The organism is Streptomyces poriferorum (assembly GCF_019399235.1).
GTDB lineage: Bacteria > Actinomycetota > Actinomycetes > Streptomycetales > Streptomycetaceae > Streptomyces > Streptomyces poriferorum.
The window spans coordinates 1-53,217 of the sequence record NZ_JAELVH010000011.1; the positions used below are offsets into that span (position 1 = coordinate 1).

A 53,217-nucleotide genomic window follows, 5' to 3' on the forward strand; every position below is an offset into this window, starting at 1 on the left:
GTCCGCGACCGCGTCGGCCAGCCGTCCCGTGACGGGCATGCTCAGGCCTCCAGAGCGATGGCCTGCGAGGGACAGAGCGCCACGGTGTCCCGCAGCCTCGCCTCCTCGGCCGCGCCGTCCACCCGGTCCTCCAGGACGAGGACCGTGCCCTCGTCCGACTGGTCGAAGCGGTCGGGGGCGGACAGGACGCACTGACCCGCGCCCAGACACCGCTGTGTATCGGCCTTGATGTGCATGAATACCGGTTCCCTTCTGATCACCATGTGACAGGCAGGCGCCAGATGCCCTGGACACCGCCCGGTTCCTTGACCGGCAGCTGCCCGGAGGGTTCGGCGAGGCGCAGCCCCGGCAGCCGGCGGAAGAGTGTGGACAGCGCGATCTCCATCTCGGCCCTGGCCAGGTTCTGGCCGATGCACTGATGGACGCCGTGTCCGAAGGAGATGTGGTGGCGGGCGCCGCGCCCGACGTCGAAGGCGTCTGCGGCAGGGAAGGCCTCGTCGTCCCGGTTGGCCGACGAGATGACGACGATCACCCCGTCACCCGCCCGGATCCGGTGCCCGCCGAGCTCCGTGTCGACCGTCGCGAACCGGGCGACGCCGTCCGCGATCGCCATGTACCGCAGCAGCTCCTCGACCGCGCCCGGCAGCAGCGACTCGTCGGCGCGCAGGGCCGCCAGCTGCTCCGGGTTCTCCAGCAGGGTGAGGACGCCGAGCGCGATCGCGCTCGCCGTGGTCTCGTGTCCGGCGACCAGCAGCAGCAGCGCGATGTCGACCAGATCGCGACGGGTGAGCGCACCGGTGGAGAGCTGCTCGGCGATCAGGGTGTCGAGCAGCCCGTCGCCCGGCTCCTCCTCCTTGCGCCGGATCAGCCCGTCGAGGTACGAGGCGAGCTGCGCGAACGCGTCGGCGCTGTCCTCCAGACTCGTCGTCCCGGTGACCACCCGCCGGGACTGCTGCTCGAAGAACCCGTGGTCGGTGTACGGGACGCCGAGGAGCTCGCAGATCACGACGGACGGCACCGGCAGGGCGAAGTCCGGAACCAGATCGGCGACCGGGCCCTTGGCCTCGATCGCGTCGATCAGTTCGTCCACGAGCCGCTGGATACCGGGCCGCAGCGCCTGAACCTTGCGGACCGTGAAGTTGGTGAGCAGCATGCGCCGCTGCACGGTGTGCTCCGGCGGGTCCATGCCGATGAAGTTGCGGACCTTGCGCGCCGACTCGAAACGGGGAGCGGTGGCCGGGTAGTGCGGATGGACCCGGTCCGAGGAGTAGGTGGCCGCGTCGAGCAGGACCTGACGGGCCTCCGCGTGCCCGCTCACCGCCCAGACCCGGCGCCCGTTGTACAGCTCGACCAGCGAGACCGGTCCCTGCTCGCGGTACGTGTCGTAGCCGGCGGGCGGCTGGAAGGGGCAGCCGCGCGCCTGCGGATACGCGGGCAGCTCCTGGCTCTCCGTCGACGGAGCGGTACTGATCTCGGTCATTCCCCGGCCTCCAGGACAGTGAGTGGAGCGACGGCAGGAGCGGGTGCGGCCGGTGGAGCCGCTTCGGACGCTGCCGGATTCTTCGCGCGCGGAGCACTGAACCGCCGTACGGCGGGGGCCTCGACCCAGGTGAACAGGGCCTGGGCCAGGGCGAGGGCGGTCAGCAGGGCGGCGAGCAGCAGAGCGGCGGCCGCGGCACCGGACAGGTCCTCGCCGGCGACGAACCACTTGTGGCCGTACGTCACCACCAGCCCGTGCACCATGTAGAACGCGAACGAGAGCTCGCCGAGCCGCACCAGCACCCGCCCCCGGAAGGGCGAGGCGGTCTGCCGGACATCGGCCTGCGCGGCGGCGACGACCAGCGGGGTGAGCCACAGGGCGCCGGTTCCCGCGACACCGTACAGATACGGCACCGACGCGTTGAGGACGTAGCCGCCCACGGCGATCGCGGCGGCGGGCAGCAGCGCGATGCGGGGGATCGCGCCGGTCAGCACCAGCCGGGCGGCGATCATGCCGAGCACGAACTCGATGGCCCGGACCGGCGGGAAGAAGTAGACGGACCAGATCTGCTCGAAGGACAGCGAGCCGTCGGCGATGAACGGCAGCGGGGTACCGGCCACGGCCCAGCTGCTGACGGCCGGCACCAGGACGGTGAGTGCGGCGAGCACACCGGCGAGCGTCCACAGCCGGCGCGCCGTCAGCCGCTCCAGGAAGGGCAGCAGGAACGGGAAGGCGAGATAGAAGAACAGCTCGCACGACAGCGACCAGCTGACGGCGTTCATCGTGTTCGGCACCTGGATCTGGGGTATCCACGCCTGCACGAGGAAGAGGTTGGCCAGGACGCCCTTCGTGGTGAACACCTCGGAGGCGGCAGCCATCAGGGCGGCGGCGGCCACGAAGGTGACGAGGTGGTTGGGGAAGATCTTCACCAGCCTGCGCCGCCAGACGCGGGGCGCGCCCTCCGCGGGCCGCGCCGACCAGGTCAGGACGAAGCCGCTGAGGACGAAGAAGAACGTCACCCCGTAGAAGCCGGCGTTGGCGAACGTGTCGCCCAGCGTGTCGCCCAGCCCGCCCTCGAAGAACCGGGTCTGGAAGGTGGTGTGGAACGCGAAGACCAGCAGGGCCGCCAGGAAGCGCATCCCGGTGAGGGACGGCAGCCTGGCGGCCCGCGGCAGATCCGGGGCGGGCGGTGGCGGCGTGGACGGTGCTGGGGAGCCTGGCATGGCTGATGACCTCCGACTTGTCCGAAACTGGCCCGTCGAGGCTCGCAGTCGCGTGTTGGCCGGTTCTAAAGCCGCTCTTGTGCGGTACGCGCACGCCGTGGCACCGCCTCCAGCAAGGCCCGGGTGTACGGATGCGCGGGCTTCGCGAACACCTCCTCCACCGGTCCGGACTCCACGATCCGGCCGTCCTTCATCACCAGCACCCGTGCGCAGATCTCCCGGACGACCGCGAGGTCGTGCGAGATGAAGAGCGTCGCCAGGCCGAGGTCCTCCTGCAACTGCCGCAGAAGGTCCAGTACTTGTGCCTGTACGGACACATCGAGCGCCGAGACCGGCTCGTCGCACACCAGTAGCCGCGGCGAGGGCGCCAGGGCGCGCGCGATGGCGACCCGTTGGCGCTGCCCGCCGGACAGGGCCAACGGCCGGCGCTCCAGGTGCTGCGCCGACAGACCGACCTGTTCCAGCAGCCGTACGGTGCGGGCCTGCCGCTCCGCACGCCCGACGCCGGCCGTGGCCAGGGCCTCGCCCACGATCCGGGCCACGCTCCAGCGCGGATCGAAGGCGCTGAGCGGATCCTGCGGCACGAGTTGCAGGGTGTGGCGCCACTGCCTGCGTTCATGCTCTCGCAGGGTGCTCCACGGGGTTCCGGCCAGCCGCACCGTGCCACCGTCCGGCGCCACCAGACCGAGGACCATGCGGGCCAGGGTCGACTTCCCCGAACCGGACTCGCCGACCAAACCGAGGGTTTCCCCCGGCCGCAGCGCGAACGACACCTCGTCGACCGCGGTCCGGCGGCTGCCGCGCGCACCCCTGAACACCTTGGTGGCACGGGAGACCTCAAGGAGCGGCTCGGCGTCGTCCGAGGCCACCGCGGCTCGGGTCGCTCGGGGGCGGCTGCCCGGGATGGCCGACAACAGCGCCTTGGTGTACGGGTGTTCCGGTGATTCCAGCACCTTGCCGACCGGGCCCGACTCCACGATCCGGCCGTCCTTCATCACGGCGACCTCGTCCGCGAGCGCCTCCACCACCGCCAGGTCGTGGCTGATCAGGAGGAGACCGGTGCCGGCTTCCTTCAGCTCGCCGAGCAGCGCGAGAATCCGTGACTGCACCGAGGCGTCCAGCGCGGTCGTCGGCTCGTCCGCGATCAGGACACCGGGCTCGGCCGCGATCGCCGAGGCGATCAGGGCCCGCTGCCGCAGCCCGCCCGACAGCTGGTGGACATAGGCGCGGGCCCGTTCGGCGGGCTCGGGCACACCGACCCGCTCCAGCAGGGCGAGGACGCGCTCCCCGGCCTCCTTGCGCGGGACGACCCGATGCGTCAGCAGCGGTTCCGCGATCTCCTTGCCGACGGGCCGCAACGGGTCCAGGGCGACGAGCGCGTCCTGAGCGACCAGCCCGACGCGCCGGCCCCGTACCGCACGCCACTGCCGGGGACCGAACTCCCGGGCCTCCCGGCCCGTGATGCGCAGCCTGCCGGCCGTCACCTCGGCGGTCGGGCCGGCGAGGCCCAGCAGACTGCGGGCCAGCGCGCTCTTGCCCGACCCGGACTCACCGACGACGGCCAGGCACCGGCCCCCGGCGAGGGAGAACGACGCGTCCCGCACGGCGTGCACCTGACCGGGCCCGGTGCCGAACCGTACGTTCAGACCCGCCACGTCGAGCAGCGGGGCCACCTCCTGGACGGGCACACCGGCCCGTGTCTGCGTGGAGTCCGGGGCCGTACCCCGGGACGATGCGGTGGTCATGAGGCGGCCCGTCCTTCGGCTCGTGCCTGTGCGTGGCGGCCCACGACGGTGACCGCGAGGACCGTGCCGACCAGCAGCAGGCCCGGGAAGAGCGCGATCCACCAGGCCTGGTCGAGGAAACCCTGGCCCTCCGTGAGCATCGCACCCCACTCCGGCGTCGGCGGCTGGGCGCCGAGTCCCAGATAACTCAGCGCCGCCCCGGTCGAGATGGACGCCCCCAGCGTGACCGTCGCCAGCACCAGCAGCGGCCCCAGCGTGTTGGGCAGCACATGGCGCAGCACGATCAGCGGACGCGGAACGCCCAGCGCCACCGCGGACTCCACATAGCCCGACCGCCTGACGACCAGCGCCTGGGCCCGCACCACCCGGGCGAACCCCGGTGCGGTCCCCACCGCGACGGCGATCGTGGTGCCCAGCACCCCCTTGCCCGCGATGAGGACCACCATCAGGGCGAGCAGCAGCCCCGGCAGCGCCAGCAGGGCGTCGGTGGCGCGCATCAGCACGGCGTCGCCGAACCGGCCGGACAGTGCGGCGGCCAGCCCCCACACCACCGCGAGCCCGACCCCGGCGCCCGTGGCCGCGGCACCGATGGCCAGCGAGTAGCGGGTGCCGTGCACGACCCGGGTGAAGACGTCACGGCCCAGCTGATCCGTACCGAACCAGTGGGACCCGCCCGGTGCTTGGAGTGCGTGCACCGGGTCCGTGTCGGTCGGACTGCCGCCCGCCAGCAGCGAGGGCGCCAGCGCGGCCAGCAGGATGAGCCCCAGCAGCACGGCGGCGGCGAGCATCCCCGGCCGCACCCGGCGCCTGCGTACCCTGCCGGCCGCAGGGACCGGTACCCCGGCCCGTACGGCCTGTTCCACACTCATGCGGCGGCCACCCCCGTTCCCTTGCGCAGCCGGGGATCCACGACCACGTACAGCACTTCCACCAACGCGCCGACCAGCACGAACACCACGGCCGACAGCGCCACCACGCCCTGCACCACCGGCAGATCGCGGTCACTCACCGCCTGGAGGGTGATCCGCCCGATGCCCGAGCGCGCGAACACGTTCTCCACCACCACGGCCCCGCCGAGCAGGGTCCCGGTGAACCAGCCGGTGAGGGTGAGCGCCGGCAGCGCGGCATGGCGCAGCGCGTGGTGCGAGCGCACCGTGTGCTCGGCGAGCCCCCGCGACCGGGCGGTGAGACTGAACGGCTGCTCCAGAGCGCCGAGCAGCCCCTCCCGCATCACCTGCGTGAGCACCGCCGCGATCGGCAGCGCCAGCGTGATCACCGGAAGGACCAGCGAGCGGGCGTCCCCGCTGTCGGAGACCGGCAGCCAGCCCAGCCGGAACGAGAAGACCGTCAGCAGCATGATGCCGAGCCAGAACGACGGCGTGGACACCACGATCAGCTCCACCGCCGTCGACACGCGGCGCGGCCACCGCGAGCGCCCGGAGGTCAGCACGGTCACGGCGGCCGCCAGGACCACGGCCACCAGTGAGGACCACAGGGCGAGTTGGGCGGTGGCGCCGATCTGCTCGGCGAGCAGCGAGGAGACCGACTGCTGCAACTGGTAGGAGTCGCCCAGCTCGCCGGAGACCAGCTTCTTCAGATACGAGCCGTACTGGAGGGCGAGCGGCCGGTCGAGACCGTAGTGGTGGCGTATCTCCTCGCGCTGTTCGGCGCCGACCAGCGCGTTCGAACCGACGATCGCACTGACCGGATCGCCGGGTATCAGCTGAAGCGCCAGGAAGGCGCAGGTGGCGGCTCCCCAGACAACGAGGACGGCCGCCCCGATCCGGGCCGTGACGGCCCGGATCGCGGCGGGTATGTGCGGGACCGCCATCAGCCGGCCTCGACCCAGGCGCCGTAGAACTCGGGCCACGCCGAGAGTGAGAGCCGCAGCCCGTGCACCTTCTTGTTCACACCGACCGACGCCTTCTGGACATAGGCGGGGACCACCGCTGCCTGGTCGATCGTCCACTTCTGCACCTGCGCGTAGTACGCGGCACGCTGGTCCGGGGCCGTGGCGCCCTGTGCCTTCTTCAGCCAGGTGTCGACCTGCGGGTCGGCGACCCTGGCGAAGTTGTGCCCGCCGCCCGCCGACGACTCGGTGGAGAGGAAGAAGCTGCTGAGGATGTCGCCGTCGCCGCGCGCCCACGACGTCTCGACCACGTCGTAGCGGCCCTCGTCCAGCTGGGCGGAGACCGCGGTGGCGTCGGTGGAAGCGGCAAGGTCCAAGTGGATACCGGCCTTCTTCAGATCGCCCTGTACGGCCTGGGAGAACACCGAGGCCGTGCCGTAGACCGGGGCGACCACGGTGAGCCGCTTGCCGTTCTTCGTCCGGTAGCCCTCGGAGTCGCGCCCCGTCCAGCCCGCCTGGTCCAGCAGCCGGCCGGCGAGCGCCCGGTCGTAGGGCCAGCTCTTCTCCAGTCCGGAGTCGTAGCTGTGCGGGGTCGCGGGGGACAGGGTGCTCCAGGCACGGGTGCCGGTGCCCTGGAACACCGACTTCACCAGGGCGTCCAGATCGATGGACCGCTGGAACGCCTTGCGCACCCGGGCGTCCGAGAACAGCGGGCTCTTGGTGTTGAGGTAGAACGTGTCGACCGCGCCGGGGACGTCCTTGCCGACGACGTCCAGCCGGGCGTTCCTGCGTACGGACCCGATCTGGTTGGCCGGAACGGCCGCCGCCGCGTCGACCTGACCGGAAGTCAGCGCCCCTACCCGTGTGGCGTCCTCGGTGATGAAGCGCACGGTGAAGGAGTCCAGGCGGGCGGGCCCGCTGTGACCGGCGCCCTTCGGCGCCCATGCGTAAGCGGCGTTCCTGGTGTAGCCGCGCTTCTGGCCCCGGGTGTAGGCGGCCGCCTCGAAGGGGCCGGATCCGACGGAGTCCGTACCCGCGCAGAGCTTGTCGGCCCCCGCCTTCAGCGACGCGGGCGAGGCTATCCCCAGATACGTGGTGCTCGCGGCCTGGAGGAACGGCGCGTACGGCCGGCTGAAGCGGACCTCGACCTCGTACTTCCCCTTCACGGTCGTGCCCGCGTAGGGACCGAGCAGCCCCGCCGCGTACTGCGACTGGGTCGCCTTCGCGGTGATGTGGTCGAAGTTGGCCTTCACCGCCGCCGCGTCCAGGTGCTTCCCGTCGTGGAAGGTGACGTCCTCGCGCAGGGCGAAGGTGTACGTCCGGCCCCCCTCCGAGGTCTTCCACGACTTCGCCAGCCACGGCTCCAGCTCACCGTCCGGGGTCTGGTAGACGAGCGAGTCGAAGACCGGCCGCTGGACGAAGGCGGTCACGTCCTGCGCGCTGGTGTGCGGGTCCCAGCAGTCCGGCTCCTGCTGCGCCGCGTAGGTGAGGCTGCCGCCGCTCCGGGGTTTCGCCTGCGCGGCGGGGGCGGAGCCGCCGTCGGAGCTGCACGCGGCGGTGGCGGCGAGCAGCAGGACGGACAGCAGAGCGGCTCTTCGGGGGGGTACGGCGCGGGTGCATATGGGGACTCCGGGACATGGAAACGAGGTGAGGGGTGCCGGACGTACTGTCGCGAGTACGTCTAAAGCCGGGCTGAAACGCCCTCGGAGGAGCCGGGAGTGACCTCCCGGGCCGCCTGTGCCAGCAGTTCGAACGAGCGCAGCCGCTCCTCCTGGCCGGGGACGACGGTCAGCGCCATCAGCTCGTCGGCCCCGGTGCGCTCCACCAGCGCGGCCAGCTTGTCGCGCACGGTGTCCGGTGCGCCGATCAACTGGCGCTCAGCCAGCTCCTCCAGGAACTGCAGCTCCGCCTCCGCGTACGCGTGGCCGGCCGCCGTCCGCGCGGAGGGGAACGCGTCGAAGCGCCGTACCGTACGCATCTTTATCTTTCCGAGCAGATACGGCGCGGCGACCTCACGGGCGGCCCGGTCCGTGTCGGCGACGGTGGTCAGCGCGGAGATCAGGGTGCGCGGCCGGTCCAGATGGGGCGAGGGCCGGAAGGTCTCGCGGTAGCGGTCCAGCGCGAAGGCCGTGGCATGCGGGTTGATCTGGTGGGCGAAGGCGTACGGCAGTCCCAGCGATCCGGCGAGCTCGGCGCTCGCCGGGCTGGAGCCGAGCATCCACAGGTCCGGCCTGCCGTCGGCCGCCGGCACGGCGGTGATCGGGGAGGAGGGGTCCGCGGGTGCGAAGTAGCCGTTGAGCTCGGCGACCTGGTGGAAGAAGTCGTCCCCGCCCCGCTCGGGTGCCCGGCGCAGTGCGCGGGCGGTGTGCGGGTCGGTGCCGGGGGCGCGGCCCAGACCCAGGTCGACGCGGCCGGGGTGAAGGGCTTCCAGGGTGCCGAACTGCTCGGCGACGACCAGGGGGGCGTGGTTGGGCAGCAGTACGCCCCCGGAGCCGACCCGCAACGTGGTCGTGGCGGCGGCCAGGCGTCCGGCGAGGATGGCGGGCGCCGAGGTGGCGAGGCTCGGGGTGCTGTGGTGCTCGGCCACCCAGTAGCGCAGGTAGCCGAGTTCCTCGACGCGCGGGGCCAGGGCGACGGTGTCGCGCAGCGCCTGGGTCGCGGAGCCGCCCTCGAAGACGGGCACCACGTCGAGCACGGACAGGGGGATGCCGAGGGGTCGGCTCATGGAGACCTCCGGAAGGAGCGCGCCGCCGGACGGGGGTCCGGCGGCGCGGGCTGGACGGATATGCACATGCGGGAGGAGCGCCGGGCGCCCCGTGCCGGGGCGCGCGGCTCAGGCGTGGTCGGTGACCGGATCGGTCTCGGCGGGCGTCTCGGCCGGGGTATCGTCCGCGGCCGGTTCCGGCTTGGGCTTCCCCGGCAGCAGCAGACCGGCTGCGAAGACCACGACGGCGGCGGCGACCGGCCACCAGAAGGCGTTGCCGAAGGAGTCGGCGGTGGGGGCCGCGTGGGAACCGCCGCCCTGGAGGATCAATGCCACCACCGCGATGCCCAGCGAGGCCCCGATCTGGTTGAGGATGAACACCGCGCCGGTGGCGCCCGCGACCGCCTCGCCCGGCACCGTCTTGTAGACCGAGCCCATGGTGGGCGCGCCCACCAGGCCCATGCCGAAGCCGGCGGCGAACTGCGCGGCGGTCAGCGCGATCTGCGAGGTGCCGGAGTCCGAGCCGGTGAAGACCAGGGCGCCGAGACCGATGAGCAGAGCGCCGGTGGGCACCAGCCGGCGAGCGCCGACCTTGTCCGCGAGGTTGCCGGCGATCGGCATGCCGATCAGGGTGCCGAGGCCCAGCGGGGCGAGCAGCAGCCCGGATTCGAGGACGCTGTGGCTGTGCACCTGCTGGTAGTACAGCGGCAGCAGGAAGAGGAGCGAGAAGAGACCGCCGCCGAGCAGGAACATGGTGGTCACGCTGGCGCTGAAGCCCTTGTTGCTGAACAGCCGCAGATCTAGCAGCGGAGTGACGGTGGTGCGCAGGGCGTGCACGGCGTACGCGACGAACAGCGCGACACCGACGGCCAGCCCCACGATCACCTTGGTGCTGCCGAAGCCGTCGCCGCCGGCCTGGGACAGGGCGTAGACGAGCGCGGCGAATCCGGGGGAGAGCAGCGCGACACCCAGGGCGTCGAGGGGCACCGGGTCACCGCTCGGCGGCGGGTCGGCGGGCAGCACCCGGATCGCCAGCACGATCGCGGCGAGCGCGAAGGGGATGTTGACCAGGAACATCCACTCCCAGGAGAAGTTGTCCAGCAGCAGCCCACCGATGATGGGGCCGAGCACCGGGCCGAGCGTGATCGGTACGGAGACCAGACCCATGACCCGGCCGATCCTTGCGGGCCCCGCGGCGCCCGCGACGACGGTCATCATGATCGGGTCGACCATGCCCCCGCCGAAGCCCTGGACGATGCGGAAGGCGATCAGGCTCTCCGCGTTCCAGGCGAAGGCGCAGAGCGTCGAGCCGATCAGGAAGACCGAGAGGCCCAGCAGCCACATGCGCTTGGCGCCGAACCGGACCACGGCCCAGCCCGCCAGTGGGATCGCCAGGGCGACCGCGAGCAGATAGCCGGTGGTGACCCACTCGATGGTGGCGAGTGTCGCGTGGAACTCGCCGCCCAGCGTGCTGATCCCGACGTTGACGATCGTCGCGTCCAGGTAGGACATCATCCCGCCGAGCACCATGACGCCGACGAGCGTGAGCAGAGCGGCATCGAGCCGGGCAGGCCCGCTCCCGGCCGCCTTTGTTTCAGACACGGCAACTCCTTTTAACCACTCTACCCAGAAAATTTTACTGGGTAGTTAAATTCTGTGGCTGGCACGGTAGCATGGCTGCATGAGCGTTGGCGAGAACGAAGAGACGGCCGGTGGCCCGGTGGACCGAGGGCGGCTGGACAAGCGCCGGGCGATCGTGGAGGCCGCCCTGCGGGTCTTCGCGCAGGTCGGATACGCACAGGCGAGCCTGGACGTGATCGCCGCCGAGGCCGGGGTGTCCAAGCCGACGATCTACAACCACCTGGGGTCGAAGGAGAAGCTGTTCCGGCATGTCATGACGGAGACCGCCGCCCGGTCCAACGCCAAGACCCTCGACGTCCTCACCGCCTTCCCGACCGACCCGGACCAGCTGCGCCCGGGCCTGGAGGACCTCGCCACCAAGCTCGTCGACTGCTACTGCGACGAGCAGTCCGAGTCCGTGCGCCGGCTGCTGTACGCGGAGGCCGTGCGCTTCCCGGACCTCTTCGACGCGGTGCGGGCCAGCGGGCCCAACCAGTTCACCGAGGCGCTCGCGGGCCGGCTCGCCCGCCTCGCGAACGCGGGGCACCTGCGGGTCGAGGACCCGGTCAGGGCGGCCAACCAGTTCATCGCGCTGGTCTACGAGGAGCTGCCCGGGATGAGCGCGCTGGGCACCCGGCCCCTCGACCCGGCCGACGTCGCGAAGGTCGTCACCGCCGGTGTCGACACCTTCCTGCGCGCCTTCGGTACGGAACCGGCCGGCGGCCCCGGCAAGGTCAGCGGCTGAGCCGTCCGTACGAGCCCCGGAAGAACAGCAGCGGGTCCCCGTCCTCCACCGCGTCGAGCCGGTGCACCCGGGCGACCACGATCACATGGTCGCCCGCCGGGTGCTCGGCCTCGACCGAGCATTCCAGCCAGGCGAGCGCGCCCTCCAGGACCGGTGCGCCGTCCGGCGAGGAGCCCCAGGGCATGCCGTGGAACTTGTCACCGCCGGTCACCGCCAGCCGGGACGCGGCCTCCCGCTGCCCGACCCCCAGGATGCTGATCCCCAGCAGCCCGCCGGCGCGGATGCGCGGCCAGCTGGTGCTGGTGTCCGCGACGCAGAACGAGACCAGCGGCGGATCGAGCGAGACCGAGCAGAACGAGTTCGCAGCGAGCCCCGACCGGCTGCCGGTCGCCGTGTCCTGCGAAGCGACGGCGACCACGCCCGTCGCGAACCGTCCGAGCACATTGCGCAGACATCGAGTGCCGCCGTCGAGGGCTCTCGTCCCGGTCATGCCCGATTTCCCCCGCCGTACCGCAGCCGTGCGAACTCCCTGGTCAGTGCCACCCGTTGGTCGCCGAACCCGCCGCGCATCCGCAGCACCGACAGCAGCGTCCACAGGCGCGTCTGCGCGAAGTGCAGCGGCGAGCCGTGCACATCGTCGTGGGCCAGCAGCCGGACCCCGCGCACCCGCTCCCGCAGCAGCCGGGCATCACCCGGCGGAATGATCTCGTCCCGCAGGCTCGTCACATGCGCCACCGGAATCCGCAGGGCCGCCAGTTCCTCGGGCGACAGCGCCCAGTCCCCGATCAGCCCGTAGACCTCGTCCGGCTTCGACCGGGTGAGATGGGCCAGCGTGTCCGTGGTGATCCGGGGGACCTTGCGCTGCCACGCGGTGTCCGTGAAGAAGTCGCGCAGCGGCGCCCCCGCGCCGACGACACCGCTGATCCGTGAGTCGTACAGGGCGGCCCGCAGGGCCAGATGCCCGCTGAAGCTGAGCGCGAGGGCGTACGTGCGGGAGGTGTCGGCCCGGTCACCGACCGCATCCAGGACGGCGGAGAACATCTGCCAGCTGTCGGCCCCGTACAGCAGGGAGTTCTCGCCCACGCCCGGCATCTCGGTGACCACCCCGGCGAAGCCCAGCGCCCCGAGCTGGAGCAGCACCGGCGCCCACTGCTCCTTGACGGAGACGATCCCGCCGGTCATCACCAGCAACGGCTTGGGGTCCGACGCGTCGAGCCCCGCGGTCCAGCAGCGGATCCGGCCGCCAGCGAGGTCGATGTCCAGCCGCTCCACGGCCGGGAAGTCCGACCGCCAGGTGTCGAACGACGCGGTGCACCGCTCCAGGGCCTCCTGCCGCGCCGAACCGTCCACGAACGGGAATCTGGCCATGTTGTAGTGCACGGAGGCGTCCAGCGGCTTGCCCTCGGCCTCCAGCCGGGCGCCCTCGGCGCTCCACTCGTGCACCCAGGACCCCGGGGTGCCGTTCTCGTCGTCCTCGATCCGGGAGAGCAGCGGATCGTAGTGCGCGGGCGGCAGGCCCTGCGAACGGGTGTGGGCGACGACGAAGTTCTTCAGTTCCGCGATGTCGTTCATACGCTTTCCAGCGCCTCCTTGACCTCGGTCAGTACGTCTGCCGCCTCGGCGCCGTCGATGACCCGGTGGTCGAAGGCCAGACTCAGCCGCAGCACCGGAGCCACCACGATCCGGCCCTCCCGCACGACGGGCCGATCCAGGACACGGCCGACCCCGAACGTGGTCGTCGTGCCGCCCACCGAATGGAAGGAGTCGACCGCGCGGTGGCCCAGCGAGGTGACCGCGAACGTGCCGTTGAGATGGGGCCGCAGGGCGAGCGAGTCCGCCGCGGCGCGGAAGGCCTTGCGGCCCTCGGCCCAGGGGGCCCGGTGCAGTTTCCGTACCCCGTCGAACTCGGGCAGGTTCTCCGGGTCGCCGTCCCGGACGCGCTCCAGATGCTCCTGTATGGCGGGCAGTTCGGACTCATGGACATGGGGCACGATGGTGCCGAGCACCACCCGGCGCCCGTCCAGGGTGCGATCCAGGGCCACCTTGCCGTTGACGAACGGATAGTGCGCGATCCTCAGCCGGCGGGGCCCGCCGCGCACCGCCGCGTTGGCGTCCGGGTGCTTGGCCAGCACCCGGCCGGCGGCCCGCAGCACGTACGTGGTGGTCGCATAACGCACCCCCTCGCTCTCCAGCGCCGCCGCGCGGTGGGCGAGCACTCCGCTCATGTCGACCTCGGTGTCGAGGAACACCGGCGAGAAGTCCCGGATCACCTCCAGGAAGAACAGCGTGTGCCTGCGCTGGCGGGGGAGCAGCTCACCGGTATCGGGGGTGGTCACGGCGCGACCGCCAGCAGATACACGTCCTTCAGGCTGGATGCCTCCAGGACATCGGCCAGCGGCAGCGAACGCCCCGTCTCGCGCTCCAGGACCGTGCACAGCGCCAGCAGATGCACCGAGTCCCAGGATTCCACGGTGTCCAGGCCCCGGCCGAGGTCATCGGCGGTGACAGGCAAAGCGAGTTCGTCCCGCAGCAGCGTGACGAAATCATCGACGGTCTTCACTGGGGGTCCTTTCGAAACGGGCGGTGAGACGGATGTGATCGACGGCTGCGGCGGCCGGCCGGGACGCGAGCCGGAAGTCGGCCGAGTCCGCGTCCTCGCGGACCGTCTCGAATCCGGCCCGGGGGTAGAAGTCCGCCACCTTGCCGTTGCGGGCGGTCCGCGCATACGCGGCCCGTACCTCGGTGGCACCGCTGTCGAAGGCGTGCCCCAGTACCGCGCCGAGGACGGCCTGCTCGATGCCGCGCGAGAAGACACGGCAGCTCAGCAGGAAGTTCTCGATGTGCAGCACCCCGGCCTGGCGTCGCAGCAGCACCACGCCGACCAGGCCGTTGTCCCCGAACCGGTCGGCCGATTCGATCGCGAGCACCCGCACCGCCGGATCGTCGTGCAGAGCCCGCACCTCGGCGGGCTGCAGCCGCCGGGTGGTGAGGTTGAACTGATTGGTGCGCAGAGTGAGCTGGGAGACCCGGTCCAGCCTGGCCGCGTCCACGGGGGCGAGCGTCACGGAGATGTCCAGCTCCCGCAGATAGCCGTCGAGGGACTCGAAGGTGTGCAGGAAGTCCTGCCGCGCCCGCTCCTCGCGATAACGGGCCGGCCGGGCCCGGTCCTCCGCGGTGAGGGCCCGCACATCGAACCAGCCGTCGCGCAGCAGCCGTTCGACATGGAGTGCGGGCTCCCGGCCCACCTGGAGCACCGCGACGCCGGGCAGCTCACGGCGGACGAGGCCGCACTCGAAGGAGCTGTCGTCGACGAAGACGAAGCTGTCCGTGCCCAGATTGAGGTCGGCCGCCAGCTCGGCGAGGTTCTCGTGTTTGGGCCGCCAGTTGGCCCGCACCTGCACGAAGTCATCTTCACGCAAAGTGAGTTCGGGATGCTCTCGCAGGGTCTTCACCACCGGTTCCCGGTCGTTCTTGCTGACGGCGGCCAGCAGTACCCCCTGGGAGCCCAGTTGCTTCGCCACCGCCTGGAAGCGCCGGAAGGCCTCTCCGCGATAGCTTCCCGCCACCTCGATCCCCTCGGGGCCCGCCTCACCGAGCACACCGCCCCACACGGTGTCGTCCAGGTCCAGGGCGAGCACCTTCTTCGCCCCGCCCGCCGACTGCCGCGCCAGATGGCCTATCTCGCGGGCGTAGCCGGCCAGCAGCCCGTCGGACAGATGCGCCTTGGCGTACACGCTCTGCCGTACGTCATGGGCGGCGACCCCCTCCGCGAGCAGCGGGTCGAGATCCACCGTGACCACCTCGGGCCGGGTCTCCACCAGACGCAGCAGACGGGCGTTGGCCTCCCGCCACACGGCTCCGAGCCGGGCCCGTGAGCCGAGGTCGACGAGCTGCGCGGTCAGCGAGCGGGGCAGCGGGAGCGTGTTGAGGACGAGCGTGGCGCCCCGGGCCGTCGCGGCGAACACCTCGGCGGCCCGCTCGACCAGCGCCGTCTTCTCGTCCAGGACCCGCTCCACGTCCTCCACCCGCCAGGGAAGCGGCAGTTCGTCGGCCACGAGCGCCGGGTCGAGGACACAGAGGACCAGAGAGGGGGCGGCGGCGTAGAGGTCGCTGCCCGGATCCGCGAGGTCGAAGACCCAGCTGTCGAAGTCGGACAGCCGCACCCGCGCCAGCAGCCCGTGCCGGGCCAGCTCGCCGGTGAGCGCGGGCACCAGCGCGGACAGGGTGCCGTGCCCGGTCACCGCGATCAGCGGCGCGGGCGTGCCGGGGTGGGCGGCGAGCACCTTGCCGGGATCCAGCCGGGCCAGGGCCCTGCCCGCCCGGACGAGAGCGTCCCCTTCCAGACCGGCCACCAGGCCCCGCACGGCGGGGTAGTCCTCGGCCGTGATCTCCCGCAGGTCCGCGGTCGTGTCGGTCACGGTGTCAGCTCCCTTCCAGGGCGAAGCCCGCCTTGAGCCACTTGCTGGACTCGATGGAGATGCCCACCGCCCGCCGGCCGCCGGCCAGCCGGGCGAGTGCCCGCTCCAGCTGGAGGAAGACGATGGCGTTGCCGCAGTTGCCCGCGTCGTCGACGCAGGAGACGGCCTCGGCGTCCGGCAGGCCGAGCCCCTCGGTGATCAGCCGGGTCATCCGGCCGGACAGCTGGGGAGGCAGCAGCAGGTCCACGTCCTCGCGGGCCCAGCCCAGGCCGTCCAGCAGCTCCTCCAGCACCTCGCCGGCCATGGCCGGCACGTGCTTCTCGATGGCCTTGTAGTCCTCGGTGGCCGCCGGCCGGTCGCTGTCCCGGTCGGCGGGGCCGAACCATTCGAGGACCGCGCCGGGCTCCCTGCCCAGCCCCACCAGCCGGGTGAACAGCGCCCGTACGGACACGGCGCCCGGCCCCGGCTCGGTGGAGACGACCGCAGCGCCGGCCGCGTCCCCGAACAGGACGTAGTTGACCAGTTCGGCAGGAGCCGTGGCGCGCAGATCGGTGTCCAGGTCGTAGAACCGGGCGATCACGTCGCCGCCGAGCACCAGCACGGTACGGGCGCTCCCGCTGCGCAGCAGCTGCTGGGCGACATCGAGTGCCTGGACGGCGCCGGAGCAACCCGACTGGAGCTGGAAGCTGCGTACGCCGTCGATACCCAGCCGGTCCGCGACCACGTTGACGGTCGCCGGCATCAGCCGGTCCGGCGTTGCGGTGCCCAGCACCACGGCGTCCACCTGTCCCGGGGCCAGACCCGCCCGGTCCAGTGCCGTGCGGCCCGCCTCCTCGGCCAGATCCGCCAGCGACACGGTGAGCTTCCCCGAGTCCAGATCCAGGGCCAGGTGGCGCGATGCGGTGCCGATGAAGACATCCACCCACTGCTGCCACAGCGCGTCCATGCCGAACCGCTCAGCCAGTGCGGCGTTGTCCAGTGGCGGGCCGGGAAGCGCGGAGGCCGCCGACCTTATGTACACGTCCCGACCCGTCATGAGGGCCCTTCCTCGCTCGTTCGGACCGGACTCAGTCGGACAGCAGGATCCGCGCCTCGGCGGAGGCCCGGACTCCGGTCATCCGCCAGGTACGGAAGCCGCGCAGGCCCTCGTAGCGGCCACTTGTCCCGGTCGCGGGATAGTGCACCCACTCGCTGGTGCGCACGTCGTTGAAGTCCGCCCACCCCTCGGCGTGAATGGTGCCGTCGTCGAGGGTGATGTCCTCGGTGTAGTAGGTCAGCAGCCCGCCGTCGCCCGGCCGGACGTACTCGATCCGGAACGAGCCGTGCGAGGTGCCAATCAGCTTTCCGTCCTCGTCGTACAGTTCGTCGTCGAACGTGCCGGTCTGGCCGGTGCTCGGGTCGGCGACCTCGACGTCGTCGACCACCTTGACCACGACTTCCCTCGGGACGCGCAGCACGATCTGGTCAGCCATCTGACGGTTCCTCTCGATGAAGGGTTCGGACATCCCCGGACGGTGGCGCCCAGGCGATCAGGGGTGGGGTGACGGGGAACGCACCCGGGCCGGTGAGGGCGTCGGCCGCGGCGGTCGCCGCCTCGTCCGGCGCGCCGGGGGAGGGGAAGAACACCTCCGGGGCCGGCAGGTGCGGGCGGGCCAGGACGTTCCAGAACGTGTGCCGGGTCCATGTCCCGCTGTTCACCGGGTCGTTGTCGGAGAAGGTATAGGGCGCGTACTGCGCGCCGGTGGGGTCGGGCTGGGTGAAGCGCCCCCAGTACCCGTTGTAGAGGTGGTGGTCCAGGAGGTGCGCGCTGCGCAGCAGTTGGTACGCGCCCCGGTAGCGGAACGGGTTCGCCGCCGCCGCTTCGCCCGACGCCGTGACCGCCCCGTGTGCGGTGTAGTGGTAGCGGGCGGCGACGGCGCCCTCCTCGTCGATCAGCGCGAGCACGGAACCCTGCTGGTCGGTCACCGCCCAGTAGTGCCGGCCCGTGTCCGTGAGGACGGCGAGGAGGGTGCCGTCGGGCGTGCGGACGTAGTCGGCCGGCACCCCGTCGTCCGTCGTCCGCACGACGCCAAGGAAGGAGTGGGTCAGCACGTGGACGACGGTGCGTCCGTCGACGGTGGTCTCCGTGATGCGCCGCGGAGTCTCCTGGCCCAGCCCGTCGTAGCGCACGTCCACCACCTGGACGCCGCCGAACACGCCCGTCAGGGTCTGATGGGTGGCGCTGTAGCGGAACGAGCCGGTCGGGTCGGTCTCCTCGGTGAAGTTGCCCGCGCCGTCGTAGGCGAACGCCGTGTCACCGAAGCGCACCACCTGGCCGGCGTCGTTGAGGGTGAACTCCGTCGTTCCCAGCCGGCGCAGATGATGGGCGTCGTCGTGGGCGAACTCGGTGTCACCGGCGCGCACGAGGCGCTTGAGCCCGTCGTAGGCGAAGCCGGTGAACACCCCGTCGGTCGCCGAGGAGCGCAGCACGTCGCTGTCGGCGCCACCGCCCGAGCTGTAGCCGTACTCCGCCGACAGCAGAGTCCCGCCATCCGGTCCGCGCACCGTCAGGGCGGTCCTGCGCCCGGAGGCGTCGTAGCGGATCTCCTGTACGGCCGCGCCCATTTCGATCCGCACCGCACGTCCGTCCGCGTCGCGTACGAAGCGGGCGGTGCGGCCCGCCGGAGTGGTGACGGACTCGGTGCGGCCCGCGCGGTCCAGGGCGTAACGGGTGGTGCCGCCCGGGGTGGTGAACGAGGTCAGCGCGCCTTCGGGGTCGTACTCCGCGTCGATCCGCTCAGGGACGGAACCCGTCTCCCCGGTCCGCACGGCCCTCGCCGGACGGTCGCCCCGTGCCGTCCTGACCCAGTCGAACGCGTAGGACCAGCCGGGCCCGGCCTTGCGGACCACCCGGCCGAGCGCGTCACGGGTGAGCACCAGCAGCGTGTGCCCGGCGTTCTCGTCCGTGACCTCGGTCAGCCGCCCGGCCGGGTCGTACCTGCAGCCGATGCGGTGACCGGCCCCGCCGGTCACCGACGTGATCCGGGACAGCCCGTCGTACCCGAAGACCGTGCGGCCGAGCGGGGCGGGCGGAGTGACGGATACGAGGTCACCGGCCTCGTCGTACCCGAACCGGGTCACGGCGCCGTTGCCGTCGACGATCTCGGCGAGCCCGCCGTGGACCGGGTCGTAGCTGCGGGTGTCCACGTCCTTCGCCCGGCCGGCGGCACGCGTACGGACGAGCCTGCCCGATCCGTCGTACTCCAGCAGGAGTTCGTTGCCCAGCGGATCGCGCAGGGAGGTGAGCGTGCCCCCGCCGGCCAGCGAGGCGTACGAGATCTGGGAACGGCCACCGGTCGGCAACCGGAGCGACGCCGGGCGCCCCTGCTCGTCGTAGGTGCGGGTGAGCGTCGCGCCCGCCGCGTCGGTGAAGGAGACCGGCCGGCCGGCCGCGTCCCGCGTCAGGCGGCGGACCTGCCCCGCGGCGTCCTCGACAGCTGTGGGCCGGCCCTCCGCATCGAAGACGTAGCCGGTCCGCAGACCGGTCGGCCCGGTGACGAGGGTACGGTCCGGCCCGTAGCCGAAAGCCGTGAGCGCCCTGCCTCGGGGGCCTGTCCAGGAGATCTCCGAGACCGCGGACGTCGCGTCATAGGCGATCCCCACGACGTCGCCGAGCGGATCGGTGATGCCCACCAGCCGACCGTCCGCGTCCCAGAGGAAGCCGGTGGTGGCCCCGTCGGGCCCGGTGTGCCGCTCCAGCCGGCCCGAGCGGTCGTAGGCGAACGACGCCGCCCCGGCCCCCAGCGGATCGACGATCTTCGACACCAGGCCGCCGGAGTCACGGTGGAGCGTCACCACCCGGCCCCGGGCGTCCGTGAAGGTCTCCGGTTCGCCTCCGGTGTCCGGTTCGAAGCCGGGGCCCGCGGAGTATGACCAGCCGGGGCCGAATCCCCGCTCCACCGGGGAATGGCTGCGGTACTCGCGGACCAGCCGCAGATGTCCGGTGGTCCCGGCCACGACCAGATCCAGCTGACGCACGATCAGTTCGCCCTCGTGCAGATCGACGAGTACCTCGGAGTGGTCTCCGACGGGCAGGCGCCGCACGGCGCGATGGGCTGACAGGTCCCGGGGCGTGGGCACGGGCGGCTCCTCAACTGGACCGACTGGGCTGCGGATCGCTGACTGGACCGACCGGGCAGCGGATCGCTGGGGTTCGGACGATCGCCAGGCTGCCGGGGCCGTCTAAAGCTCTCCTAAGGCCGGCGGCCACGCGCTCCGGCCGCGGTCCATGAAGGTTCTGTTACAGAACGATTCATCCCGCCGCCCGCGCCTACCCTGGCGAGGGCCACAGCTGTTGGGTGTCTCTCAGCGTCGAGAGCGCGGGAAAGCAGACCGGGGGAAGGGGACCTGCGACATGGGCATCACCACCATCACCGGGCCGAACACCGTCACCACCGTCCGCACCACCGAACTGGCGCGGCTGACAGAGCTCGTCCGGGCGGCCCGCGACGGCAGGCCGGCCCTCGTGGAACTGACGGGCGACCCCGGAACCGGCAAGACCAGACTGCTCACCGCCCTGGCCCGGGAGGCCAGGGGACACGGGCTCGCCGTCCTCCACGGCTGCTGCTCCGAGGCGGAGGCACAGGTCCCCTTCCACCCCTTTGTGCAGGCGCTGACCGCCCGGCAGGGCGCAGGCGCGGAGGCGGGAACACGCGCCACCGCGACGGCGGCGCTCGTCGAAGCGCTCACGGACGTCCCGCCCGGCGCCGAGCAGTCCGTCTGGCGCTCCCCGTACTTCGCGGGAGTGCGCCGTCTCCTCACGGCCGGACCCGCCGCGTCCCCCGGCGGCACGCTGCTCGTCCTCGACGACTTCCACTGGGCCGACGCCGGCTCGGCACGGCTCGTGGAGACCTTGATCCGCTGGCCCGTCGACCGCGGCCTGATGGTCGTCGTCGCGCACCGGCCGAGGCAGGCCCCCGTCGCCCTGCGCGCCGTCCTCCAGCAGGGTGGCGAGCTGGGCGCCGTCGAGACCCTCACTCTCGGGGCCCTGGCCGCACACGGGTGCGCCGAGGTGCTGGGCCTGAGCGCCGATGCTCCGGAACTGCCCAGGCTGTACGCACACAGCGGAGGCAACCCGCTCTACCTCACGGCCCTGGCCGAGGCCGGATCGCCGGCCGGGGACGCCCTCGACCTCTGGACGTCCAGCTCGCTCGGCGCCCGGCTCCTCGCCGAGACGGAGCTCCTGCCCGCAGTGCCCCGCAGGGTGGTGCACGCGGCGGCGGTGCTCGGCAGTGTCTTCGACATCGACGCCGTCGCCGAGGTGGCCGAGACGTCCCGGGACGAGGCCTGCCGGGCGCTCTCCGAGCTGCGCCGCCGCGACCTGGTCCGCTCGACGGCGGCGCCCGGCGCGCTGGCCTTCCGGCACCCGCTGCTCAGAGGATGCCTCTATGCCGACGCCGACGCCTGCTGGCGCTCGGGAGCACACCGCCGGGCCCGGGACCGCTGTGTCCGGCTGGGCCTTCCGGCCCTCGACATCGCCCCGCACATCGAGCGCGCCGGATCCGGGATGCGGCCGGCCGACGCACAGGTCCTGGCCGCCGCCGCGCGTGCCTGCGTGCAGGCGGGCAGGCCGGCGGAAGCGGCCCATTGGCTGACGTCCGCGCTGCGGCTGGGCCGCAGGGCCGGTGACGGCGGCAGCACCGGTCCCGCCGACGGCGAACTGTGGAAGCAGGTGGTCCGGGCCCTGGCCGCCGAGGGCGACGCCGAGCGGATCGTCGCGCTCCTGGCCGATGTGCTCGCGGGACCCGACGGCCGGTCGCCCCAGCTCCGCGCCCGCGCCGTCGCCTTCCTCGCCGCCGTGCTCGCGGCGCTCGGCCACGACGAGGATGCTCAGGCGCTGCTGGCCGCCGAACTCCCCGCCGCGCAAGCCGCTTCGCCCGGCGCCGGACTGCTCCTGCGGGTCAGCCGGCAGCTCGGCAAGGTGCTCGCCGGCCAGGTCCCGGCCCGCACCGACGTCGAGGTGCTTGTGCACGGCACGGACCGTGCCGACCCGGTCACCGCCGGAGGGGCTCTCGGCCTCGCCGGGCTGTGCGCCGTGCTCGACGGTGACATGTGCGCGGCCGAGATGTCCCTGGACGCCGCCGCCCAGGCCCTGGACGAAGTGGACTCGGGACGGCAGGCCGGGGACCAGGAGGCCGGCCATCTGCTGGTACTGAGCTGGGCCGAGGCGCTGATGGGCTGGTACGGACCGGCGTACGGTCATGCGGAGCGGGCGCTGACCGCCGTGCGCGCCCGCGGCGACGCGCACTTCCTGCCTCCTCTGCTCGACACGCTCGGCTATGTGCACTACCAGAGCGGGCGGCTGGCCGATGCCCTGGGCGCCGTCCGGGAAGGCAGCGCCGCCGCCCGCGCGATGGGCCGGGGGGACCACGTCGCCCTGTCGGACGCGATCACCGCCGCCGCCTGGGCCCAGCTGGGCCGGACCTCCCCGCGCCCCGCCACGACAGGGTCCTTCGGCCGGGACGCTCCGGAGCCCCGGACACCGCTCAACGCCCTGCTCCTGGCCGAGGCCTCGCTCGCCTCGGGCGACGCGGACACCGCACTGGCCCTGCTGCTTCCCGAGCGGGAGGCCTGGCGGGTCTCCGAGCCCGTCGCCGTGTTCGCGGCCCGCAACTACGAACTCCTGGCCGCGGCGGCCGTGCAGACGGAGGCCGACGCGGACACCCTGGACGCCTGGGCCGAACGGGCGGCGGCGGCCGCGTCCGCCACCGGGCTGGTCGAGCAGAGCGGCCACGCGCTGCTGGCCCGCGGCCACGCCCTCATGGGCCGGGCGCTGACCGCAGAGGCCGCCCGCTGCTACGGCGAGGCGCAGAGGCTGTTCGGCGACTCCAGCCCGGCGGGCGCCCGTGCCCGCGAACTGGCGCGGTCGGCCGTCCGGCTGACCGCCCGTCGGGAGAGCAGCGGGCTCGATGAGCTGACCCTGCGGGAGCGGGAGGTCGCCGAACTCGCCGGTGAAGGGCTGAAGACGAAGGACATCGCGGGTCGGCTACGAGTGAGCCCGCGCACCGTGGACGTCCATCTGACGCACATCTACAGCAAGTTGGGCGTGAACTCCCGGGCCGCGCTCGTCCGGCTGATGGCCCTGGCCGGCTGAGGCACCCCGACCGCGGTGGCCAGCAGTCCTTCGGCGGCCGCCCACCGTCCGTGGAAGACCCCGACCGCCCGGCCCCCGACCACGGGGCCGGGCACCAGGAGCACCGCACGGAACGTGCCCCCGGGATCGATCAGGATCTCCGCCTCCGGGAAGTCGAGCAGCCGCCCGGTCAGCGGGAACCACGCCTTGTACACCGCCTCCTTGGCACTGAACAGCAGCCGGTCCCAGGCCACGCCGGGCCGGTGGGTCATCAGTTCCGCCACGCGTTCACGCTCCGCCGGAAGGGAGACCGGGGCGAGCATGCCGGGCATCAGCGGGCGGTCGGGTTCGGCGTCGATGCCCAGTGAAGCCAGCACCGTCGACCGGGCCACCCCGGCCGCGCGGAAGCCGGCGCAGTGCGTCATGCTGCCGACCACACCGGCCGGCCAGCCGGGCGCTCCCCGGTGCCCCGGCACCAACGGCTCGTACCCGCAGCCCAGTTCGCTCAGGGCCGTGCGGGCGCAGTGGCGCACCGTGGTGAACTCCCTGCGGCGCGTCTCCACGGCCCGGGCGATCGCGGCCTCCTCCGCCGGATGGAGCCGGGCTTCCGGCGGATCGTGGCGGGCCTCGGCACCCACCGCCCCCGGGGGCAGCAGAGCGGCGATCACCGCACTGCCCCCGGGCGGCCCGCCCCGCTCACGACGGCCTCACCGCCGGGCCGCCGGGGCAGCGGCCGACAGAGCGACGGCGAGGTCCACTACGGCCGGCAGGTGGTCGCCCAGGAAGAAGTGCCCACCCGGGAAGACCCGCAGCTCGAAGGGCCCGGTGGTGTGGTCGCGCCATGCGCGCACATCCGCGACCGGCGCCTCCGGGTCGCTGTCCCCGGTGAGGGCCACGACCGGGCACGCCAGGGTGGCGCCCACGCTCGGCACGTACGCCGACAGTGCCGCGTAGTCGCCGCGCAGCGCCGGCAGGACCAGGCCGAGCAGATCGGGGTCGTCCAGCACGGCAGGCGCGGTGCCGCCCAGCGAGCGGACCTTGGCGAGCAGCGCCGCGTCGGTGTCGAGCCGTTCCGCGCCGGTCACCGTGCGGGACGGCGCCCGGCGGCCGGACACGAGGAGCGCCGCCGGCCCGCGGTCCGGAGCCCCCGCCAGCCGCAGGGCGACCTCGTGAGCGAGGGAGGCGCCCATGCTGTGGCCCAGGAAGATCCGTGGCCCGGCCGGCGGTGGACCGTCGCACAGGGCCTCGGCGATCAGTCCGGCGAGCCGGTGCAGGTCCCGGACGGCCGGTTCGCGGTACCGGTCCTGTCTGCCCGGGTACTGGACGGCGCGCACACCCAGGGCGGGGAGGGCGGCGGCGGACAGGGCGTGCCAGTAGCCGGCGGAGCCGCCCGCGTGCGGAAAGCAGATGAGCTCGGCCGGGGCGTGCGTGTCGTGGTAGCGGCGCAGCCAGGTGTCCTGCCGTTCCGGGGCCACCGTCAGCTCGCCACGGGGAGGTCGAGGAGCCGGTCCGAGGTGAGGATCGCCTGATGCAGCCGGCGCAGCGACCGGCAGGGTTCCAGGCCCAGTTCGGATCGCAGGACACGCTGCGCCGAGCGGTACACCTGGAGCGCCTCCGCCTGCCGCTCGGAGCGGTACAGCACCAGCATCAGCTGTCGGTAGAAGGACTCGCGCAACGGGTACTGCGCGGTGAGGGTGTTGAGCAGGCTGATGACCTCGCGGTGCCGGCCGAGCGCCGTACTGGCCTCGACGGACAGTTCCAGGCACGCGAGCCGCTCCTCCTCCACCCAGGTGGTGAAGCGGGTGAGCAGCGGGCCCTCGGGCGTGCCGTCGAGGACGGTGCCGCGTACGAGGGAGAGCGCACGGCCGAAGGCGTCGAGGGCGGCCTCGTAGCGGCCGGACTGCTGGAGGAGGCGGCCTTCCCGCATGGCCGCGCGGAAGTCGTCGACGTCGTAACCGGCCCCGTCCAGCCGCAGGAGATAGCCGGAGGGCTTGGTGGTGACGGCGCGGCCGCTGTCGTCCCCGGCGGCGGTGAGGAACTTCCGCAGCTGTGAGAGGTAGACGTGGACGGCGGCCGATGCGCGCCGGGGCGGTCCCGACCCCCAGAGCTCCTCGATGATCTGTTCCTTGGTGGTGACCCGGCCGGCGCCGACCAGCAAGGTGGCCAGTGTCATCTCCATCTTGGGAGCACTCAGGGAGTAGCCGCGTCCGTCGTGGGAGACGCGAAGGGGGCCGAGCAGTTCGTAGCGCATCGATACCTCGGGTGATAGGGGAACGTACTTTCGTGTTTCCGGCTCCCGTCACTGTCGAGGCCGTGCGCCTGTCCGCACATCGGGGAAACTGCGTACGTATGCCGATTGGCCGGAATCCGCTGTCGGCCGCCGGCTTTGGTGCGCCTTTGGCGGTGCTGGGCAGGCTGGGGGAATGCGCACCCTCCTCACCCGATACCTGAGATCCTGCGTCGGCGCGCTGGTCGCCTTCGGCCAGATCTGGATCTACATCCCGCCGGTCCCCGTGCCGGAGGACGGGGCCACCGACGAGGCCCCCGGAGGGCCGCCCCCGGGCCACCCCGAACGACTGTGCCCCGAAGTCCCGCTCAGCGAGGCGGAGATGACCTGGGGGCGACAACTGCTCGGGGCTTCCGGCCCCGACCATCCGTACGAACGATGACGGTCCAGGGCCTGCGAGGGGCGGAACCGGTCAGCGCCGGCGGGCGTGCGGAGCGGGGACGAGGCGCACAGCGGTGTTCAGGACATGGTCGATCACATCGCGCGAGGGCTTGTCCGTGAGGTTGGTGAGCAGCCGTGCCAGCGTGTTGAGGAGGAAGGGCGACCCCATAACGTAGCGGTTGAGCACGGGCTGGAAACCCGACCTGCTGAAGACCAGGTCGGCGGCCGTGTTGCCGAGCCGGTAGTAGCTGCCCCAGCGGCGGTTCATCTCCACCGGATAGTGATGCAGCGCCCTCTCCCGCCTGGGGCCCGCGGGCAGGGCCAGCGCGAGCGCCGCCGTCTCGGCCGCGACCTCCCCGGCCTCCAGCGCCTGGCCGATGCCCTCACCGTTCCAGGGGCTGATCATGCCGCCCGAGTCGCCGACCAGGAGAAGCCCCTTGGTGTACAGCGGATGACGGTTGAAGCCCAGCGGCAGGGCGGCGCTGCGGACCGGCCCCTCCGCGTTCTCCTCGCGCAGCCCCCACGCCTCGGGTGTCCGGGCCATCCACCGGTCCAGGGTGGCCCGGAGGTCGGCCTTGCCGTGGCGGCGGTGGGGGATGGCGCCGAGACCCACGTTGACGCGGCCGTCACCCATCGGGAAGATCCAGCCGTACCCCGGCAGATAGCGGTCGCTCCGCGGAAACCGGAGGTCGGCCCAGAGCTCCAGGTACTCCTCGCGGGAACGCTCGGGACTGCGGTAGTAGCGGCGGGCCGCCGTGGCGATCTGCCGGTTCGTGTCCCGCCGCAGCCCCATCGCGAGCGCGAGCCGCGCCGAGGCGCCGTCCGCGGCGATGACGACCGGGGCCCGGTGCACCACCGGAGCTCCCGCACCGGAAACCGTCGTTACCCCGGTGACCCGGCCGGCCCGGTCGGTCACGGGATCCGTCACCTTCACGCCGGTGCGCAGCCGGGCCCCGGCGGCCACCGCGTGACGGGCCAGGATGTCGTCGAAGTCGTGCCTGCTGCGCGTGAGACCGAAATCCGGGTAGCCGCCCAGCGCCGGCCAGTCGATCTGCACCTGCCGTTCGCCGGCCACCCAGCGCATCCCGCGCGACCGGGTCCAGCCGGGGGCCTTGATGTCGACGCCCATCCGGATGAGCTGGTGCACCGCGCGCGGGGTCAGGCCGTCCCCGCACACCTTCTCCCGCGGGAAGCCGGACTTCTCCAGCAGCAGCACGTCGACGCCCGCTCTCGCGAGGTGGAAGGCGGCGGACGACCCGGCCGGCCCCGCGCCCACCACGATCACCTGCGCCTCCTCGGGCGGGCCGGGGGAGGAGGCTGCGTCCGGAGCGGACAGAGCGGACGGAGCGGACTGGTCTGCGTGCGCTTCCCGCATGGGAACCCTTTCCTGGGACGGCCGGTACCGCCCGCGGACGGCGACCCTGTACACCGACATCCTGCCGGTTCGCGCCCCCGCGCGGCAGGCGATCAACGCCCCCGCGGGCGCACGCCCGACGCGCCGGCGGCCGGTCACGTGGCGGACCGCGCCGCAAACGCGCCTCGGGGCCGCACGGCGTGCGGCCCCGAGAGCGACGGACTGGTGCTGGAGGAAGGCGAAGGGATCAGTACGGCAGTGGGCGCCCGGACGGCGTGCGCAGATCGAGCGGCGGCGGCCGGGACGGAAGCTGGGGGCGTCGGACGATCCTGATGCGGCCCACTGACACCACCTCCTGTCGGTATCCGTCATATGCCCTGACGGTGCGCCGTTCACACGTCCAGCGGTCATCAACGACGCTCAGGTCCCGTGGGGCGTGCTCAGGCCCCGAGGGGCGGCCCCGGCGAATCGTGTTAAACCTGAAGATGTGGGTGGTACAGGTCGGTTCGCGACGCGGTTTCGCCACTCCGCCCGGCAGCCGCATCGACATGATGACGGACGCCCGGGCGGTGACGGCCCCGCGCCCTCCGGCCCGCGCGGCGGACGGCCCTCACCGCTCCGCAGGCTGCGTAACCTCTTCAGCGTCCACACCGTGGCCGGCCAGGTATTCGTCCTCATGCTGGGAATCGTGACGCTGCTCGTCGTGGCGGCCGTCGTCGCCCTGGTGGTGCAGGGCCGACGGGACAGCATGAAGGAGGCGCGGACCCGGTCGCTGAGCGTCGCGGAGACCTTCGCCCACGCGCCCGGAGTCGCGGCCGCCCTGGACAGCAGGGACCCCACGGCCGTGCTGCAGCCCCGCGCCGAGGAGGTACGGCGCAGCACCGGTGTGGAGTACGTCGTCGTGGCCGGGACCAACGGCATCCGGTACACCCACCCCGACATCGCGCTCATCGGCAAGCGCATCATCGGCCCGTACAAGGACGTACTGGAGGGCGAGGCCATCACGCGCACCGTCAACGCCAGCCGAGGCCTCGCGGTCAGCTCGGTGGTGCCGGTGGAGCGGCGCGACGGCACGGTCGCCGGTCTGGTGTCCGTCGGCATCAAGGTCGACACCATCAACAGACTCGCCTATCCGAGCCTCCCGCTCGCGCTCGGCGCCGCGGTGGTCGCCCTCGCCCTCACGGCCGGTGGCGCGGGCCTGGTCAGCCGACGTCTGGGCCGGCAGACGCGCGGCCTCGGGCCCGCCGAGATGACCCGGATGTACGAACACCACGACGCGGTGCTCCACGCCGTCCGTGAAGGCGTTCTCATCCTCACCGCCGACGGCCGGCTGGCCCTGGCCAACGACGAGGCCCGCCGCCTCCTGGGGCTTCCCGCCGACGCCGAGGGCCGCTCCGTGACGGACCTGGGGCTGGACCCCCGCACCGCGGAGCTGCTGGCCTCCGGCCGGGTGGCCACGGACGAACTGAGGCCCGCGGGTAACCGGCTGCTGGCCGTCAACCTCCGCCCCACGGGGGAACGCGGCGGACCGCCCGGCACGGTCGCCACCCTGCGGGACACCACGGAGCTGCAGGCCGTCACCGGCCGGGCGCAGACCGTGCGCGAACGGCTGCTGCTCCTGTACCGGGCGGGAGCCCGCATCGGGACGACCCTCGACGTCACCACGACCGCGCAGGAACTGGCGGAGGTCGCCGCGCCCGGATTCGCCGACTGCGCGACGGTCGACCTCGCCGACTCGGTACTGCGCGGGGAAGAACCGGAACCGCCCTCCGGGGAGGTGATGGACATGCGTCGCACCGCCGTGAGCGGGGTCGCCCCCGGCCATCCCCTCTACCCGCTGGGCCGCGTGATCGGTTTCGTGCCGACCAGTACCGAAGGCATCGGCAGCAGCAGCGGCCACACCTGGGTCGTGCCCGATCTCGCCGCCTCCCACCAGTGGCGCCTGCCCGACCCCGAGCAGGCGGCACGGATCCTGGAGTACGGATTCCACTCGCTGCTCTCCGTACCCCTGCACTCGCGCGGGGTCATCCTCGGCATGGCCAACTTCTGGCGCGCCGGGAACGAGGCCCCCTTCGACACCGAGGACCTGTCCTTCGCCGAGGAACTGGTGGCCCGGGCGGCGGTCAGCGTCGACAACGCCCGCCGCTACACCCGCGAGCACGAGATGGCCGTGACCCTGCAGCGCAGTCTGCTCCCGAGCGGCCTTCCCGAGCAGAACGCCCTGGACGTCGCCTACCGCTATCTGCCGGCGCAGGCGGGGGTGGGCGGGGACTGGTTCGACGTGATCCCGCTCTCCGGCGCCCGGGTCGCACTCGTCGTCGGCGACGTCGTCGGGCACGGTCTGCACGCCGCGGCCACCATGGGCCGGCTGCGCACCACGGTGCACAACTTCTCCACGCTGGACCTGCCGCCGGACGAACTCCTCAGCCACCTCGACGAACTCGTCGTCAGGATGGACCAGGGTGAGGAGGCCGGCGGCGGGGGGATCACCGGGGCCACCTGTCTGTACGCGATCTACGACGCGGTCTCCGGGCGCTGCTCGGTGGCCCGGGCCGGCCACCCCGGACCGGCCCTCGTCCTGCCCGACGGCACGGTGGAGTTCCCCGAGATCCCGGCCGGTCTGCCGCTCGGCATCGGTGGCATGCCCTTCGAGGCGACCGAGCTGGAGGTGCCTGAGGGCAGTCGTCTGGTGCTGTACACGGACGGTCTGATCGAGCGTCGCGACCGGGACATCGACGACAGCCTGGAACAGCTGCGGAGCGCTCTGGCCGGCCGCGAACGCACACCGGAGGAGACCTGCGACGATGTGCTGAAGGCCCTTCTGCCCAGTCGCCAGGGCGACGACGTCGCCCTGCTGGTGGCGCGCACCCGCACCCTGGATCCGGCCCGCCGCGTCCAGTGGCAGGTGGACCCGGACCCCGCGGCCGTCGCCGGTGTGCGCAAGGAGGCCATCCGCTGGCTCACCGAACGGGGCCTGGACGAGGAGGGGTTCGTCACCGAACTGATCCTGAGCGAACTCGTCACCAACGCCATCCGGTACGGCTCCGAGCCGATCAGCGTGAGGCTGCTGCACGACCGCGCGCTGATCTGCGAGGTGTCGGACTGCAGCAGCACCTCTCCGCACCTTCGCTATGCCGCGACGACGGACGAGGGCGGCCGTGGCCTGTTCCTCGTCGCACAGTTCGCCGAGCGCTGGGGGACCCGCTACACCGAGCGCGGCAAGGTCATCTGGTCCGAGCAGACGCTCGACGGGACGCCGCCGCGCGGACAGGCGTAGGCCGACGGGGCCCGGCAGCGACTGCCGGGCCCCGCGGGGTGGTCGGATCACCTCACGCGTGGCGTCAGGGGAAGGACACCACGTTCGAGGGAACGGTCGAGGTGCCGGAGGTGGGTGATCCGGTGTTGTTGATGACGTGTTCGTACTGGCCCTGGCCGCCGAGGGAGACGACGAGCAGGTCGTGGAACTTCACGCCGGGCTTCACCGGTGCCTGGAATCCGTGGTCCTGGCGGATGGTGGGGTCGACGTTGAAGTAGCAGTAGCTGCCCAGGCCCCAGCCTTCGTGGGTGGTGACGGAGTCGTCGACCTTGTAGGCCGCGTAACCCTTGGTGCCACCGTTCTGGATGGCGGCCTGGTTCGGGGCGTCGTACGCCTTCTCGTTCTGGAAGAAGATCGTCTTGCCCCTCTCGCCGGACCAGCGGACGTCGTACTTGTTGAAGTGCTCCACGAACAGACCGGTCGCGAGGACGTCGTCGCCGTTGACCTGGAGGCCGTAGTCTGCCCGGTTGGTCTCCCAGCCGACCCCGTCGCCGTGGTCGGCGCGCCACAGCCAGGTGTGGTCGATGATCGTGTCGTCGTTGTTGATGACCATGCCGGTCGTGGCCTTGCCAGCGCCCGCGCCGCCGACCCGGACGAAGACGTCCTGGACGGTGGTCGGGTTGGCCGCGTGGTCGGCGGAGGCGCCGTCGGGGCCGACCTGGACGAGCACCTGCGAGTTCTGCGGACCGGCGTCGACGAGCAGTCCGGCGAGCTTCACGCCGTCCACGTCACCGACCTTGATGGCCGTGACCCCGTTGTCCGGGATGATCGTCGCGAGACCGAGCCCCAGTACGACCGTGTTGGCGCGGTCGATGTTGATCGTCTGGTCGACGTGGTAGACCCCGGGCGTGAACAGCAGGTGGAGGCCCTGCTGCACCGCCGCGTTGATGGTGGCGGCGGAGGCCCCCGGCTTGACCACGTAGAACTGGCTCAGCGGGATGGACTCGCCCTGCGGCGTGCCGTTCCACGAGACGCCGCGTGCGTTGGTGCGCTTGGCGGGGACGAAGACCTTGTAGTTGTTGCCGTCGAGGTAGAGGAACGGCTTCTCGCGGGAGACCGGGGTGTTCTCCAGGGTGGTGTACGGGGGGTTCGGGAAGCTCTGGGCGGGGGCGCCCTCGACACCGGAGAACGTCATGTTCCAGACGCCGTTGCCCCAGCTGCCGATGGTGCTGTCGCGGGTGTACCACTGCTGCTGCGAGTACGGGCCGACCTGGCCGTCGATCTTGCTGTCCGCGATGTAGCCGCCGCTCGCCCAGCCGTAGCCGTTCGGCGCGAGGTTGAGTCCGCCCTTGACGTGCATGCGGCGGAAGGGCGCGGCCTGCGAGACGGCCCAGCGGTCCGTGCCGCTGACCGGGTTGAGCGCGAGGTTCTCGGCCGAGCGCCAGAAGTTCTGGGTGGCGTTGCCGTTGAACCAGCCCGCGTCGACGGTCACGTCACCGTTGAACGTGGTGTCGTCCGGCTTGAGCCCGAGACCGGCGATCTGGGTGTAGAAGCCGATCTGGGCGTTGATGTTGTTGTACGTGCCCGGCTTGAACATCAGCGCGTAGCGGCCGGTGCCGAACTGCGCCGACTCCTGCTGCTTGAAGATCTCGTCGACCTTGGCCTGGATGTTCGGCGTCGACGGGTCGAAGACCAGGACGTTCGGGCCGAGGTCGCCGCCGCCCGGGATCTGGGGGCCGCCTGTGCCGCCGGTGGTGCCGAACACCTGGAACTCCCAGAGCGAGTACCCGTACTGGGTGGCCCTGGTGGTGCCGGTCAGCCGGACGTAGCGGGCGTTGCCGGAGACGTTGAGCGTCTCGGTGCCGCCGGGGCTCGTGGTGGTTGAGTAGGCGGTGCTCCAGGTGCTGTCGTCCGTGGAGAACTCGATCCGGTAGCCCTTGGCGTAGGCGGCCTCCCACTTCAGCGCGATCTGGCTGACCGAGGCGGTGGAGCCCAGGTCGACCTTGATCCACTGGGGGTCGGCGAACGCGCTGGACCAGCGGGTGCCGTTGTCGCCGTCGACGGCGGCGGTGGCGGGGGTGCCGCCGTTCTCCTGGCTGGAGGTCGTCACCGTTCTGCCCTGCGAGAGCAGCGAGGGTGCCGCGCTCGCCGGGCTGGACGGCACGAAGGCCAGCAGCGACACGACGAGACCGGCGACGGCGGTCAGCACACCGGCGCGTCTTCTTCCGGTCGATGGCGCGGGTCTGTGGAACAAGGGGGGTGCGTACATGGGGGCTTGTCTCCTGAGTCGCGGTAGCGGGTGCACGACACGAAGCCGGAGAGCGCTCTCTCCGGCCGATGGGGATACTTCTCCCTCGCGTCCCCACACGTCAATAGGTGTGCAACACGTGCTTGTCCGGGCGCCGTTGAGGACAAGAATTGACGACTGTTACCTCACGATTGCCCCGATTGCGTACCCCTTGAGGTCATCGCGTCAAGGACTCTGACGGATCGTTGATTCAGGTGGTGATGTTTTGGGCATGCTCAAGGGCGCTGTGGTGTCATGGCGTTGCTCTCGTGGCCCGGCGGCGGCAGGGGACCGGGGGAGGGGCCGGGAGCGGCGCGCGCCGGCGGCCGCTGCGCCTGTTACCGGACATCTTGTCGACACCTGGGGGACAGCGGACCCGGCCGCTCGCTATCCTCCGGTTCATGAGCCGTGAGCGTGGCACGCGTGGCGCTGTTGACCAGGCGCGACGGGGTTCCGGGTGAACGAGGCAATGGGTCCTGTTCCGGCGGACGCCCGTACCGCGGAGGCGTGGCGGTCGTTCGGAGCCCGGTTGCGCCGGTGGCGCAGACGGGCCGGGTTCACCCAGGCCCAGGTGGGCGCCCGGGTCGGATACGACCACACCGCCATCAGCAAACTGGAGCACGGCAGCCGGCGGACGCCGTTGCCACTGGCCCGGCGGCTGGATGAACTGCTGCTGGCACAGGGTGAGTTGATGTCAGCCTGCGAGGCGGCCGAGGAGCAGGAGCGTGCGGGAGGCGTACCGCGCGCACCGGCGCCCGTGCGCAGCGGCCCGTTGCCGGGGGAGCCCGCCGGCGGTGCACTCCGGGCGATGCTTCCGCCGGGTACCCTTCTGCCCACGAGCCTGCCCGCCTACGGACTCGTCTGCCCGCTCCACGGCCGCGACGGCTGCTCGGTCCCCGTCCTCGCGGACGTCATCGAACTGCACGCGGCCTTCTGCGCGCTGGGCCCCGACGCACGCTCGCGCCCCGCCCTGGACAACGACACCGTGCACGCGCTCACCGCCCTGCTCGCGGTCTGTCTGCGCGCCGACGAGGAACGGGCCTGGCCGGGGGCGACCGCCGTGGTCGAGGGCACGCTGCACGCCATGCTCCGCTGGATGGCACTCCCCGCCGCGTCGTACCAGGCCCAACTGGCGCCGCTGGCAGCCGAGTACGCGCAGTCGGCGGGCTGTCTGCGGTTGCTGTGGGGCCGTAACGGGACCGCGATGGCCTGGCTCGACCGCTCACTGCAGTGGGCCGCCATCGCCGGCCGCGTCGGAACCCAGGTCGCGGCACTGAGCGACATGAGCACCCTGGCCCGGCTGGAGGGTGACGGCCCGTCGGCGCTCGTCTACGGCGGGGCGATAGGCGAGGCCGCCGCGGGCAGGCACTGGGCGGGCGCCATGAGCGACCTGTACCAGGCGCGCGGACACGCCGTCCGCGGTGACGCCGCCCGGACGCTCAGGCACATCGACCGGGCCTGGGCACAGATGGAACGCGCCGGCGAGCGCGACGAGACGGAGGCGCCCTGGCTCTCCGTCGCCTCCGTGCGTCTGCGGGTGGAGTCGGGTGCGGCCGGCGCGCTGCGCGATCTCGCCGCGGCCACCGGTGACCGCCGGTTCGCGCTCCGCGCCGTCGGGGCGGCCGGCACCGCGCTCGGGCTGCTGCCGCCCGGCATGCATTCGGCGCGGATGCTGTTCCTGGCCCGGATGGCCGACGCCCACGCGTGCGCCGGAGACCCGGCGGCGGCACAATCCGTGGCCGGCCCGGTCCTGGACACCACCGAGATCAATCCGGCGACGCTGCTCGGCCAGGAACTGCGCGGACTCCACGCAAGGCTGGCGGTCCGGGGCCGCCGCCCGGAGACCGACGACTTCGTCAGAAGGCTGGCGGCGGTGGTCCGCTGACACGCCGGGGGCGGGGCGTGTGACCACGCCCCGCCCCCGGTTCCCCCGTCGGTGGATCAGCTCACGTCGAGCGCCACGTCGTCCAGGACGAAGCTGGTCTGGAGGTAGGCGTCCTCCTTACTGGTGAACCCCAGGGTCACGGTCTGCCCCGCGGCGGAGCCGACGTCGAAGGACTGCTGGACATAGCCGCTGCTCGCGTCGAGGTTCGAGTACGTCGCCAGTGTCCGGGAGCCCAGTTTCACGGTGAACGTGTCGTACGCGGTCGCGTCACCCGCCGACTCGTCGGTGTCGGTCCTCAGGTAGAACGACAGCCGGTACGTCGAGCAGCCCGTCGGAACGGTCACCGACTGCGTGGCCGTGTCGCTGTGGGTGCTGCCCCAGCCGCCGAACCACGCCTGGTACGAACCGCTGTGCGCGGGCTTCTCGGAGGTCCGGTTGTTGATGACCCCGTCCGTCTGGGTCCACGGTGTGGTGCCGTTCTCGAAGCCGCCGTTGGCGACGACCTGCCGCGCCTGGCAGGTTCCGCCGCCCCCGACGACCAGCGAGTACGTGGTGGTGTGGGTGGCGGTGCCCGTCCCGGTCACGGTGAGGGTGTACGTACCCGCGGTGACTTGCGCCCCGGCGGAGACGGTCATCGTGGACGAGGAGCCCGACTGCACGGAGGACGGGGCGAACGAGACGGTGACCCCGCTCGGCGCACCGGAGGCCGTGAGCCGCACACTCTGCGCGGAACCGCCGGTGGTGGCCGTGGACACGGTCGCGGTGACGGAGGCGCCCGGCTGGACACTGCCGGACACCGGGTTCACCGAGACGGAGAAGTCGTCGGCCGGCGCGGTGGTGCCGACCGCCGTCTTCCACACCGTGTAGGCGATCCCGTCCGCGCTGCGGTTGAGCGCGGTCGCGTTGATGTTCGCCGTCGTGTCGCACGACTGGTGGTAGCAGGGATCGTACGAACGGCCTGCGGTGCCGCCCCACTTGGTGGCCTGGGCGGACGACTTCGTGTCACTGGCGCCGGTCGCGTACCCCGAGGTGGCGATGCCGCCCTGCTGGAACGAGTAATCGTCGGAGCGGCCCTGGCCCTCGACGTTCTCCTCCGGAGCGAGGCCGAGCGAGGTCCAGTACTCCTTCATCGGGGCCGACGCGGCGGAGTTGAGGTTGTTGATGAAGTAGCCGCCGTTGGTGGAGGCGACCATGTCGAAGTTGTAGTACGCGGAGATGGCCGACCGCTGGGCGGCGGAGAGCTGGCCGACGTAGTACTCGGAGCCTTCCAGGCCCTGCTCCTCGCCGTTCCACCAGGCGAAGCGCACGTGCTTGGTCATCGTCGGGTTCTGCTGGGCCAGGGCGAGCGCGTTCTCCAGCAGCGTGGCGGAGCCGGAGCCGTTGTCGTTGATTCCGGGACCGGCGGCCACGCCGTCGAGGTGGGCGCCGAACATCACGGTCCGGTCGGCCGGGCCGCCCGGCCAGTCCGCGATGAGGTTGTTCCCGCGGTAGGTGCAGGTGGTGCAGGTCTGCTCGCTGACGGTGTAGCCGGCCGCCTGGAGCTTGCCCTTCACATAGGCGAGCGAGGCGGTGTAACCGCTGCTGCCGGCCCGCCGGTTGCCGCCGTTCTGCGAGGCGATGGTGTTGAACTGGGTCAGATGAGTCTGCACGTTGGCGACGCTGATGTCGGGGGCCGTGCCGCCCGGGTTCCCGCCGTCACCGATGGTCAGGGTGTACTGCGCGGTGTGGTCCTGGGCCCCCGCACCCTTCACCGTGAGGGTGTACGTACCGGGCGCCGCGGCCGACGTGGTCGACACGGTCATGGCCGAGGTCGCACCGGACTGCACGGAGGACGGGCTGAAGGAGACTGAGACGCCGCTCGGCTGTCCGGTCGCCGACAGGTTCACTGTCTGCGCGCTGCCGGAGGACACGGTGGTCCTGACCGTGGCCGTCACCGAGCTGCCCTGCTTCACCGAGCCGGAGGCCGGGTCGAGCGACAGGGAGAAGTCGTTGTTGCCGCTCGGGGCACAGGTCGGATCGCCGCTCTGGGCGGGGACGCTGACCGCGTCCCAGGCCGCCTTCGCCCGGTTGAACAGCACACAGGTGGCGTCGAGGTTCTTGGCCGAGGTCAGTGTGGCGGTGCGGTAGCGCTTGTACGTCATGCCGCTGGTCTTGAGCAGCATCCCGCCGTAGAAGACCTTGCCGGCGCTCTGGATGCCCACGCCGGTGACCGAGGAGTTGTTGCAGGTGGGGCTGGACGGCTTGCCGCCGCCGGGGTTCGAGCCCTCGGCCAGCAGGTAGAACCAGTGGTTCAGGGGGCCGGCCGCCGCGTGCTCCTCGGTGCTGGGTATGGAGGAGCTGTAGCAGTTCGGGTCGCCGATCTGACCGGGGTTGTACATGATCCGGATCGGCCCGTTGCCCACCAGGTTGATCTTCTCGCCGACGGTGTAGTCCGGATCGTCGTACGGCGTGGGCTCGTTGGTGTAAGCCTCGGTCAGCGCGCCCATGATGTCGCCGGTGGCCTCGCCGAGACCGGACTCGTTGTTGGCGCCGCCGGGGGTGTACTGGTCGATGCCGTGACCGAACTCATGACCCACGACGTCCATCGCCGCGATCCACTGGTTGGCGTTGTTGTGGCCGATGGAGACGGTGGAGCCGTCCCAGTAGGCGTTCACGTCGTTGAGGCCGACCTTGACCGGCCAGCTGCGGCCGTTCCCGTCGTGGCCGTTGCGTCCGAGCCAGTCGCGCAGCATGTCCCATTCGTGCTGGGCCGCCCACATGACGTCGACGCAGCCGGTCTCCTTGCTGGAGGCGCTGCCCGTCCCCCAGGAGTCGCTCGACTTGGTGAAGACGCTGCCGGTGCTGTAGTCGGCGCAGCTCAGCCCGGGGCGGGCCGGGTCGCGCAGTGAGTAACTACCACCCGAGGAAGTGGTGTTGATGGACAGCGGGGAGGGCCCGTTCCACTGGCTGTTGCCCGTTCCGGCCTTGACGTCGTCGTAGCTGTCGAGCACCTTGCCGGTGCCCGCGTCGACGAAGACATGCAGCCGGCTCGGCGCCTTCGCGGTCCGGCCGGTGAGCACGGTCTCCCAGGCCAGCCGGGACTTCGTGCCCGTGGCCCGGACGACCAGCCGGTGGCTCTCGACCTTCTCCACCGTGCGCAGTTGCCCGCGCGAGGTGGCCTCGGCGGCCTTGGCGGAGACGGTCGCGGTGACCGGCACGTTGATGCGCCGGGAGACCGCCGACTGGGATCCGCGGACGCGTCCCTTGGAGTCGGCCACCACGACGGCGTCACCGCCGACGACCGGCAGGCCGCGGTAGGTGCGCTCGTAGGCGATGGAGTAGAGCCCGTTGACCCAGGGGGTCACCATCTGCCGCTCGTACCGCTCCTCGGGCCCCTTGGCCAGGGCGTCGAGACCACTGGCCGCTGCCCGGTCGGCGGCCGACACGGCGGCCGACAGTGCGGTCGGGGCGGGCGGCGGAGACGGTTCTGCAGAAGCTGACTGGCCACTGGTGGCGACCAGCATTCCGGCGAGGACGGCCAGGGTTGTCCCGGCCGTCATCGGTCTGCGTTTCATCGAGGCTCCTCGGTTCGTGGGGACCTCGGTCACGGGCAGCGGCGTGGGGAGACGTACCCGTCCCTGCCGTCGGTACGGGTCGTCCGCCCAGGTGGTGTCCGTGATCGGGCGACCGAACACTCACACGTGGGCATGACCTCGTCAACGAACTGCGGGCGTGCGGAGAGGGCTTGGCAAGTCTGGTCAAGTCGCCATGGTGCGATCACACAGGCGGCTCACAGGAAGCGGCGGTGACGAAGGGGCCGAAGAGGGGCGTCGAGAGGTGCGGGGCCCGGAGGGGGCTGGACAGGATGATGGTGTGGATCTATCCTGCACACGCACTAAGTGATGATAGCGACAGACGCGTTGGCGCAACGTTATCATGAACTATCGCATTAAGCAAGCATTCTGGTGTGTCGTCACTTGTCTCGCATCAGTTCACCGCTTCATGGAAGGCATCACCCTTGACCTCGGAAACCCCCGACGCAGCGGCTGCCGGCACCTGGCAGCTCGGAGATCTGACCGTCAACCGGATCGGCTTCGGCGCCATGCGCCTGACGCAGAACGGTGCCGCGTTCAGTGACGACCGCGGCCCGCACGACCGGGACCGGGCGATTTCCGTGCTGCGCCGCGCCGTTGAGCTCGGCGTGAATCACATCGACACGGCGGCCTTCTACTTCTCGCCCCTGCGCTCCGCCAACGAGCTGATCAACCGGGCACTGGCCCCGTACGGCGACGACCTGGTCATCACGACCAAGGTCGGCCCCGGACGCGGCCCCTCCGGCGACTGGCTGAACTGGGCGCGGCCCGAGCAACTGCGCGGACAGGTCCAGGAGAACATCCGCCAGCTGGGCCGCGACCACCTCGACGTGGTGAACCTGAGGGCGAACGGCCCCGCCCCGGTCGGCGAACAGTTCGGTGCGCTGGCCGAGCTGCGCAAGGAGGGACTCATCCGTCATCTGGGCCTCTCCAACGTCGGCCCGGACCAGATCGCCGAGGCCCGGGCCATCGCGCCCGTCGTCTGTGTGCAGAACAGGTACGGCATCGGCGAGCGGCGTGCGGACTCCGAGGACATCCTCCGTACCTGCGGCGAGCTCGGCATAGCCTTCGTGCCGTTCTACGCGATCGCGGCCGGAGGCCGCGAGGCCGGTGCGGACCTCACCGCGGAGCACGACGTGCTGCTCGACATCGCCCGGGCCCACGACGCGTCCCCCGCCCAGGTCAGGCTCGCCTGGACGCTCCGCAGGGGCCCGCACGTCCTGGCCATCCCGGGCACGGGCAACCCCGCCCATCTGGAGGCCAACGTGGCGGCGGGCGCCCTGCGGCTCACCGACGACGAGGCCGGGCGGCTCACCGCCCTGGGGCAGGACGCCGGCTGACCGCCGGCCGGGGCGGGGGCGAGGTGTCCCGCCCCGGTGTCCGCGGCCGCTGCGGCTGAGCCCCGGACCGGCCGTCCGGCGGACGTAGCATGATCGCCATGGAGCAGCGAGAACTGGGCAGGACCGGACGGAACGTATCGGTCGTAGGGCAGGGCACATGGCAGCTGGGCGGGGACTGGGGCGAGGTGCGCGAGTCCGATGCCGTCGACGTCCTCGACGCTGCCGTGGGGGCGGGCGTCACCTTCTTCGACACCGCGGACGTGTACGGGGACGGACGCAGCGAACAGCTCATCGGCCGCTATCTGAAGGAGCGCCCCGACGCGGGCGTCCTGGTCGCGACCAAGATGGGCCGTCGTGCCGATCAGGTGCCGGAGAACTACGTTCTGGACAACTTCCGTACCTGGAACGACCGCTCACGGGCCAACCTCGGGGTCGACACCCTCGACCTCGTGCAGCTGCACTGCCCGCCCACGGCCGTCTACTCCTCGGACGAGGTCTACGACGCCCTGGACACGCTCGTCGCCGAGCAGCGGATCGCCGCCTACGGCGTGAGCGTCGAAACGTGTGCCGAGGCGCTGACGGCCATCGCCCGCCCCGGAGTCGCGAGCGTGCAGATCATCCTCAACCCGTTCCGCCTCAAGCCGCTGGACGAGGTCCTGCCGGCCGCGCGCGCGGCCGGCGTCGGCATCGTGGCCCGTGTGCCTCTCGCCTCCGGGCTGCTGTCCGGGAAGTACACCGCGGACACCGTCTTCGCACCCGAGGACCACCGCGCGTACAACCGGCACGGAGAGGCGTTCGACCAGGGCGAGACCTTCTCCGGGATCGAGTACGGCACCGGGCTGGCGGCGGCGGCCGAGTTCGCCGGACTGGCTCCCGACGGGGCGACGCCCGCGCAGACGGCGCTGCGCTGGATCATTCAGCAGCCCGGTGTCACCAGCGTCATCCCCGGGGCCCGTTCGGTGGAGCAGACCCGGGCCAACGCGGCCGCGGCGGCGCTGGAACCGTTGCCGCAGAGCGCGCTCGACGCGGTGCGCGACCTGTACGACCGCAGGATCCGCGCGGCGGTACACGACCGCTGGTGACGGGCCCCGGCTACCGGCCGGGTGCGGGGGAGGACGGCCCGCTCGTCGTGGTGCCGTCCTCCGGGGTGGTGGCCGAGCTGGAATCGGGGGAGAACAGGCTCATCCCCAGGTAGACGGCGGCGAGGAAGGCCACCGTCCCCGCGATGGCGCTGGCCACTCTGGGCCGGCGTCTGATGGCTTCGCGGGTGCTGCGCCGCCGGCTGTTCCGGGGCCGGGCGGCCGCACGCCGCCCCCGGCCGTGCGCCTGGGGCAGCCGGTACGTCGTCGGGGCGCCGGGGTCCGCACCCGGGCGCTGAGCGACCGGGGAGGGCGCCGGCGCGTGGGGCGCGGCCGGAGCTCGCGGAGGAGCGGGCCGGTGCCGCGGCAGCGGTTCCGCCTGCCCCCGCCACGCCTCGCTGTGGAACCAGTCGGCGACCTGCTGTGCGGTGGGCCGGTCCTCCGGCTGCTTCGCGAGCAGGCCCAGCAGGTACGAGTCGAAGGCCGCGGACATGTCCACGCCCCGCTGTCGCAGCGGTACGGGAGGCGTGTCCACGTGCTGGTACAGGGTCGCGGTCGGGGTGTCCGAGCGGAACGGCGGCTGGCCGAGCAGCAGTTGGTAGATGACGCAGCCCAGGGAGTACATGTCCGAGGCGGCACCGGCGGTGTGGCCGAGGGCCCGTTCCGGAGCGAGGTAGAGGCTCGTGCCGACGATGTGCCCCGTCGTGGTGAGGGCGGCCGAGGGGTCGTCGACGAACTGGGCGATGCCGAAGTCGCCGATCTTGACGGAGCCTTCGGCGTCCAGCATCAGGTTCCCCGGCTTGATGTCCCGGTGGACGATGCCCTGCCGATGGGCCGCCGCCAGCCCGGCGGCCGCCTGGCCGGCGATCCGGGCGACCTGTTCCGGACCCAGCCGCTCCTGGGACAGGAGCAGGTCGGAGAGGCTTCTGCCCTCGACGAGTTCCATCACCAGGAAGAGCCGGTCCTCCCAGGACCCGAAGTCGAAGACGGCCACCAGATGCGGGTGGCTCAGCCGGGCGGCGGTCTGGGCCTCCAGCCGGAACCGCGCGGTCGCCGACTCGTCGGCGTGTTCGCCGAGCAGCAGCTTCACGGCGACGGACCGGCCGAGGACTTCGTCCGTGGCCCGCCAGACCTCACCCATCCCGCCACGGCCGATGGCGGATATCAATCGGTACCGACCAGCAACCAGCACCTGTGCACACCTATCTCGAATAGCTCGCGTGTCTCGAACAGCTCGGCCGAGGACCGCTCCGGCTGCCGCGGCAGCGACCTCGCCGGGAACGAGGGACGGGGTGGGGGCACGCGGCAAGATCAGGATATCCGGCGCGGGAGCCCCGGGCGACCCGCCGTCACTCCGCCCCGGCCGCCCGGGCCGTGACGGCCCGGCAGGCCCGTCCCGCAGCCCGTCGCCCCGCCGGGCTCAGGAAGCCGCGCCGGGCCCGTTCGGTGCCGGTGCCGTTGCGGGGAACAGCCAGGCGTACGCGTCCCGAGCGGTGAACTCGTCCTGCCCGCCCGGGAAGAGCAGCCCCGTCGCGGCGAACGCCGGATCGGTGGCGCACGCCGGTACGTAGGGGACCGCGATGCAGCGCATCCCCGCCGCGTGCGCGGCCCTCGCACCGGGTACCGCGTCCTCCACCACCACACAGTCGGCGGGCGCGGCCCCCAGGCGACGGGCGGCCTCCAGGAACACATCCGGCTCCGGCTTCCCGCGCGGCACCTCGTCGGCGGAGACGTACGTGGTGAAGAAGGCGTCCAGGCCGGTGCTCGTCAGCACGGCCTCGATCCCGGCCAGGGACGAGCCCGACGCCACGGCGACGGCGACGCCCCGGTCGTGCAGCAGCTCGACGAACTCCCGCATCCGGGGAAAGACTTCGGTCGACTTCCGCGCCAGGTCCAGATAGATCGCGTCCTGACCGGCCACCAGCTCGTCGGCGGACGCGGCGATGCCGTACTCGGTGCGCAGGACCGTCAGCGCCTCCAGGTTGCTGATCCCGATGAAGCGGGTGTTCTGCTCCCAGGTGAAGTCGGGCACGCCGTACTGCTCGAGGAGCAGCCGCATCGACTCGTAGGCGTTCGGCTCACTGTCCACCAGGGTGCCGTCCAGGTCGAAGATGACCGAAGGGGCGCCCGCTCGTGATGAGTTCATGGCAGCCATGGTCCCAGCCGGGCGGTCAGGTCCGTTCCGCCGGATCGGTTTCGGACAGGCCCTGACCGCGTCCGGGCGAAGCCGTCCGGCCCACCGACCGGACCAGCGGCAGCAAGCGGTGCGGTACGCGTTCGCGCAGCGCCACCTCGGTCCGGGTCCTGACGACGCCCGGCAGCTGGATCAGCCGCTGGATCACGTCCTCCAGGTGCCCGTTGTCCCGCGCCACCACCCGCGTCAGCAGATCGCCGCCGCCGGTGGTGGAGAAAGCCTCGATGATCTCGGGTACCGCGGCAAGCGCCTCGCCGACGTCGTCGAGGTGCCCCTGCGTCACTTCCAGGTGGACGAAGGCGAGCACCGGGTGGCCGAGGGCGGCGGGGGAGAGGAACGGGCCGCTGCCGGTGATCACACCGTCCCGTTCGAGGCGGTCGATACGGGCCTGGAGGGTGCCCCGGGCGATCGACAGGATCCGTGCGTACTCGCGCACGCTCGTCTGCGGCTGCTCGATGAGGAGCCGCAGGATCCGGGTGTCGAGCGCGTCCACCGCCATGGTCCGCCGGCCTTTCCCTGGTACGTCGTCGGGGGCAGCGACTGTACCAATGGCGCACTGCCGGTCCGCGGCGCCGTCCGCCCCCGGCCCCTCATGCCGGCGGGCACGGGGCCGGGGGCGGTGGGGCGTCAGAAGTTCACGTCGGAACAGGCGTAGAAAGCGTTGCCCGTGTCCGAGATCGTCCAGACACCGAGGATCAGGTGTTTGCCGGACTTCTGCGGCAGTGCACCCGAGTGGGTCACGGTCGAGCCCGGCTGCCTGCCGCCGAAGGGAACGGTGAGGAAGGGCTGCGGTTCGAGGTCGGCGCGGGTGAGCGGCTGGGACGGGTCGTAGCCGTCCCGGGTGATGTAGTACCGGAAGTCGGTCGTCGCGTGCCGGGCCTCGATTCGCCACCGGAAGGTGTAGTTCTGCCCGGCGGAGACCTGGGTGGCGGGCCATGCGCCGCCCCGCGGGTCGTCGAGCTCGGAGAAGCGGCCGATGCCGCCCGAGCAGATGTGGCCGTCGGCCGGTCCGCGGGTGGGGAATCCCTTGGGCCCCTCGACGCTCGGCGGCTCCCACTGGATCTGGCCGCAGTGCTTGACGGTGCCGATCCCGCAGAGTTGCTGGCGGCTGATCGGCGAGTCGGTGTAGCCGTGGCTCTGCGCGCTGCCGGATGTGGCGAACAGCGCCGCACCGGCCAGGCCGAGCCCGGCCAGTAAGGAAGTGATCTTTCTGCGCATACGTCGCTCCTGGAGATGTGGGGTGATGTCCGGAGAGTTCTGCGGTCTAGACCAAGGGTGAGCGTAGTGATGTCAACTCGGTGTGTCCATACCGTCAGGAGCTGTCGGCGCGCAGAGGGCGGCTGCCGGATTCACGCGGCCCGGACCGGTGGGAGAAGGAGCGGCGGGGCATCCTGCCCGGCACTCACGACTGCGGGTTCCTCCACTCGAACATCAGAATCGTCGCGTCGTCGCGGAGCCCGGTGCTCTCCGACTCCAGGAGGGAATGGATGAGCCGGCGACGAGCTGGGGCAGATCGGCTCCCGTGCGACGCGCGTTGCGGCAGGCGGCCGGGGTGACCGAGGTGGCGAGGCCCGAGGCCAGGTCGTGCCCCATCGAATCGAGGCTCGACGCGTGCAGGGTCGTAGCCGTGAGGGCGTGGTCGAACCCGTCCCCCGCGATCTCGTACGCCGGTTCCAGGACAGCCGTGGATACGACATGCGCCGTACCGATCGTGCGGGGCGGCAGGAACGCCCGGAGCAGCTCGGCGGGCAACTCCATGGGTTCCGTGCGGGTCCGGGCGACGAACGAATCCTTGTAGGACCGCTTGGAGGTGATCATCAGGGCCAGGAGAGAGGCGAGGACCCGGGCGCGGCGCAACAGCAAGGCGTCCAGCGTCGGGGACACCACCGCCACGACACCCAGGCGTTCCGCGCCGTCCACCAGGGGCAGCCGCGCTGTCAGGCCGCCCATGTCCGCTTCTTCCACCCGCAACGCCTTGGAGCAGCGGTCCACAGCTGTGGTCAGGTCGAGGGCTCTCCCCGCCCCACGTGGGTAGTCTCGCCCGGGTGCGTGCCTCCCGCGCGGCGGGCACTCGCGTGCCGGGCCTGCGAAGGCCCCGCGACGAGGCGGAGCGGCCACGGCGGCCACCCGCCATTGTCCGGGCGCGGGCCCCTGCACATACTTGGCCGGACCGATTCCGTACGGGGGACTCTTCATGACAGAGAACATCAGCGCGCGCTCCGGCACCTCCGTCGTAGCGGGCAGGGACGGGGAACCCATGGTGCGGGTGGAGAACCTGCATCGTTCCTACGGCTCCGGGGCCGCCGCCGTCCACGCCCTGCGCGGTGTCTCCTTCGACGTGGCGCACGGTGAGCTGGTCGCGCTCAAGGGCAGATCGGGCTCCGGCAAGACGACACTCCTCAACCTGGTCGGCGGGTTCGACGCCCTCGACGAGGGCCGCGTCACCGTGGGCGGCACCGATCTGGCGGGCCTCGGTGAGGACGGCCTGCTGGAGCTGCGCCGCGACCGGATCGGATTCATCTTCCAGTCCTTCGGTCTGATCCCGATCCTGACGGCCGCGGAGAACGTCGGCGTGCCGATGCGCCTGCGCAGAACCGCTCCGAAGGAGCGCGACGCGAGGGTCGAGCTGCTCCTCGCGCTGGTCGGACTCGCCGACCACGCGGAGCAGCGGCCGGGTGAGCTCTCCGGCGGCCAGCAGCAACGTGTCGCCATCGCCCGCGCACTCGCCAACCGGCCCGCCCTGCTGATCGCCGACGAACCGACGGGCCAGCTGGACGCGGAGACCGGGCTCGCGGTGATGGAACTGCTGCGTGCGGTGGTGCGGGCCGAGGGCGTGACGGCGCTGGTCGCCACGCACGACGCCCAGCTGCTGGGGCTGGCCGACCGGGTGCTCGAACTCAACGACGGCCATATCGTCGAGCACGTCTGACGCGCGGCCGGAGCGCCGCATTTCGGTGTTCACGCACCGAAATCCGGTCACAATTCGATCAAGTCGTGAGTGAGGGCGGTGTTCTCCGGGCGCTGTCTCTGTAAACATTCCCTTCGAAAGAATTTTCGGGGGATGTGCGCAAGGCGTTTCGGGGGAGACCGGTGACGGGATTTGTGTTTCTGCGCGTCCGCGCACACCGGTTGCTGGTCACGGCGGCGCTGCTGGCCGTCCTGCTGACCACCGCCGTTCTGGCCACCCTCGCCGCGTTCTCGGGTTCGGTCGGGGACGCCGGGCTGCGTCACGCCCTGCAGACCAGGGACGCGGCCGCCGCCTCGCTGATCATCAAGGCGGAGAGTCCCGAGGCGGACCGTGCCGAGGCCGTACAGGTCCGGAGCGGGGCCCGGCAGTCCTTCGACGGGCTCCCGGTGACCCTGCGGGAGTTCCACCGCTCGGGGCCGTACGCGCTGCCACGGGGTCTGCAGCCGCCCGCCGCCCGCGAGGGCGAGCCCGACCTCACCACGTTCGCCCTGGCGGACCGCTCGCGGGTCCGCCTGTCGAAGGGCGCCTGGCCGTCGGCGGGGCAGGGCGACGTGATCGGCGTCGCCGTGCCCGAGGTCGCCGCGACGCAGCTGAAACTGTTGCCGGGGCCGCGGGTACTGACCCTCGCCGACCGGCTCGGTGGTCCCGCGGTGCGCATACGCGTCACCGGCGTCTACCGTCCCGTCGACCGGAACGATCCGTACTGGCAGCTGGACGAGCTGGGCGGGCGCGGTGTGCACAGGGACTCGTTCCTGACGTACGGGCCGATGCTGACCGACGCCGCGGCCTTCGGGTCCGGCCGGATCACACACGGTGGCGTGTCCTGGCTGGCCACGGCAGACTTCACCACCTTGGGCGCCGACCGGATCGACTCACTGCGTACGGCCGCGAAGAACAGCCAGAAGCTCGTCGCCGCCCGGCCGGGGCTGGAGAGCGGCGTCACCACGCGTACCTCGCTGCCCGACGTTCTCGGCTCATTGGAGCGGGCGCTGCTCGTGTCCAGGGCGACCCTGCTGATCATCTCGTTGCAGCTGGTGCTGCTCGCCGCGTACACGCTGCTGCTGGTGGCCCGGCTGCTGAGCACGGAACGCGCGGGCGAAACCCAGGTGCTGCTGGCCCGTGGCGCCTCGCGCGGCCGTCTCGCCGCGCTCTCCGCCCTGGAGGCGCTGCTGCTCGCGCTGCCCGCCGCCGCTCTCGCGCCGCTGCTCGCAGGTCCGCTCACCCGGCTGCTCGCAGGCCAGGGGCTGCTGGCCAGGATCGGGCTGCGCGTCGACACCGGTCCGACCGCGGAGGTCTGGCTGGTCGGCGTGGTGGCGGCGCTGGCCTGTGCCGCGGCCGTGGTGGCCCCGGCGCTCACCGCGGCAGTGGCGGCACGCGGGCGCGGCCGCACGCTGCCCGCCCCGCTGCGCACGGGCGCGGACATCGCGCTCGTGGCCGTCGCCGCCGTCGCGTTCTGGCAGCTGGACCGGAGCACCTCGGGTGGCGGCGCCCTCAGCGGTGACCGCGAGGGCGAGTTGGGCATCGACCCGCTGCTCGTCGTGGCGCCGGCACTGGCGCTGCTGGCCGGGACCGTCCTCACCCTGCGGCTGCTGCCGCCGACGGCGAAGCTCGCCGAGCGGCGGGCGACCGCGGGCCGCGGGCTGACCGTCCCGCTGGCGGGCTGGCAAATCAGCCGCAGACCACTGCGCGGCGCGGGACCGGTGCTGCTGCTCGTGCTCGCCGTCTCCATGGGCATGCTGGCGATCGGCCAGGGCGCGTCCTGGGACCGCTCGCAGGACGACCAGGCGGACTTCAGGGCCGGCGCCCCGGTACGCGTACTGGGCAGCGGCACCTCCCGGTTCGGCCAGGGCGGTGTGTACGACGGGATACCGGGCGTACGGGCAGCGGTGCCGGCCGCCCGTACCGGTCTCGGTCTCTCGGGCGGACGCCAGGCCACCGTACTCGCGCTCGACACCGGGCTCGCGGGCACGGAACTACGGCTGCGGGACGACCTGGCCGACACCGACCCGGGCAAGCTGCTGAGGTCCCTGAGCCCCAAGAAGACCGTGCCCACGGGTGTGCTGCTGCCCGATGACACGGTGCGCCTCGTCCTCGACGTCACCCTGAGCTCCGCCGAGGACGGCCCGCACGCGAGAGAGGGCACGACCATCACTCTCACCTTCGAGGACCGCTTCGGAGTGCCCTACCGGCTGCAGTCGGACACACTTGCGCCGGACGGCAAGCCGCACCCGATGACCGTCGACCTCGCCAAGGCGGCAGACGCCCCGGCGGGAAGGCCGGCGGGTCCGCTGGCGCTGACCGGGGTGGAGTTCGACGAGGCGGGTTATCCGGACCGGATCGCCGCCAAGCGGCTCACGATCGGCGGGATGCGCTCGGTCACCGCGGACGGCGCCACCCGCGGGGTCACCGTGCCGAAGGACCTGGCGTGGGGGGCCAAGGCCACGGCGAGCGTCGAGCCCGACTCGTCCAGGAACGAGCGCGGCCCCGCGATCACCGCCGTGGGCTCGTCGCCCCGGACCCCACTCGACGTCTCCTACCACACGGGCAGAGTGGTGTTCGAGGACCAATGGGGCCCGAAGCGCACGGTCACCGTCCGGGTCACGGCCAAGCGCGGGGAACCGGCCCTGCCGGCCGCACTCGCCACCGACCGTTTCCTCGAGTCCAGTGGTGCGAAGACCGGATCAGTGATCGACATCCCGATGCCCCAGGGCCCCGTGAAGGTGAAGATCGTGGGCGCTCTCCGCGGTGTTCCGACCACCGGACCCGGTGCGGGCGCCCTCGAACCGGCCGCCACACCCGCGACCGACGGCGGCGCGCTGCTGATCGATCTGCGAGCCGTCAACCGGGTGCTCGCCACCCGTCCCGACGCGGCGTTCCCGCCCACCGAGTGGTGGCTGTTCACCGAGCGCGGGGCCGCGCGGCAGGTCGCGGCGGCCCTGCGCGACAGGGCCGAGATCGACCCGACCCAGATCCAGGTGCGTGACGAGATCGCCGAGGACCTGCACGACGATCCGCTCGGCGCGGGCCCGCAGTCGGCCCTGCTCGCGGTGGCTCTCGTCGCCGCGGCGCTGGCCGCGGTCGGCTTCGCGGTGGGCGCGGTGGGAACGCTGCGGGAACGCTCGGCGGAGTTCGCGGTACTGCGGGCGCTCGGCGCACCGCGGCGCCAACTGGCCCGGCTGCTCGCCGTCGAACAGTCACTGCTGATCGGGCTCGGGCTGCTGATCGGGCTGGCCCTCGGCGCGGTGCTCACCCGTGCCGTCGTACCGCTGATCGTGCTCACCGGACAGGCCACACAGCCTGCTCCGGGTGTGCTGGTGGAACTGCCGCTCGGGCGCGTGGCGCTGCTGGTCGCGGGAGTCGCCGCCGCACCCGTGTTCATCGTGGCGGCGCTGGCGATGCGTCGGGGCGATACCGCCGCGGCGATGCGTGTCCAGGGAGGCGAGTGATATGAAGGCCACTGCCCCCTGGGTCCGCACCCGGCTGCGTACGGCACCGGGGTCCGCCGCCGCCCTGCTTCTCCTCGTCCTGGTCACCTCGTTCCTCGCCGCGGCGTTCCCGGGCGCGGTGGCCGCGTATGAGAGCCGGGGCCTGCGCCACGAGGTGAGCGCCACCTCGCCGGATGGAAGCGTCATCCAGCTGAGCAGCGATCCGTGGCAGGACGTGGACGGTGAACCGGAAAAGATCTTCGATGCGCTGGAGGCCCGTCGGCTGACCGAGAACTACCAGCAGATCCTGGCCGCCTTGCCGAAGTCCCTGCGCGTCGACACCGGCCAGTCCGCCTACGGAGCACGCACCCGCAAGCCCGTGGCAGCCACCGACACGTGGCTGCCCGAGCTGAACGGCGGATGGCCGGTATTCACCCTCTCCGCCCAGACCGCGGTCGCCGAGCACTCCACGCCGGCCTCGGGACGGCTGCCCAGGGCGACCGCGGGGTCCGTCACCCCGGCCACCGAAACCGTCGAGGCGGCGGTCACCTCCGCCACTGCCAGGGCGCTGCGCATCAAGGTCGGCTCGACCATCCATGTGCCGCGGGCCAACGGTGCGCCCCTCGCCGTGCGCGTCACCGGCATCGTCGAACCGCTGCGGCCGCAGCAGAGCTACTGGTCCGTCGAACCCGTGCTGCGCACGCCGACGTACCTCCACACACCGGATCAGCCCCCTCTGCCGTACTGGCACGGCGCACTGCTGCTTGCCCCCGAAGCGGCACCCGTCCTGCTGTCCATGGGCGGCGAGGCCTACTGGCGTGTCGCTCCCGACCCGGCCGGGATGGACGTCGCCGACCTGTCCCGGATCACACAGGCGATCGCCTCCCTCGAACAAGGCCCGCTGCTGAGCGCGCTGCGCACCGAGGTCGCGCCGCAGCTGGAGACCAGCACCGGCCTGGACGACGTCCTCATCGAGTTCGACGGCATCCGCGCCGCCATCAACCCGGTGGTCGCCGTCGCGGCCTTCGGCGTCGGCAGCGTCGCGGGCGTCGTCCTGCTGATGACCGGCGGCCTGGCCGCCTCGCGCAGGCACCACGAGCTGTCGCTGCTCCGCTCGCGGGGCGGTTCGGTCCGCGGGATCGCGGGACGGCTGCTCGCCGAGGTCGCCGTTCCCGTCGGCCGCGGTCGCGCTGTTCGCCTGCGCCACGCTGCCCCTGAGAGCGGCGTTCCTGCACCGGCGGCCGCGTCTGCACGGTGACCGGAACGATCTCGTACGGGCCAGACCGTCGCGCCGCCGGACCGTGGCGGAACTGACGCTGCTGGTGCTGACCGTGGCAGCTGTCACCGCACTGCGGCGCCGGGGCACCTCGGACGGCGACGCGGACGCACTCATCAGCGCCGCCCCGGTACTGCTGGGTGTGATCGCCGCGCTGCTTCTCGTACGGCTGTATCCACTGCCCCTGCGGCTCGCGGCGCTGCCGGTGGCGCGACGGCGCGGTGCGGTCGGCTTCCTTTCACTCGCCCGTGCGGGCCGCTCCTCCGCCACCGCCACCGTGCTTCCGCTGCTGGCGTTGCTCGTGGCCCTGACGACGGTGGCGTTCGGCGGCTCGGTACTCTCCGGTGTCGCCGATGCCCGGGACCGGGCGTCCCTGGCCGCGATCGGCGCCGATGCCCGGATCGATGCGGACCGGGGGCTGCCGGACAAGCTGGCCGGGACGGTACGGAACATGGCCGGGGTGAACGATGTCGCGCCCGTCTACCGGGACTTCGACCTGGACCTGCGGGACGGCCGGCTCGACCGCGTCACGCTGCTCGCCGTCGACCCCGATTCGTACGCGCGTCTCGCCGGCCGCACCGGCCTCGGTCCGTTCCGGGCCGCCGAACTGCGGAAGTCCTCCGGAGTGCTGCCCGCACTCGCCTCCCCCGCCGTCGCCGAGCGGCTGCGCGGCCGGGCGACGGAGATCGGCCCGGCGGACGGCCCGTTCTCGGTCCGCGTGGACAAGGTGCTCAGCACCACGCCCGCAGTCTCCGACGGCGATTTCCTGGTGGTCGACGCAGCAGGTCTGCCGGGCAGGCACCTTGCCTCCACACTGCTGATATCCGGCCCCTCCGTGGCCGGCACCGACCTCGAGCCGGCGGCCCGCGCCGCGGGCTCGGCCATCGTGAAGCTGCGTTCCGCCGAACGGGACAGGTTCACGACGTCGCCCGTGCAGAGCGGTGCCGAACGGATCTACGCGGTGGCCGCGGCGGCGGGAGTCGGGTACGCAGTACTCGCGCTGGTGCTCTCCCTGCTCCAGACCTCCGCCGAGCGAACCGCGCTGCTCGGCCGGCTGCGCACCATGGGCATGACCCGCCGGCAGGGGCGCCGTCTGCTGATTCTGGAGAACCTGCCGCAGACTCTGCTGGCTGCCGCGGGTGGTGCGCTGGTCGGCTGGGTGGCGATCCTCCTGCTGGCTCCTGGAATCGATCTCGGCCGGCTCGCTCTGGCCGGTCAGGCGTCGCTCGGCCAGGTACGGCTGCGCGCCGATCCGGTGAGTCTGCTGCTGCCCGCGCTCGGCGTGGTGGCGATCGCGTCGGCGGTGGCCGCCGCACAGGCCTGGCTGATCACCCGGCGTACGACAACGACCGAACTCAGGGTAGGAGACACGCGATGACCGAGGCCTCCACAGGCGTCACCCTCGGCGAGCTGGAGCGCCGGGCGGCGGCCCGGCGCGACCGGCCCGAGTACGGCCACGACGCGCTGATCACCTGCGACCGGCTGGTCCGCATCTTCTCCACGGACGGAGTCGAGGTGCAGGCGCTGCAAGGGCTCGACCTGCTGGTCCGCGAGGGTGAGCTGATAGCCCTGGTCGGAGCGTCCGGCAGCGGCAAGTCGACGCTGATGAACGTCCTGGCGGGTCTGGACGAGCCCACGGCGGGCGCAGCGAAGGTGGCCGGGTGCGATCTGCTGGCCATGAGCGCGAAGGACCGGCTGCGCTACCGGCGCGAGGTGGTGGGCTTCGTCTGGCAGCAGACCGCACGCAACCTCCTGCCGTATCTGAGCGCCGTGCAGAACGTGACGCTGCCGATGCAGCTGGCCGGCCGTACGCGGAAGAAGGCCGAACGGGCCGCACGCGCCGAATCCCTGCTCTCCCTGCTGGAGGTGGCCGACTGCCGCGACCGCCGTCCGCACCAGATGTCCGGTGGCCAGCAGCAACGCGTCTCCATCGCGGTGGCACTGGCGAACGAACCGGCGGTGCTGCTCGCCGACGAGCCGACGGGAGAGCTCGACTCCCAGACGGCCGAGCAGGTCTTCGCCGCGCTGCGCATGGCGAACCAGGAGCTCGGCACGACGATCCTGATCGTCACCCACGACCAGTCGGTGGCCTCCGAGGTCAGCCGCACGGTGGCCATTCGCGACGGCCGCACCTCCACGGAGACCCTGCGGCGCACGGAGGTCGACGCGACGACGGGCCAGGAATCGGTGGTGGCCAGGGAGTACGCGATGCTGGACCGCGCGGGCCGCCTTCAGCTGCCCGCCGATCACACCGAAGCCCTGGGCATGCGTGACCGGGTGATGCTGGAGCTGGAAGCCGATCACATAGGCATCTGGCCCGACGACACGGCCGGGCATTAGCCTTCGGCCCGGGCCGGCCGGGCGGGCCGGGCGGGGGTCAGACGGTCCAGGCGTACCAGGCGGGCCAGGTCGGATTGATCAGGCCGGATCAGGGCGCGGCCGCCGGTGTCCACGATGTCCCTGGCGACCTCGCTCGGCCCTCGGCTCGTCCCCCGGGAAACGCTCCGTGAGTGAGAGCGTCGCGGCAGGCTGGACCGTTGGCTCTGCCGTGGCCCGACGAAGAGAGGAGATCATGGGCCATTGGTCCATAAGAGCCGGTCCAAGTTGAACCAGTAGCTCTTCAGGTGCTGCAATGGCTCTATCAATGGCGCTGCGGATCCCTCCGGGATCTCTGTGGCGCCTTTTTCATGTCTGCGCTGATCCATGCGCGAAAGGGGCGGGGCAACGTGCTGAAGAGGGCGTTCGTCGCACACGATCCGGGGCGGATCCGGCTGCGGTTCGCGTCCCGGGCCGTGCTCGGCATCGGGCTCGCCGTGGCGCTGTGCGGGGCGGCCGGGCACTCGCTGGCGGCGGCCATCACCGGTGGCCTGGCCGCGCTGCTCGCCCTGTTCACGGTGACCGACCCGACGGTGCGTGGACAGGCGGTCACGACCGCGCTCCTCCCCGTCGTCGGCCTCCCGGTGCTCACGCTCGCGGCCGTGCTGCACGATGTGCCGGTCGCGAGCGTGAGCACCGGGA

The 53,217-nt window shown here is 72.0% G+C and carries 39 protein-coding genes and 2 pseudogenes; 13 read left to right on the forward strand and 28 right to left on the reverse strand.

All coding sequences use genetic code 11. The annotated features are described in order from the left end of the window. Positions 1-41 precede the first annotated feature (41 nt). The 9 genes from JGS39_RS03530 to JGS39_RS03570 form a co-directional block, all read right to left on the reverse strand. Positions 42-236, reverse strand: a complete 195-nt coding sequence (locus tag JGS39_RS03530; protein ID WP_136326119.1) for a ferredoxin — start codon at positions 234-236, stop codon at positions 42-44. Between the two features lie 20 nt (positions 237-256). Beyond that, the gene (locus tag JGS39_RS03535; RefSeq protein ID WP_219567198.1) at positions 257-1,480 is read right to left on the reverse strand and encodes a cytochrome P450; all 1,224 of its coding nucleotides are present in this window, start codon (positions 1,478-1,480) and stop codon (positions 257-259) included. Further along, the gene (locus JGS39_RS03540; RefSeq protein ID WP_219567199.1) at positions 1,477-2,703 is read right to left on the reverse strand and encodes an acyltransferase family protein; all 1,227 of its coding nucleotides are present in this window, start codon (positions 2,701-2,703) and stop codon (positions 1,477-1,479) included. The genes JGS39_RS03535 and JGS39_RS03540 overlap by 4 nt, the downstream gene beginning before the upstream one ends. Positions 2,704-2,768: 65 nt before the next feature. Continuing rightward, positions 2,769-4,448: a dipeptide ABC transporter ATP-binding protein gene (locus JGS39_RS03545; RefSeq protein WP_219567200.1), complete on the reverse strand. Its 1,680-nt coding sequence runs from the start codon at positions 4,446-4,448 to the stop codon at positions 2,769-2,771. Beyond that, positions 4,445-5,317: an ABC transporter permease gene (locus JGS39_RS03550; RefSeq protein ID WP_219567201.1), complete on the reverse strand. Its 873-nt coding sequence runs from the start codon at positions 5,315-5,317 to the stop codon at positions 4,445-4,447. The genes JGS39_RS03545 and JGS39_RS03550 overlap by 4 nt, the downstream gene beginning before the upstream one ends. Next, on the reverse strand, positions 5,314-6,279 hold the full coding sequence (locus tag JGS39_RS03555) for an ABC transporter permease (protein WP_219567202.1): 966 nt from the start codon (positions 6,277-6,279) through the stop codon (positions 5,314-5,316). Before JGS39_RS03555 ends, JGS39_RS03550 begins: the two co-directional genes overlap by 4 nt. Next, positions 6,279-7,727 carry an ABC transporter substrate-binding protein gene (locus JGS39_RS03560; RefSeq protein ID WP_308120156.1) on the reverse strand — a complete coding sequence of 483 codons (1,449 nt, stop codon included), beginning with the start codon at positions 7,725-7,727 and terminating at the stop codon, positions 6,279-6,281. Before JGS39_RS03560 ends, JGS39_RS03555 begins: the two co-directional genes overlap by 1 nt. A 251-nt stretch (positions 7,728-7,978) precedes the next feature. Further along, positions 7,979-9,022 carry an LLM class flavin-dependent oxidoreductase gene (locus tag JGS39_RS03565; RefSeq protein WP_219567203.1) on the reverse strand — a complete coding sequence of 348 codons (1,044 nt, stop codon included), beginning with the start codon at positions 9,020-9,022 and terminating at the stop codon, positions 7,979-7,981. 108 nt (positions 9,023-9,130) lie between these two features. Further along, entirely contained in the window at positions 9,131-10,603 is a 1,473-nt protein-coding gene (locus JGS39_RS03570) for a DHA2 family efflux MFS transporter permease subunit (RefSeq protein WP_219567204.1), read from the reverse strand. Between the two features lie 79 nt (positions 10,604-10,682). Here JGS39_RS03570 and JGS39_RS03575 point away from each other — a divergent pair, with 79 nt between their 5' ends. Next, positions 10,683-11,366, forward strand: coding sequence for a TetR/AcrR family transcriptional regulator (locus tag JGS39_RS03575; protein WP_219567205.1), 684 nt, complete (start codon positions 10,683-10,685; stop codon positions 11,364-11,366). On the opposite strand, the gene JGS39_RS03580 is transcribed toward JGS39_RS03575, so the two are convergent. From JGS39_RS03580 to JGS39_RS03615, 8 genes are read right to left on the reverse strand one after another with little or no spacing between them, the layout of a single operon-like run. Then, on the reverse strand, positions 11,356-11,856 hold the full coding sequence (locus JGS39_RS03580) for a flavin reductase family protein (RefSeq protein WP_219567206.1): 501 nt from the start codon (positions 11,854-11,856) through the stop codon (positions 11,356-11,358). The two genes, JGS39_RS03575 and JGS39_RS03580, sit on opposite strands and share 11 nt — an antisense overlap. Then, entirely contained in the window at positions 11,853-12,938 is a 1,086-nt protein-coding gene (locus JGS39_RS03585) for an alpha/beta fold hydrolase (protein WP_219567207.1), read from the reverse strand. Before JGS39_RS03585 ends, JGS39_RS03580 begins: the two co-directional genes overlap by 4 nt. Then, entirely contained in the window at positions 12,935-13,702 is a 768-nt protein-coding gene (locus tag JGS39_RS03590) for a 2-oxo acid dehydrogenase subunit E2 (protein ID WP_219567208.1), read from the reverse strand. Before JGS39_RS03590 ends, JGS39_RS03585 begins: the two co-directional genes overlap by 4 nt. Further along, positions 13,699-13,926, reverse strand: coding sequence for an acyl carrier protein (locus tag JGS39_RS03595; protein WP_219567209.1), 228 nt, complete (start codon positions 13,924-13,926; stop codon positions 13,699-13,701). The genes JGS39_RS03590 and JGS39_RS03595 overlap by 4 nt, the downstream gene beginning before the upstream one ends. Beyond that, positions 13,910-15,784, reverse strand: coding sequence for an HAD-IIIC family phosphatase (locus JGS39_RS03600; protein ID WP_219567210.1), 1,875 nt, complete (start codon positions 15,782-15,784; stop codon positions 13,910-13,912). Before JGS39_RS03600 ends, JGS39_RS03595 begins: the two co-directional genes overlap by 17 nt. A gap of 4 nt (positions 15,785-15,788) precedes the next feature. Continuing rightward, positions 15,789-16,820, reverse strand: a complete 1,032-nt coding sequence (locus JGS39_RS03605) for a 3-oxoacyl-ACP synthase III family protein (RefSeq protein ID WP_219567211.1) — start codon at positions 16,818-16,820, stop codon at positions 15,789-15,791. A 31-nt stretch (positions 16,821-16,851) separates the two neighbouring features. Then, positions 16,852-17,256 (reverse strand): allene oxide cyclase barrel-like domain-containing protein, encoded by a 405-nt coding sequence (locus JGS39_RS03610; protein WP_148022471.1) that lies wholly within the window; start codon positions 17,254-17,256, stop codon positions 16,852-16,854. Then, positions 17,249-19,903 carry a DUF6531 domain-containing protein gene (locus tag JGS39_RS03615; RefSeq protein ID WP_219567212.1) on the reverse strand — a complete coding sequence of 885 codons (2,655 nt, stop codon included), beginning with the start codon at positions 19,901-19,903 and terminating at the stop codon, positions 17,249-17,251. Before JGS39_RS03615 ends, JGS39_RS03610 begins: the two co-directional genes overlap by 8 nt. A gap of 274 nt (positions 19,904-20,177) precedes the next feature. Between JGS39_RS03615 and JGS39_RS41595 the strand changes: the two genes are divergently transcribed. Further along, positions 20,178-22,916: an ATP-binding protein gene (locus JGS39_RS41595; RefSeq protein WP_219567213.1), complete on the forward strand. Its 2,739-nt coding sequence runs from the start codon at positions 20,178-20,180 to the stop codon at positions 22,914-22,916. On the opposite strand, the gene JGS39_RS03625 is transcribed toward JGS39_RS41595, so the two are convergent. The 3 genes from JGS39_RS03625 to JGS39_RS03635 are packed head-to-tail and all read right to left on the reverse strand — an operon-like array spanning position 22,853 to position 25,146. After that, positions 22,853-23,563 carry a 4'-phosphopantetheinyl transferase family protein gene (locus JGS39_RS03625; protein ID WP_219567214.1) on the reverse strand — a complete coding sequence of 237 codons (711 nt, stop codon included), beginning with the start codon at positions 23,561-23,563 and terminating at the stop codon, positions 22,853-22,855. The two genes, JGS39_RS41595 and JGS39_RS03625, sit on opposite strands and share 64 nt — an antisense overlap. A gap of 39 nt (positions 23,564-23,602) precedes the next feature. Continuing rightward, positions 23,603-24,370, reverse strand: a complete 768-nt coding sequence (locus JGS39_RS03630; protein ID WP_219567215.1) for a thioesterase II family protein — start codon at positions 24,368-24,370, stop codon at positions 23,603-23,605. A 2-nt stretch (positions 24,371-24,372) separates the two neighbouring features. Then, positions 24,373-25,146 (reverse strand): AfsR/SARP family transcriptional regulator, encoded by a 774-nt coding sequence (locus JGS39_RS03635; protein ID WP_219567216.1) that lies wholly within the window; start codon positions 25,144-25,146, stop codon positions 24,373-24,375. Between the two features lie 172 nt (positions 25,147-25,318). Between JGS39_RS03635 and JGS39_RS03640 the strand changes: the two genes are divergently transcribed. Continuing rightward, entirely contained in the window at positions 25,319-25,564 is a 246-nt protein-coding gene (locus JGS39_RS03640) for a DUF6059 family protein (RefSeq protein ID WP_219567217.1), read from the forward strand. A 30-nt stretch (positions 25,565-25,594) separates the two neighbouring features. On the opposite strand, the gene JGS39_RS03645 is transcribed toward JGS39_RS03640, so the two are convergent. Continuing rightward, positions 25,595-26,938, reverse strand: a complete 1,344-nt coding sequence (locus tag JGS39_RS03645; RefSeq protein WP_236063766.1) for a geranylgeranyl reductase family protein — start codon at positions 26,936-26,938, stop codon at positions 25,595-25,597. Positions 26,939-27,593: 655 nt separating this feature from the next. On the opposite strand from JGS39_RS03645, the gene JGS39_RS03650 reads away from it, so the two are divergent. Continuing rightward, on the forward strand, positions 27,594-30,194 hold the full coding sequence (locus JGS39_RS03650) for a SpoIIE family protein phosphatase (protein ID WP_219567230.1): 2,601 nt from the start codon (positions 27,594-27,596) through the stop codon (positions 30,192-30,194). A gap of 64 nt (positions 30,195-30,258) precedes the next feature. On the opposite strand, the gene JGS39_RS03655 is transcribed toward JGS39_RS03650, so the two are convergent. Then, positions 30,259-32,442, reverse strand: coding sequence for a discoidin domain-containing protein (locus JGS39_RS03655; protein WP_219567219.1), 2,184 nt, complete (start codon positions 32,440-32,442; stop codon positions 30,259-30,261). Between the two features lie 487 nt (positions 32,443-32,929). Here JGS39_RS03655 and JGS39_RS03660 point away from each other — a divergent pair, with 487 nt between their 5' ends. Continuing rightward, a complete protein-coding gene (locus tag JGS39_RS03660) occupies positions 32,930-34,345 on the forward strand; it encodes a helix-turn-helix domain-containing protein (protein WP_236063692.1) in 1,416 nt (471 codons plus the stop codon). Between the two features lie 56 nt (positions 34,346-34,401). Here the strand turns inward: JGS39_RS03660 and JGS39_RS03665 are convergent, their stop codons facing one another. Continuing rightward, complete coding sequence (locus tag JGS39_RS03665) at positions 34,402-37,884, reverse strand: M28 family peptidase (protein WP_219567231.1); 3,483 nt, start codon at positions 37,882-37,884, stop codon at positions 34,402-34,404. A gap of 458 nt (positions 37,885-38,342) precedes the next feature. Here JGS39_RS03665 and JGS39_RS03670 point away from each other — a divergent pair, with 458 nt between their 5' ends. Next, a complete protein-coding gene (locus tag JGS39_RS03670; protein WP_219567221.1) occupies positions 38,343-39,257 on the forward strand; it encodes an aldo/keto reductase in 915 nt (304 codons plus the stop codon). Positions 39,258-39,346: 89 nt separating this feature from the next. Beyond that, on the forward strand, positions 39,347-40,339 hold the full coding sequence (locus JGS39_RS03675; protein WP_219567222.1) for an aldo/keto reductase: 993 nt from the start codon (positions 39,347-39,349) through the stop codon (positions 40,337-40,339). 10 nt (positions 40,340-40,349) lie between these two features. Here the strand turns inward: JGS39_RS03675 and JGS39_RS03680 are convergent, their stop codons facing one another. From JGS39_RS03680 to JGS39_RS03700, 5 genes and pseudogenes are all read right to left on the reverse strand, one after another. Further along, positions 40,350-41,528, reverse strand: coding sequence for a serine/threonine-protein kinase (locus tag JGS39_RS03680; protein WP_219567223.1), 1,179 nt, complete (start codon positions 41,526-41,528; stop codon positions 40,350-40,352). 228 nt (positions 41,529-41,756) lie between these two features. Further along, the gene (locus tag JGS39_RS03685) at positions 41,757-42,482 is read right to left on the reverse strand and encodes an HAD family hydrolase (protein ID WP_219567224.1); all 726 of its coding nucleotides are present in this window, start codon (positions 42,480-42,482) and stop codon (positions 41,757-41,759) included. Positions 42,483-42,507: 25 nt separating this feature from the next. Further along, positions 42,508-43,029 (reverse strand): Lrp/AsnC family transcriptional regulator, encoded by a 522-nt coding sequence (locus tag JGS39_RS03690; protein ID WP_219567225.1) that lies wholly within the window; start codon positions 43,027-43,029, stop codon positions 42,508-42,510. Positions 43,030-43,157: 128 nt separating this feature from the next. Next, positions 43,158-43,748: a lytic polysaccharide monooxygenase auxiliary activity family 9 protein gene (locus JGS39_RS03695; RefSeq protein ID WP_219567226.1), complete on the reverse strand. Its 591-nt coding sequence runs from the start codon at positions 43,746-43,748 to the stop codon at positions 43,158-43,160. Positions 43,749-44,027: 279 nt separating this feature from the next. Further along, positions 44,028-44,504 (reverse strand): annotated as a pseudogene (locus JGS39_RS03700) (serine/threonine protein phosphatase); the annotation flags it as partial. Between the two features lie 220 nt (positions 44,505-44,724). Between JGS39_RS03700 and JGS39_RS03705 the strand changes: the two are divergent. From JGS39_RS03705 to JGS39_RS03725, 6 genes and pseudogenes are all read left to right on the forward strand, one after another. Beyond that, a complete protein-coding gene (locus tag JGS39_RS03705; RefSeq protein WP_219567227.1) occupies positions 44,725-45,459 on the forward strand; it encodes an ABC transporter ATP-binding protein in 735 nt (244 codons plus the stop codon). A gap of 161 nt (positions 45,460-45,620) precedes the next feature. Next, positions 45,621-48,944 carry an FtsX-like permease family protein gene (locus JGS39_RS03710; protein ID WP_219567228.1) on the forward strand — a complete coding sequence of 1,108 codons (3,324 nt, stop codon included), beginning with the start codon at positions 45,621-45,623 and terminating at the stop codon, positions 48,942-48,944. A gap of 1 nt (position 48,945) precedes the next feature. Then, entirely contained in the window at positions 48,946-50,181 is a 1,236-nt protein-coding gene (locus JGS39_RS41600) for an ABC transporter permease family protein (protein ID WP_308120160.1), read from the forward strand. 43 nt (positions 50,182-50,224) lie between these two features. Then, positions 50,225-51,577, forward strand: a complete 1,353-nt coding sequence (locus JGS39_RS41605) for an FtsX-like permease family protein (protein ID WP_308120161.1) — start codon at positions 50,225-50,227, stop codon at positions 51,575-51,577. Next, positions 51,574-52,539 (forward strand): ABC transporter ATP-binding protein, encoded by a 966-nt coding sequence (locus tag JGS39_RS03720; RefSeq protein ID WP_219567229.1) that lies wholly within the window; start codon positions 51,574-51,576, stop codon positions 52,537-52,539. Before JGS39_RS41605 ends, JGS39_RS03720 begins: the two co-directional genes overlap by 4 nt. A 386-nt stretch (positions 52,540-52,925) precedes the next feature. Beyond that, a pseudogene (locus JGS39_RS03725) lies at positions 52,926-53,217 on the forward strand (FUSC family protein); the annotation flags it as partial.

Excerpts from the sequence above, each read along its gene's own strand:
- JGS39_RS03550 (WP_219567201.1), bottom strand. The coding sequence starts at position 5,317 with ATGAGTGTGGAACAGGCCGTACGGGCCGGGGTACCGGTCCCTGCGGCC.
- JGS39_RS03655 (WP_219567219.1), bottom strand. The coding sequence starts at position 32,442 with ATGTACGCACCCCCCTTGTTCCACAGACCCGCGCCATCGACCGGAAGA.
- JGS39_RS03675 (WP_219567222.1), top strand. The coding sequence starts at position 39,347 with ATGATCGCCATGGAGCAGCGAGAACTGGGCAGGACCGGACGGAACGTA.
- JGS39_RS03640 (WP_219567217.1), top strand. The coding sequence starts at position 25,319 with ATGCGCACCCTCCTCACCCGATACCTGAGATCCTGCGTCGGCGCGCTG.
- JGS39_RS03645 (WP_236063766.1), bottom strand. The coding sequence starts at position 26,938 with ATGCGGGAAGCGCACGCAGACCAGTCCGCTCCGTCCGCTCTGTCCGCT.
- JGS39_RS41595 (WP_219567213.1), top strand. The coding sequence starts at position 20,178 with ATGGGCATCACCACCATCACCGGGCCGAACACCGTCACCACCGTCCGC.
- JGS39_RS03610 (WP_148022471.1), bottom strand. The coding sequence starts at position 17,256 with ATGGCTGACCAGATCGTGCTGCGCGTCCCGAGGGAAGTCGTGGTCAAG.
- JGS39_RS03535 (WP_219567198.1), bottom strand. The coding sequence starts at position 1,480 with ATGACCGAGATCAGTACCGCTCCGTCGACGGAGAGCCAGGAGCTGCCC.
- JGS39_RS41600 (WP_308120160.1), top strand. The coding sequence starts at position 48,946 with ATGAAGGCCACTGCCCCCTGGGTCCGCACCCGGCTGCGTACGGCACCG.
- JGS39_RS03685 (WP_219567224.1), bottom strand. The coding sequence starts at position 42,482 with ATGAACTCATCACGAGCGGGCGCCCCTTCGGTCATCTTCGACCTGGAC.
- JGS39_RS03695 (WP_219567226.1), bottom strand. The coding sequence starts at position 43,748 with ATGCGCAGAAAGATCACTTCCTTACTGGCCGGGCTCGGCCTGGCCGGT.
- JGS39_RS03690 (WP_219567225.1), bottom strand. The coding sequence starts at position 43,029 with ATGGCGGTGGACGCGCTCGACACCCGGATCCTGCGGCTCCTCATCGAG.
- JGS39_RS03635 (WP_219567216.1), bottom strand. The coding sequence starts at position 25,146 with ATGCGCTACGAACTGCTCGGCCCCCTTCGCGTCTCCCACGACGGACGC.
- JGS39_RS03575 (WP_219567205.1), top strand. The coding sequence starts at position 10,683 with ATGAGCGTTGGCGAGAACGAAGAGACGGCCGGTGGCCCGGTGGACCGA.
- JGS39_RS03660 (WP_236063692.1), top strand. The coding sequence starts at position 32,930 with ATGGGTCCTGTTCCGGCGGACGCCCGTACCGCGGAGGCGTGGCGGTCG.
- JGS39_RS03545 (WP_219567200.1), bottom strand. The coding sequence starts at position 4,448 with ATGACCACCGCATCGTCCCGGGGTACGGCCCCGGACTCCACGCAGACA.
- JGS39_RS03605 (WP_219567211.1), bottom strand. The coding sequence starts at position 16,820 with ATGACGGGTCGGGACGTGTACATAAGGTCGGCGGCCTCCGCGCTTCCC.
- JGS39_RS03580 (WP_219567206.1), bottom strand. The coding sequence starts at position 11,856 with ATGACCGGGACGAGAGCCCTCGACGGCGGCACTCGATGTCTGCGCAAT.
- JGS39_RS03650 (WP_219567230.1), top strand. The coding sequence starts at position 27,594 with ATGCTGGGAATCGTGACGCTGCTCGTCGTGGCGGCCGTCGTCGCCCTG.
- JGS39_RS03585 (WP_219567207.1), bottom strand. The coding sequence starts at position 12,938 with ATGAACGACATCGCGGAACTGAAGAACTTCGTCGTCGCCCACACCCGT.
- JGS39_RS03665 (WP_219567231.1), bottom strand. The coding sequence starts at position 37,884 with ATGACGGCCGGGACAACCCTGGCCGTCCTCGCCGGAATGCTGGTCGCC.
- JGS39_RS03555 (WP_219567202.1), bottom strand. The coding sequence starts at position 6,279 with ATGGCGGTCCCGCACATACCCGCCGCGATCCGGGCCGTCACGGCCCGG.
- JGS39_RS03565 (WP_219567203.1), bottom strand. The coding sequence starts at position 9,022 with ATGAGCCGACCCCTCGGCATCCCCCTGTCCGTGCTCGACGTGGTGCCC.
- JGS39_RS03705 (WP_219567227.1), top strand. The coding sequence starts at position 44,725 with ATGACAGAGAACATCAGCGCGCGCTCCGGCACCTCCGTCGTAGCGGGC.
- JGS39_RS03720 (WP_219567229.1), top strand. The coding sequence starts at position 51,574 with ATGACCGAGGCCTCCACAGGCGTCACCCTCGGCGAGCTGGAGCGCCGG.
- JGS39_RS03540 (WP_219567199.1), bottom strand. The coding sequence starts at position 2,703 with ATGCCAGGCTCCCCAGCACCGTCCACGCCGCCACCGCCCGCCCCGGAT.
- JGS39_RS03530 (WP_136326119.1), bottom strand. The coding sequence starts at position 236 with ATGCACATCAAGGCCGATACACAGCGGTGTCTGGGCGCGGGTCAGTGC.